This window comes from Paenibacillus sp. J22P90 (genome assembly GCF_059692195.1).
The window spans coordinates 519,043-576,713 of record NZ_JCAUAY010000003.1 but is presented as its reverse complement, the minus strand read 5'-3'; the positions used below and the strand labels follow the sequence as shown (position 1 = coordinate 576,713).

Genomic DNA, 57,671 nt, shown 5'->3' with positions numbered 1-57,671 from the left:
ACATTAGCCACCTTTGTGCGACATGCCGCTGGGAACCCTATGGCGTATGCGCGGATGGTGTACGCATCATCGGAGAAGGTGGCGTCTTGCCGGCTGTTCCTAAGAAGTGAGAAGGCTGAGCCTGATGGACACAGAGATGCAAGCAGCAGATCATCTTTACGAAAATGGACGGAGACTGTATAATCGTCGTAGCGGAAGCACCGCCAAACGTAGTTTTTCTACGGCTTGGCAGGTGCTTTTTTGCATGGAGATTTTTAAGGTGAGGGAGGAGGCAGCTAGTAATCATTGATCATGATCGTTTATTTAAAGAATTGATTCGGACGTATTTCCAGGAGTTTATGCTCCTGTTTTTTCCACAACTTCATGAAGCTATAGACTTCAGGTCGATCACTTTCTTGTCGGAGGAGGTGTTTACGGACGTTGTAGCTGGGGAAAAGCGTAAGGTGGACCTCCTTGTTGAAACGAAGCTAAAAGGTGAAACAGCGTTGATCATCGTACATGTCGAATCGCAAGCACAGTGGCAACGTTTTTTTCCTGAGCGGATGTTCATTTACCACATTAGAAAGATGTTTTCGGTTCCCGAAAACATCTTTCTAATAGATTGAAGGAAAGATCGAAGGCGAGCGCACCATTTTAGGTAAGTTTATCAAAGCGCAATTCGGGGAAGCGAGTGGTGCTATCATTGCGCAGCTCACTTATTTGACGGATCTTGATGTATTGGATCGTTTGACCGATCGGTTGTTTCCTGTCACCCAAATAGAAGAGGCTCGGAAATTAGTAGATGAAGCGTTCAGGGAGCAGCAAAGAATAAACTCCCACCAGTAGTTCCATTTGATGAAAAGAGCGTTCAGCCCAACATGGTTAGTGGGTTTGAACGCTCTTTAGCTTTGCAGCACGCTAGTGAGATGAAGCTGAACGCTTAATCACACAAAAACACTCACATCAGCACCCATCTCCAGCTTCTCGGCCGGGGACGTAAGAATATTAGCGACCATCCGCATCTCGTCGATCGGTTGCAGATAAGATCTTAACAAACGGCTGTCCTTCTGGTCAGGTTGCAGCCATTTTTCCATACCCTCTTCGTCAAGAATAGCGGGCATATTCGCCTGATAGGGCGACACGACGGAATTGGATTCCGTCATCAGCATCATGCACGTGCGCAGCTCTTCGCCGCCAGAAGGGGCTTGCCAAATGTCGTACAGCCCAGCAATGCCGAACGTGCCGCTCCGCATTTTGAATCGAATCCACTCCGTCTCCTTGCCCTCCGTTACCCCAACATAGAAGGAGCTGCAGGGGATGACACAGCGTTGCTTTTTGACAATGCGCTCGAACACAATGTTCGAGAAGATGGAGTTACGCTCGCCGCATACGGCATCTTTGGCCCAGAAGGGCATCAGTCCCCAACGGAATTCATCCAACAGGCGCTCACCCTTGCGATTCATCATCACGGCAGATATAGATTCTGTAGGGCGCACCTCGTAGCGATTGGAACTATAGGATAAGAGCCGATCGACGCGGAATTGCTTCATGACTTCGTGAACATCAGCCAGAATGGCTATGGAATGACACATCATTAACACCTCATTTGATTTTGGTTCTTCTCATTATTTTCCTAACGCAACCAATTCATGTATGAGGCTTAACACTTTTTTCCACGGACGCTTCCAAAATGAAAAAACCAAGAGCGATTATGCTCCTGGTTCTGAGGTTATTCTGCTATAGATACTTGAATGTCTGCGGCATGTACGTGCATGCGGTTTTTGCCGTTGCGCTTGGCCGTGTACAAGCATTCGTCCACCAGCTGAAACCAAGCCTTTTTCATCGTATTTCGATTGTAAGTCGCGAGTCCGATGCTCATGGTCAGCTTCTGATCGGGCATTTCTGGAATCACAATATCGCGTACGGTCTCCATAATTGTATCGCAAATGGCAATGACCTCTGGTTGTGATTTCCCTACGAACAATACGGCAAACTCCTCGCCGCCATAGCGGAATGACATATCATCCGGGCCAAGCACCTCTTTGAGAAGGGTACCGATCGTTTTGAGAACGACATCTCCGACCCAATGACCATAATTATCATTAATGAATTTGAAGTTATCGATGTCCATCAACGCAAGCTCCAATGGAGCTTCATGAGGCATATGCCTAATCAGGTGGTCCGTATGCTCTTGAAAGGAACGATGATTAAATAGCTCTGTCAGCGCATCGACTTTGGAAAGACGGTCAATCATGACATTGCGAATGAGCAGATCCTGCTCGCGAACAACTGAATTCTTGAGCTGGGCAAGCAGGTCGAGCCCTCGACCCATAATGGCAAAGCAGAGCATGGACGTTGCGGTTAAAATGGTGAAGGATGCAATCACTTCGTAAGGATTCGTTGTTTGTCCTCTTGCCATTTGGGCAAGGAGCAGGATGACTAATATAGTGATGCCTAGAATATAAGCGAAAAGTAGAAATCGTTTCTTGAAATAGATGGAAGATAACAAAATCGGTATACTGAGCAGCTCATAGCTGCGTGTCATTTCAGGAATACACAGGATGAATATACTAACCATGGTCATGGTCCATAGGATCATGATAAACTCACTATAGGATTTTAAATAATGCATCGCCAAATAGCCTACGCCCATAAGAAGAAGCTGCAAAATCGTAGGAATTAGTTGGAACCTCGTAAAACTACTAAACCAAGTCGTCGGATGCTCTTGGATATTAAAGCCTAGAGCAATCGTAGCTGCTACTTCATAAATGATGAGAATCCACCATAACATTAGCATGAGTTTTCGATTCCAAGTTGGATCAAGTGTTGGAAATTGTTCCATCAGAAGGTGGCACTTTCCTTTCAGGGCAGTAGGTGTCGATACGATTTGTGCCTTATCCTGATATTGTAAATAATAACCCCCTATTAACGCAAGCTATTAATGTAGTTATCGGTTCGTTTTAAAAAAATATAAAGAGTCATTGGGGAGGCCTATGACAGCTCAAGGGTATGTGCATGCATGGGAACATTATAAGGACGAGCTTCAATTACTAGATAAAAAATTAGAGCTTCTCTACAAGCGCCGTCAAAAGCTTACGCCGGATCCGCAAACCGATTCTTTCCGCGGTATGTTTGTATCTGAGGATGAATTCATTCGATTAATTGGTGGATTTGGTCATGAGGAACCACTAGATGAGGAAGAGCAAGAGATCTTGGGAATGATAGAGATGCTAGACAGCGCTATCACCATTCGAAGAGAAGCGAGCCGCAAGTCGGGCTTGTTTCTGCCTTTGACTTATTTATCTACGGTTTTTGGTTTCACTTCTATTGAAGAACGTTTCGTTATGCTGGGTCTTGCAGTAGAGCTGGATCGAAAATATGAGCGGATATTTGGCTTCTTGTTGGATGATCTCACTTGTAAAACGCCGAATATTAGCTTGGCGCTGCAAATTGCCTGCCAAAGCCCGGAAGATATGCGAGCTGCGAGAACGACCTTCATGGCACCGGATGGGAAATTAGCCCGCTATGTGCTGAATTCGGAAATCCAACTGGTCAATGGGCAGACGCTTTTATCCAGACCCTTGCAGTTGGACAAACGAATTGTGACCTTCTTATTGGATTCTGGCGAGCTGGATCCGAATTTAAAGCCAGCTGTCGAAATCTTCTACCCCGATGACGAGTTATCGCCATTGCTTGTCCAGGAAGACTTTCAACAAAGGCTGCGCAGCTTTATTGCAGACGTATACGGAGCGCCAGCAGCGGAGCGCAAACGGTTAGCGTTCCATATATGGGGGAATGCAGGCGCTGGGAAAAAGCTGCAGGTGAAGCATCTCAGCCGCTCCTTCAATAAGCCGTTGCTGTTGGTAGACCTCGCTGATGTGCAGCTCCATGCGGCAAGCTTTGAAGATCAGATTCGCATGATTGTACGCGAAGCGATCCTTCATCAAGCCGTGTTGTGCTTCACACGGCTGGACGTGCTTTACCCCGAAGAGCCGGACCTTGCTGCGCAGCAGCGGCTCGGGCGGTTTCATGAGCTGCTCGACGGCTACGGCGGCATGGTGTTTTTGTTAGCCGGGCGGTTCAACCGGCTGAGCTGGAAGCCCAAGGAGCGGCTGCTCCTTGAGCATGAACTTGCCGTGCCGGACGAAGGCGGGCGTGAGCGCCTTTGGCAGGCATTTGCGCAGGAGCTGGGCGTCGCTGCGGACATGGACTATCGGGTGATGAGCGGAAAATTCCGCTTCACCCCGGGGCAAATTCGCCGCGCGCTCACGCTCGCGCGCGGGTACTCTTCCTGGCAGACGGCCGCTGCCGGGGAGGGCGGTTCAGGCGCGTCGCTGCGCAGCGACGCGCTGTATAAGGCTTGCTACCAGCAGGTGCAGCACAAGCTGGAGCGCAAAGCGACGCGCATTGAGCCCCGCTATGGCTGGGGCGATGTGATCCTCCCGCCCGAGCAGAAGGATCAGCTCCGCAATGCGTGCAATCAAGTGAAATATCGCGGCGTAGTCTACAGCGAATGGGGCTTCGAGAAGAAGCTGGCCTACGGCAAAGGGCTCAGCATGCTCTTCGCCGGTCCTCCGGGCACGGGGAAGACGATGTCTGCGCAGGTTGTGGCAGGCGATCTTCAGCTTGAGCTGTACAAGGTTGACCTTTCCCAGGTCATCAGCAAGTACATCGGTGAAACCGAGAAGAACCTTCACGAAATTTTCGAAGAGGCGCAGCTCAGCAATGCCGTGCTGTTCTTCGACGAAACGGATGCGTTGTTCGGTAAGCGTTCCGAAGTGAAGGACTCGCACGATAAATACGCGAACATTGAGACGGCCTATCTGCTTCAAAAGATGGAAGAGTACCAAGGCATCACGGTGCTCGCTACCAATCTACTGAATAATATTGATGAAGCCTTCTTACGGCGGATCAATTATGTCATTAAATTCCCGTTTCCGGACAGTGAGTATCGGGAAAAAATTTGGCAATCTATGTTTCCAAAAGCAGCGCCGCTTAGCGATGATGTTGATTTTAAATATCTCGCACAGCGCTACGAGATTGCTGGCGGTAACATCAAGAATGTCGTTCTCTCATCCGCATTCCTAGCAGCTGAATCAGGTGAGCCTATTCGCATGCAGCATATCATCAAATCTATTCGTCATGAGCTGCAGAAATCAGGTAAAATCCTTGCACGGCAGGAGTGGGAAGATTACTAGAATAGCTAGATTAAGTAGGCAAAAGGCAGGCTCTCACATCAAGTGTGAGCTTGCCTTTTTGTCGGCTGTATTCACCACTTTTCAGCCAAATATCGTCAAAATTCGGGATATTCACATAAATAAATAATATAATTCCTATAGTCAATGGGACGGTTTACATTTATAATAGAAAAAGATACACAATGTGACATTTTAAGCACCTTTTTTACAAGATTTTTAGGTATTTTGAGGCAGGAAGTGACACCCATAGGTAATTATTCTGTCATTGCGGATGTAAGCGCATCTTTAATTAAGCTTCTACGAGAAAATATGACTCCAGACCCTATTCCACAACCAGAAATGATAGGGCTTGCATCTCCTGTGGATAAGGGAGATTTCTATCTATCCCTCTATCTGTACAACGTTCGCGAGAGCGGCAACAATCGTCAAACCCATATGATTGCTAGAGGGACGAATGAGATTCAGTTTCCTCCCATGGTTGTCGATCTTAGTTATTTACTCACGGTGCAATCGCCCGCTGAGCTTTCATCCCGCGCCTTGGATGAACATCGGATTCTAGGCAGAGCGATGCAAGTACTCTACGATCATTCTGTTCTTCGGGGTTCGTTGACCGTAGGCACGTTAGCAGAACAAGATGAAGAAGTTCGTATCGTCATGGACCCTTTTAAGGGTGAAAGTATCATGAACATGTGGAATTTCTCAGACACCCCTTACAGACTCTCAGTTGCTTATACAGTGGGACCTGTACATATTGATTCGACACGCATCAAGAAAACTAAAAGGGTTGCAGAAACCGATTTTAGTATTCAGGGTTAGGAGGATTCCATTGTGGATCAGATTCGTATAACACAATTGAAATCTCGCGTTTCCCTGGTCGTGTGCGTGATTGACGCACTCACCTCACAAGCTCCTCTCGGCAACAAGACCACAGTTCACCTAGAAGGCACCCGTTCGAAAGCGATTCGCAAATCGAATGGTTCCTATATATTCAATGATTTACCTCCCGGCGACTACCGGTTATCGGTTCAAAGCGAGTATTATTTTTCAGAACAAACAAACATCACCGTTGGCACTCACAATTTTATGGAAGTTGTTCAAATGAAACCGTTACCTTCCTACCCTTTTTCACAAGGAGCAGGACTTATTCGAGTTATGCTCCAGCATGCGACTGGCGCTCCGATTCGCGATGCTCGCTTAGAGTCAACCGTTCTTACGGAGGACTGTGCTCGCGCGCGATTAATGGTTGATCAAGCCGACAAGGGCCATCTTGAACTGACATTTGGTTCATTCACTGGAGGCATTGTGGCAGGAGATGCTTATTTGCTTCGAGGCAGAGGTGCTAAAGCAGCGGAAGAGGTTATCCGCATTGCCGAAGTACTGGAGCATCAGAAGCGCTTTCGACTCGCGCAGCCACTAACTAAATCGTATACGCGAGGCGCTATGCTGCTGCCTGTACAAGAAACCCGCAGTACGGAGCGGGGAGAAGTCGCCATTGCTTTTAGAGGCAATCGAATTCCCAGCTTTCAGACCGACTTGGTCATCAGGTACGGGGTAGAAGGCAAGCATGTGATCGAGGATATTACGGTTGCAGAAGGAACAACCACCAATCTGGGGACGATACGTCTCGCATGACCCTAATTAGTAGAATGGACACGTCCATCTTCTATACAAAAATGACAAGCAGAAAGGAGAGAACTGGTTTCATGTCGGTGGTTTTTATGATGTAAGATGTGCCATCTGACAGAACTGGGGAACAATGGCTGACTATTTATCACCTGGAGTCTATGTGGAAGAGTTTGACAGCGGAGCACAACCGCTTGAGGGTGCAAGCACAAGTACGGCCGGGTTTATAGGGCTTGCGCAAAGAGGGGAAATTGAAGGTGTCCCTCAACTGGTTACGAGCGTAGCTGATTTTCATCGTCTATTCGGTAGCTACTTGTCCGAGAATGAATTCGGCGAATATCGTTTCCTTTCCTATGCGGTAGAGCATTTCTACTTAAACGGAGGTAATCGCTGTTTCGTTATGCGTGTAGCGCCAACTGATGCGAAAGTAGCAACGAACAAAGCGGCTTCGAATAAAGAATCAGCAATTCTTGAGATTGCTTCTAAGAACCCTGGAACATGGGGGAATCAAGTTCGTATCGTTGTGGTACCTGCTAGCAAAGCAAAGACACAAATCTATGAAGTGCTAGGTGCAAATCAATATCGCGTGAAAAACAATGCTGGCTTTAATGTTGGCGACGTAGTTGCTTTCGAAGCAGCGGGCGTGAAGCAATACAGCAAAGTTGTAGCTTCCCAAGATAACATCATTGACCTGTCTGAAGCGCTTGATGGCGATGTTGTGGATAGCGGACTACTTCCTTCGAAAGTATTGACGACAAGTGAGTTCACACTTCACGTATTCTACGGTGACGAAGCTGAGACGTATGAGAGAGTATCCCTCAACATTACGGCAGCGAATCACATTGAGAAAATCGTTTCCCGTTCGAACATTATTACGGTGAAGGATTTGACAGAGGGTCAAGATCTTGGCGCAATCGCTCCTTTCGAGGTGCTTTCCGGCGAGAACGAATCCGTTGGCAAATTCCAAATCGCATTGTCTGGCGGCAGCAACGGTTCTATCGCAAATGTAACGCCTGATATTTACATGGGTGTTGACCGTGGTCCTGGCAAACGTACAGGGATTCAGTCCTTCATCGACAACGATGTTGTGTCCATCATTGCAATTCCGGGTGTAACTGAGCCAACCGTTCAATTATCCCTTGTAGCGCACTGTGAAAACTTGGGCAGCCGCTTTGCAGTTCTCGATATTCCACGCGAGAAAACTAAGGTAGCGGATGTTATGACACACCGCAACATCTTTGACAGCTCGTATGCAGCGATGTACAACCCATGGTTGCAAGTGTTTGATCCATTAGATAAACGCAATATATACATACCGCCATCTGGCTCAGTTATTGGTATTTACTCCCGTTCCGACCAATCTCGTGGCGTGCAAAAAGCGCCTGCGAATGAAGTCGTTCGCGGTGCTGTTGGCCTAGATTGCCAATACAACAAAGGCGAGCAAGATATTTTGAACCCACAAGGCGTTAACTTGATCCGTCATTTTGCTGGACAAGGTATTCGTGTATGGGGTGCTCGCACGACATCGTCGAACGGTTTATGGAAATATGTGAACGTTAGACGTTTGTTCATCTTTATCGAAGAGTCCATCAAGAACGGCACGAACTGGGTTGTCTTCGAACCGAATGACGAACAGCTTTGGGCACGTGTACAGCGGACGATTGATGCCTTCTTGACACGGGTGTGGAGAGATGGCGCTTTGATGGGCGGAAGTCCTTCCGAAGCGTTCTACATTAATATTGGCCGCAGCACAATGACACAGGATGACATCGATAATGGTCGACTCATCTGCGTAATCGGGGTTGCACCGGTGAAACCTGCCGAGTTCGTGATCTTCCGTATTACTCAGAAAACAAGAGAAGAATAGTCTAACGTTAGTTAATTACGCATATTAGGAAAGGGGTATACTATGGCTGGCGAACGTAGGGATCCATACCGCAATTTTAGATTTAGAATTGAAGTTGAAGGTATTCAACAAGCTGGATTCAGTGAAATTTCTGGATTTGATGCTTCCCTTTCGGTAATTGAATACCGCGAAGGAAACGAAACAATCACGCCTCGGAAGCTTCCGGGACTTGCAAAATACGGTAACATCTCATTGAAATGGGGAGTTACAGACTCCATGGATATGTACAACTGGATGTCAGAATCCATTCAAGGCAAAATCTCCCGCAAAACGGTCACGATCATCGCGATCAACGAAGAGGGCGGAGATGTCGCTACTTGGCAAGTAATCGAAGCATGGCCATCCAAGTACTCAGCACCAAGCTTCAAAGGGACTGGGAACGAAGTTGCCATCGAGAGCTTAGAGCTTGCTCATGAAGGTATGACACGTACGAAGTAATACAAGGTTAGAGTAGGTGCCGGAGCGTACGCCTCCGGTTCCTAACTCTTCTTTTTGTTAAGATGGAGAAAACTTTAAGGGGGTAAAGACAACATGGCTTTTAAAACAGAATATGAATTTGAACTTCCAAGAGGGTATGTAGATGATAATGGTACGCTTCACAAAAGAGGTGTCATGCGTTTAGCGACTGCTGCGGATGAGATTTTACCGATGCGAGACCAACGTGTTCAGCAAAACCCGGGCTACTTAACGATCATCCTACTTACTCGCGTTATTACAAATTTAGGGGATTTGCGTGCGATTGATACTCGCGTCGTTGAGAAATTTTTCACAGCAGATCTCGCATTTCTACAAAATTTCTATCGTCAAATTAACGAAATGGACGCACCTACGGTGCATACGAGCTGCCCAAAATGTGAGCACGAGTTTAATGTGGATGTCTCTTTTTTGGACGAGATGGCGTAACGGGCTATCCCATAGACAAAATATATGAGGAAGTGGGCTTCATAGCTTACTATTTTCATTGGTCACATGATGAAATTATGTCCATGGAACACCGTGAACGCCGTACGTGGTGTGAGGAAATTTCCCGCATCAACCGTAATTTGAATGAAGAAGGTAAAAAACAGCCAGACAATCCGTTTGATGTGTTTCGGTAAGAGGTGAGTAACAAACAATGTCAAAGAATCCACCAAGATTGCATAATGTAGGTGGCAATTTTCGATTTCTAGTGGAGCTTGATGGGTTAATCGTCGGGGGCTTTTCCGAGGTAACGGGCATGAAGTCAGAGATCGAAGTCAAGCCGTACTGGGAAGGTGGCTTGAACACGCATCCGCACTACATGGTTCAGCATACGAAGTACCCGAATATTGTGCTTAAAAGAGGTATCAGTAATTCCAGCGAGTTGTGGGATTGGTACAATAACGCTGCTCAAGGCAAAATAAGCCGTAAGAACGGCTCTATACTTTTGTACAATGTTGAAGGTAAAGAAATGTGCCGTTGGGAATTTACGAGTGCATTTCCCGTGAAATGGAATGGACCTGATCTTAATGCAAGCAGTGCCAATGTGGCGATCGAGTCAATCGAGCTGGTGCATGCAGGTTTGAAGACGATTTTTAAGAAATAAGCGAATGCTGAACTTTTAGGGGGATTGTTCATGAAATCTCGACAATCGCATAAACCCCGTAGAAAGAAGATAAAGGGTTCGTTACGCTTTGCTGAAGGTAAGGGGAGTAGCGCTGTTGGTCAGACTTCCCGTCAATCTAAGCAATTTGCTTCTGGCATCATGGGTAAGTATGGATTTGATCGAAATAACTATTTAGGTATGTTTGCTCTTATTTTTAAGAGTAAAGGGCTGTTAACGGATAAAGAATTAGCGGCCATGAAGAAGAGCCCAAGTGATCGAGCGTGGGTCCTACAATTGCAGCTGCAGTTGGAAAGCTTGAAACACCCAGAATCAGCTCCTTTCATTACGAAGCAGCAAACGATTCATCACATTCAGAAGTTAGTGACACAAAGCGGATATCGTCTGCCGAAGCAAGTTCTTTTAGAAGAAAAGCAACAAGATGCCAAACGTTTGTCCTCCGAACCGGGGCCAGTAGCAACTGATGCGCCAGTCAAGAAGAAGCGGGGACGCAAAAGCAAGAAAGACAAGGAATTAGAAAACCAACTCCTGACTGCACAAGAGAATGTTCATGTCGTTAAAGATACGGATATGTCGTCTGAACAATCGGGAATTAACGTCGTTAATAAAAGAAGCTCACCGATGATCACGCGTTCGATGAGGCAGCTTGTTGCTTCGATAGGTATGTTAGCTCATTCGACAAGCAGCAAGACGCAACCGAACCCAAAGGTGAATGGAGTTCAACATACAAGTCATACAACGAATATTTCACACAAAACATTACATTTACTATATAAACAAGCTTTGCGTGAGGGGAATAACCTTGGTCCGTCTCGTGTAAATAACGTTGATGGTCATACGGCAGGTAAAGCCAATCATCAAAGTGTTGCTCAGCATGTTGATGCCATTCGCAATACGTCAGTTTGGCTGGAGCAGTTCCAATCTGGAAAGTTGAGTTTGGGGCGGAACGAGGATGCGCGAATTGGTGACCGTTTAGCACAGTCAACCAACCTGCAAACGAATCCTTCTTTTTTACACGTGGCTCAGCTGATGCTGCAAGAAGTAACACAAACGCACTTGAGTCACAGTAGTGCATCACAATCGAGTCCGCTCAACATGAATATGGACGGGGTTCCAAGCCCGAACTTAACAGAACCTCAGTCGGTCGTGATTGGGAAGGCTTTGAGATTGGGAGAAGGCCCTTTTTCAGAGGGAGTGACTCCGCAAACCGTACGGTTTATTCGAAGTTTATTGCGCAAACATGCTGAAGGGCAAGATGTACAGGCGAGCAAGCCTTTAAACGCTGATAAAGGTCAGATGGATGAGAAAGTACCCGCAAGCAGGAGTACTGCTTCTGCTGCTAAAGGCTTTCTCGTATCCAAGCAGCTCCCTATGGCAATTAATGCTTCAAGTTTAACTTCACGGTTGCCTAGGTCGATGCACGCTACTGCGGAATCAACGCGTTCTAATCGCAATGGAATGAACGAATCTACTTCGCCTATCACTACTGTGTGGCGTAAGACGAGTGCGCCAGATGAAGCTGCTGTGATGCAGCGACTTCCGCGTGGGTTACAGGAACAAAGCCTGGAAATGTCCGAAGTTGTTCAACGTTTGCAACAAGAACGTGATGAATTACGGCTGCAGACTTCTGAATCAACGAAGTCCCAAGTAATAGAGCAACAGCGCATACAACAAGGGCAACAAGAAGAACAACAACGGGCGCAACAAGAAGAACTGCAAGAGCGACAGCTGCAGCAACAAGTTTACGAACAGTTGGTGCAAGCTCAATCGCAGGTTTTGCAGGAGTATGGAAAACAAGAGCAAGAAGAGCAGCATGTGCGCCAAGAGCGGCAAATGCAACAACAAGAACAGCAAACCGTGCAACAAGGAAAGCAAGTACAAGAACAAGAGCAGCAAATGCACCATGTGGAACCAGTGGAACAAATGCAGCAAGTCAATCAAGTACAGCAAGTGCAGGAGGCTGGCTTAGCAGAATCTGCGATTCCGCAACCCGTGGAGCAGCCTGTGAAGCGAAAAAGAGGACGACCGCGCAAAAATAGCGGAGTCGTACAGACGAGTAATGAAACTGAGAATGAAACCGATGTTGGATTAGCTGAGAGTGTAGAGAGTGTACCAACTTCGCTTAAAGCAGAAATATTTGAGAAGTTGATACCAGAGCCTGAGGCTGTTCGAACGCCTGAGAAGGAAACGGTAGCTTCTAAACATGTTGAGACGGTGTCAGCTTACCCGAGTCAGGTGTATAGAAAGCCTGCGCTAAGTGAGAGTAGACGATCAACAGCTCAAAAAATCCAAAGCAACGAGAGCTGGCTGCAGCAGCTCGTTACCATACAAAGACAACCCTCTTCTAATAACGATTTTTTCATTAGGAGTACTAATAGTGTTAACAAAGATGGTTTGCAGGTCGTGAACGAAATGGCTTCTGCCCATCTATTAAATAATGTTGTAAAGCCTGATTTAGGTACAGAAGTATTTGCTAGATCTGAAAGTAAACTTAAAGATCAGAGCATAAGAGAATCGTCCGCAATCGCTCTTAGGAGTACCGGTAGAGCTTCTACCGGGAAGGAACAGCTTGGAAGTCACCAGCTGCATCGTCAGCAAGAGAAACAAGCTGACGATCGTCAAAGCTTTCATCTCCAACGAGAGATAGCCGAATCAGAAAGCAGAGCTCCAAGAGCAGTACATAAGGATCCAATGCTGAAGGTAGGGGATGAACTCCTTCAACCTGCTGCTACACTGGGGATGCGAGAAGAAAGCAGAAGGCAATCACAGGCAAAGCAAGTAGGTCAGCTTCAACGCAAAACGCAAGAGATCACCAACAAACAACCTGTTGGAAAATTAGCTTTGGAGATTGCAGCTAAAATTGCCGAAGCAAGCATTCGATCTACAGGCACTTTACTTCCAACGCCACCAAAGCAAAGAAGTAAAGAGAACCGAGAAGTCGTGCAATTACTACGAACAACGTCTCGCCTTTCCGAAGCAAGCAATAACGGAAATGTAAGTCAACTTCAGCCAGGAGTGCAGCACGAGGATACTCAGAGTTCGGTTGCACGGTGGATGCCGATTAGACCAACGTTAGCTGCCGAAATTGCAGCCAAGGCAGCGCAAGGCAGCATGACTTTCGCAAATGCAAATAAAGATGCGATGGATGGGTCTCAGTCAATTCAACGCAGATTGCTTAAACCAGCTAGCTCCTTTCAAGATGGACACAGTGGTGTTTCAACAGACCCGTCTAGAGTGAACTGGATCAATCGTGCTGCGGAAACAAGTGAAGCTAGACCAAGTGCGAAGGAAGCCTCGCTTCGCAGCTTTAGTAATGAAACCACCAACGTTGGATTGGGGAAATCAACTAGTAGTCTTGCTCCTGTAGCAATTGTTAGGAAAGCTGGAAACCCATCTCGCGTTAATCGGGTAAAAGAGCAGCAAGCAAGTATCCAGCGCAAAATAGACTTAGGACAGTTTATCTCACAACAACCATCGCTAGGTTCTCACTCCCCATCCTCTTCGGTAAACAGTGAGGGAAGTGCTACGATCGCACGATCTACGAGCTCATGGATGAGAGGTCAGCTTACACTGCGAGCAGGCCGAGTCGAGGATGGTACCATTACAAGACGAGCAAGCGGAGCAGGCCTAGCAAATGATAGGCAACAACTTGGCGTACCCGGTGCGGCAGAGAATGGCAGTGTGCAGCGGTCAGTTGACAGAGAGAACGAAAGGCAGAGCAGCAGCACCGCTAACGTTGAACAGACAAGTGAAGTTGTATCAGGGGAAGTAGGAATACAGACTTCTTCCGCAGGATTGCATGGAAATCAAGGAAGTAGAATGGATGCACATGTCGACCAACAGACCTCAGTATCTACAAGTCAGAGTCTAGCGAGTCGAAGTGATGGCGAAGTAGACGCACAGCTTAGTCAGCCAGCAAGAGAGGTTGCACGTGGGAAGCTTGTGCAACAATCAAGACCGGACAGCAGAAATGCGAATGTGTTGCAAAATAGAAGTATAAGCAGCTTAGGCTCAGGAAAGCTTGTGCAACGCTCACTAGGTATTGCTAATGGTATGCAAGTTAGAAGGGCCAATCAAGCAGATCCTACCCAACCGCGTGGTGGTTCAGGTGAATTCGTACGTGACTCTCTCGTTCAACGCACGTCCAGAAATGTGAATAGCGGGAATATGAGACTAAGTCGAGTGGAAGAGACTGCTTTTAGACAGATGGGAACGGCAAACGAGTCAGAACTTAGAAGTATTGTTCAACGTGAAAATAGTGCAGCGCGTTCGGCATCAACAAGCTCAATCCGAGATGTTGAAACAGATCAGCGTCAGATGGTTGGACGCGATTCTATGGTAAGCTCACATCGCATACAACGTGCAAGTGATGCTTTGGGTGTAAACCTGATTCAACGCGCAAGTGAGTCCAGAATGAGACAATTGATGGGGAAATCAACTGTTGAGGATATCAGGCAAGCAGCAGCGCAGCGAATCGATAGTCAAACTTCATCACAGTCACAGCGTAGAGATACGAATTGGAATGGGGCGCAAGCCGAACACCTCCAGAGACGAGTCATCGTCGATGGCAGTGAGCGCGCGCCTATGCGGGAAGCACATGGTTCGGAGAACCAATTGGGAGCGGAACGCTTCCAATTGGATTCGGCGGAGCAAACCATTAGAGCGATGTTGAGCGCTCAGATCGATGAGCGCTCAGAGCCTGCGGCCGCTTCGCGGGCCGCAGAGACGGTCCCCGGCGCGCGCTCCGCACGCGCACCAAGGGCTCGCCAGCGCCCGAGCATGACACCGCGTGTCATGCCGCCGCTGCTGGCGAGCAGCGCAGGAGCGCTTCGCGCTGCTCCTGCGGGAATGGCTGCGGCTTCGCCTGCCGCAGCGGAACACCGACTGCCCGCCCGCGGGCCGGGCAGTCTGACACAGGCGGCTGCCGCAGGCAGAGCCGCCGCACCAACAGCTGGCGCGCAGCGCAGCGCCAGTATAACGGGCAGCAGCGGCCAAGGCTGGGCCGCTGCATTAACAAAGCCGCTGCCTACGCAGCTGCAGCGGCAAGCACGAGACATCGGTGCGCAAAGCATCGCCGACGCCCGCCAAGGCACGCCAGCGATGAGCGTGCCCCTGCAGTCCCGGACGCAGCAGCCGTCCATCGGCGCGTCTCACCAATCGCCGATCGGCATGCCGATGCAGCCTGGCAAGCAAGAGCATCTGGCCGCACCAATCAGCATGGGCATGCTGGAACACAAACAAGCACCTGCGAGCCAGCTTGCGAATGCACCGCTGGAAATGGACTGGCTGCGCACCAAAACGAGCGCAGACCAAGAACCAACACCAGCTGCGCCAGTCGATCAGACGCTGCCAGAGCTAAGCGAAGTGCAGCTGCAAGAGCTGATTAAGCAGCTTCCGCAGCTGGACATCTCCAAAATCGCGGACAAAGTGTACCGCGAAATCGAGAAGAAAATGAAATTCGAACGGCAACGCCGAGGTATATAATTGTTTTACATGACATTTCATTAATCACATTAATTATTTGCGCCACTAAGGCAGAAAGGACGGATTCCTTTGGCACTCAAGAAAGCAATGATTATCGTTCATAAAGGCAGTAAAACAGAAAATGTACAAGTGATGTTCAACCCTGGCGAGTATACGATCGATACAGGTAATAGCTATTCTTGGAAAACAGTGCCGGGTCTGTCCATGCCGATTGCTCAGTTCGTGAGCGGGGGGACGTCGACACTTACCATGGATTTTTATTTTGACACCTACGAAAAAGGGACAGACGTCCGCCAGTTAACGACGAAAATTTCAGGTCTCCTCGATGTTGAGAAGGAGATCCATGCACCGCCTCTTTGCCGTTTTGTCTGGGGTTCCTTGGATTTCAAGGGCGTCGTTGTGAATGTGAATCAGCATTTTACGATGTTTTTGGATACTGGCGTTCCGGTACGGGCGAAGCTGAAGGTCACTTTTAAATCTACACTGAGCAAGAAAGACCAGCTGAAGCAAATCCCACGCCATTCGGCAGATCGCACGAAATTAAAGATGTTAAATCAAGGGGATCAGCTGTGGACGATTGCTGCTAATGAATACGAAGATCCAACGCTGTGGCGGGAAATTGCCAAAGCCAATGGGATCGACAATCCAATGAAAGTTGCCACGGGACGCCGCATTTCGGTTCCGAGGCTGGATTAAGCCGATGGCCTTAGATCTGGAAACAAGCTCTTTTACCTTTGACGAGTTGGCTAAAAAGTATGGGGATTTTTATGCCCCTTATTATGATATTAAAGTGGACGGCACGAAGCTGTCGGATGATATCGCACTGGATAATCTGCGCGTGGAGACAACGATTGATGGTACGGCAGATTCCTTTTCCTTCCGAGTAGCAAATGCGTATGATATTACGAAAAATGAATTCCAATGGCTATCTACCTTCGCATTAGGTAAAGCCATTGATATTGGTTTAGGTTATGTAGATAAATTTACCGCCGTGTTCACGGGCCAAATAACATCCGTTGTTGTGGATTTTCCAGAAGACGGTGCTCCAGGTCTCGTTGTGCGTGGGATGGATATTTCTTATCTCATGATGAAAGGGACGAAGTCTCGCTCGTGGAATAAGAAAAAATACAGTGAAATCGTGGAAGAAATCGCCAAAACATATGGCTTCAAAACAAATGTGGATGCCACGACAACGGTGTTCCCGGCACTTTCACAGAGTCAAATTAATGATTATCACTTCATTCAAAATTTAGCGAATTTAGTTAACTACGATTTTTTCGTTGTGGGCAAAAATTTATATTTTCGTAAGCCATTGACGGCGATGACAGCCGTGATGACCTTGGAAATGGGCAAGACGCTCCGCAGCTTAATGATAGATCACAATTTAGCCGAGCAAATTACGGGCGTAACCGTTCGGGCTTGGGATAATAAAGAGTTAAAAGTCATCGAAGGCAAGTCTGCTAGTGTCACAAAGCTCGGTTCGAATAGCAAGACGGGCAAGGATATTTTAGCCTCGAAAGGCGATTTCATCGAGCATATGTATACGAATGTAACCTCCGTGGAAGAAGCGAAAAGCTACGCAGACGCGATATTAAATCGCCGAGCCATGAAGCTGGTTAGCGGCAGCGGGGAATGTATTGGCATTCCAGAGATTCGCGCGGGGCGCTATATTAAGCTCAGTGGTGTAGGCAAGACATTTGACCAACCGTATTATATTACGGGAGCAACCCACATTTTTGATGATGAAGGTTATACAACTCGGTTTCAACTGGGAGGGAATGCGGTCTAATGTTCAAAGCTCCCGATATTACCATTGGCGGTATCGCCGATTTTGCCAGTCAAAAAATAGGCGGCGTCATGGTCGCCGTTGTCACCAATAACACAGATCCAGATAAAATGGGACGTGTGAAGCTCAAGCTGCCGATGCAAGAAACCGAAACGGAGACGGATTGGGTGCGCATCGCAACGTTAATGGGCGGGAAGGAAATGGGCAGTCTCTTTATCCCAGAGGTTGGGGATGAAGTGTTGGTTGCCTTCCATTTAGGCGAATTGCGGATGCCTTTCGTGATCGGCATGCTGTGGAATCCGAAAAATATGCCGCCAACTCCCGCTGAGAAAAATGATTTAAGGATGATTAAGACAAAGTCAGGTCATGAGTTATCCTTCAATGATAAAAGCGGCGACGAGAGTATTACGGTGAAGACGAAAAAAGGCCAAATTATTGAACTCAAGGACAAGGATCAAAGTATTTCGATTGCGGATTCCAGCGGGAATAATAAGATCTTGATCAAAGGCGGCTCGGCGAATGAAATTTCGGTCGTCAGCCAAACGTCCAAGATCACCTTGAACGCCAAAGGCGAGGTCGGTATTGAAAGTACGAAGGAAATCAAAATCAAATCCACACAAATTAACATAGAAGCATCCGCTACCATGGCGCTGAAAGCTGGAGCAACGCTGGATCTGAAGTCAGATGGGATCATTAACATCAAAGGTAGTATGGTGAAAATTAACTAGTGTCAAAATCAAGCAGCGAGAGGGCGTGGCGAGATGTCGGAAGCATTTTTGGGACGAGGCTGGAAGTTCCCGATTCAGGTTGATCCTGCAACAGGGAGAATTCGAATGTCCGAGTATGAGGAAGACATCGCTGAAGCGATTCGCGTTATTTTGGGCACGACCCAAGGGGAGCGCGTGATGCGTCCTGCTTTTGGATGCGGTGTTCAGGAATTTATTTTCGGCACAACAGACGATACGACGCTTCATTTGCTGCAAAGCAATATTGAAGAAGCGATTCGAAACTGGGAACCACGGGTTCACGAGGTTGAAGTGAAAGCCATTCCAGAGTCAGATGACCCTGCTAAAGTGATGATTCATATAGCCTATCAGGTGCGTACAACGAACAACTTGTTTAACCAAGTTTATCCGTTCTATTTATTTGAAGGCTCGAAATAGAAAGAGGCTGCGGAAGCGATGACCATACGTGCAGAGAGGAGGTGGAGCTGTGCAACCTCCCAAAATTGATACCAGAGATATCCCTGATCTCATCGCGCAAATGAAGGAAATGGCGCCGTACTATACGCCAGAGTGGCGGTTTACACCTGAGAACCCTGATCCGGGTTCTGCGTTATTCCTGATGTTTGCGGATATGTTTCACGACAATATTAAGCGATTGAATCGCGTACCTACGAAAAACCTGATCTCGTTTCTGAACATGTTCGATGTCACGCTGCTGCCTGCTAGACCAGCTAGCAGTTACCTGACATTTGCGCTGAATGAAGGAACGAAGGAGTCGGTGTTTATATCGGCAGGTACACAAATTGCCGCTGCTGTGGAAGCCGATACGATTCTATATGAAACAGCACGCAGTGCGCTGCTAACCCCAGCTGTACTCACTAGTCTATATGTAACGAGCCGTAAGCAGGATATCATTCTTCGGATCGCGGACGAGTTCTTAGCTGCAAGCCGACAAGGCTATGCAGCGCCGAAGAAGTTGTTCCGTCTACAAGATGGCGATAATTTGCAGGAGCATGCCCTTTATTTGGAACACAGCTCCCTCTTCACTGTGACGAACCCGGCACAAATTGAAATCGAATTTCGTAACTCGACGAAACGTTTTGAGGAGATGGGGATGACCAGCCAATTGGCTGATCCCGAGCTTACCGAATGGCTGTATGCTACAGCGGATGGTTGGCGTGAATTCGACGGCGTTGAAGCCAAAGGGAATCGCGTTATTTTACATAAAAGTACCCGAGAAGAGCTCTTTCTTAAAGAAGTGAATGGGATAAACGGCCGTTGGATTCAGTGTCGATTAAAACCGCACACGATGGGGCGCAAAACGCTCGCTGACAGCAGGCTGTCGATGGATCATATTTCGTTTAAAACAGACTATGTGGATACGCTGCAAACTGGCGGCATCCAGCCTGATCAAATGTTCTACAATGATATCGATGCAGATCCGACTGGGTTTTATCCATTTGGTGATCAATTTGCGCTGTATGGCTCCTTTTATATTGGCAGTCAGGAAGTGTTTACGAAAACCGATGGCGATATTAAGCTGAGCTTCGGGCTGCAGGCGATTGAGAACCGTTTTGGGGCGGAACATACAGATCCTGTCGACTGGAAAATGGTCATGAAGAAGAACAAGTTCGATAAAGCACCTGTGGTGCACGTTACGGTTCTTCAAGTGGCTTGGGAATATTGGAATGGGACAACGTGGGTGAGGCTGGATGTTGGCAAGGATGCTGAGAAGCTTTTTTATTACCCAATGCAGCAAAAGGTTTACAAAGAAGTGCAATTCCGCTGCCCTTCTGATCTTCAAGCTACTTATGTGAATGGCAATGAAAATCGCTGGATTCGGGCGAGGATTTTACATATTGAGAATGCGTATATCGCGCAGGCGTTATATTTGTCACCATGGATAGACGAAGTAAAACTGACGTACCAGTATGAGGATCGCCTTTATCAGGCGGAACGCTGCTTGGCTTTTAATAATACGGTCTACGAGGAACGAACTAAGCATAGCCGACAATTGGCTGGCGGGTTTGAGCCCTTTCAGCCTTTGGAAGGCAGCCATCCAGCGCTAATCTTCTCCTTTGATACGCCGCCAGTGAGAGGTCCAATTTCGATATTCATCTCTATTAAACAGCAACGATTCTCGGAACATGACGTTCCTATGCTGGAGTGGGAGTATTTGCGAGCAGGCTTGTTGCCTGGCAGTCCTTCGGAATGGGTCGCGCTTAAAGTCATCGATGAAACGAACGGCTTAACGCAGAGCGGAACGGTTCAGTTCGTGGGTCCAGCGGATTTTGCAGCGGAGTCCTTATTTGGTCAAGAGGGATATTGGATTCGGGCCATCAATCGGGATGACATCTATGATGATGTGACGGGGCGTGTACAGATTCCGACCATCCATGGTATTTATATGAACACGGTTCATATCCTCCAGCAGGAGACGATTGTTGGTGAAGTTCCCGACGTCAAAGGACTGGAAGAGACCGAATACCAGCTCAGCAGACAAGGGATCGTATCCGAGGAAGTCTGGGTGGATGAGACGGAGTACGTGACTGAAGAGGAAATCGCCGAGGCCGAGCAATCCGGTACACCGCTGATGGATATTCGTCGTGATTCGGAAGGCAACATTTTGCAGGTTTGGGTTCGTTGGACGGCTGTTCGTGACTTAGCATTATCCGGGAACCGAGATCGACATTATCTCATTGATCATACCTTCGGACGCATACGTGTCGGGGATGGTGTTCATGGGATGCACCCGCCCAAAGGTGGGCTTGATCAATTAAAGGTGACGTATCGGGTTACGATGGGTCAAATTGGCAATGTACCCGCTCGGCAAGTTAACCAAATGCAGGATTCGATTGCGTTTGTTGGTGAGGTGTATAACCCGGAGCCCGCATCGGGCGGCTGTCAGGCGGAGAAGCTGGAATCTGCGCTGGCGCGGGGGCCAGAGCTGTTAAAGCATCGTAATCGAGCCGTTTCGTCGAAAGACTATGAGTGGCTGGCCAGAGAAGCATATCCGAACATCGCGAAGGTGACGTGTATTCCGAATCGTAACGCGTATATGCAAAAAGAAGTCGGAGCGATGACACTTGTCATTTTGCCTAAGGAAGGCCAACAAGGCAGTTCAACGTTTCCTGAGCTGAAAAAACAAGTCGAGCGTTTCATTCTGGCACGTGCTTCCAGTTTGGTTGCATTCCCTGAACGTTTGCAGGTCATTGAGCCAGTCTACATGGAGATTTCGGTGTCTGCTGTCGTGGCTGTTGAGGGAATGGACGCTGTTGTCCAAACAGAAATTCAAGCGATTGAAAAATTAAATCGATTCCTTGACCCGTTGACAGGCAATTTTGATAATAAGGGCTGGGCGATTGGCGGGCAGATTCATCCTTCCGTTTTTTATGCCTTGTTAAAATCGATAAGGACCATTAGCCACGTCGAAAAGCTTTACATGACTGTCTACAAAATCGAAGACGGCGAGCGGGTAGAACTGGATGTCAATCGTCTGCCTTCGCTGCCGCATAGCATTATTGTGAGCGGAAAGCACAAGGTTGTAGTGAACGTATTATAAAAGGAGGTGAGCACAAGGTGCTGCCAATTCCCAATTTAGATGACCGTATGTTCGAACAGATGGTGATGGAGGCGCGGAAGACGATTCCGAAGTTATTTCCAGAATGGACCGATGAAAATGAGCATGATCCAGGGATCACGTTGCTAGAGTTGATGTCATGGATGACAGAGATGCAGCAGTATTATCTGAATCGGGTGACAGAGCGCAGTGAACGCAAGTTTCTGAAGCTGCTGGGCATTCGACCGCGCGATGCGGTTTCTGCGGTTTGTGAAGTGACGTTTACGGGCGCTTCGCAGCAGCTTGTGCTCCCTAAAGGGACACCGCTGTCCGCGATGGATCTGCGTTTTGAGACGCAGGGAACGGTGCAGCTGGCTCCTGCTGTTTTAGAGAAGGTGCTCGTACGTACCGAGACGGCTGCTGCCGATTATACTTCGAACAATCAGGCTAAAATTGCCTATTACGCCTTTGGCGCAGAGGCGCGCAAGGGAGCGCATCTATATCTCGGTTTTGACCGAGCGCTGCCAACGGATACGGAGATTTCGCTCTTTTTCCATCTATTTGACCGATACCCTGTTACGGTAAGCCATCATGCTGATAAAACGGCACCGATGATTTCATCCGCCAAAGTGGTATGGTCATACGCTGGTGCCGATGCTGAAGGACAGTCCGAAAGCTGGCTGCCTATTGAGCCGGAGAGTGATGCGACGGTTCATTTATCGCAGGGCGGTGAGCTTAAGTTCCGTATTGCCTCGGAAATGAAGCCGCTGTCCCTATATCCTGCGGATGACCGCGGTCGATACTGGCTCAGCTGTACACTGGTGGAGGACGGTTACGAGCTGTCCCCCAAAATAGAAAAGATCACGTTCAATGCCGTGAGGGCCGTGGAGCAGGAGACCTTCAGCGAGGTGACGGCTTTTAGCTCTTCGGGAGAGCCGGGGCAGAGCTTCGAGGTTAGCTCTTATCTTGCCTATAACGGCCTGCACACTGTGCAGGTGTTGGACAAGCAAGGACGTTGGCGCGACTGGCAAACTGTCGCTGACTTAAGTGCGTGCGGGCCTGATGATCTTTGCTGCGAGCTGCAGCAGGACTCGGCCCGTCGAATCACCCGTCTGCGCTTCGGCGACGGGGTGCACGGCAGCATCCCGCCACAGGGCGCGAAGCGGGTGCGGCTTGTTGCTTACTCGGCTGAGTTTGATTACAGCCGGTTTGTGGGAAGCAGCAAAGGTCTGCCCGGGCAGACCTTTGAGATTAGTCGCGGACGCGTGTACAAGCCTAGCAGCATGCTGCTGCAGGTCGGCAGTCGTCCGCGTGGAGAAGACAGCGTCGTCTGGGACGACTGGACGGCCGTGGATGACTTCGATAACTCGAAGTCAACCGACCGGCACTACGTCTACGACGCTGCTGCAGGGACGATCCGCTTCGGGAACAACGAAGCGGGGCTTGTGCCGCGCAAGTCCGGGGAACCGAACATTCGGTTCCTGGCCTTGCAGGCGGGCGGCGGTGTACGAGGCAACGTAAAAGATGGCCTCGTGACGGGCTTGGGACTCACGGCGGCTGAACCTGGCGTGAGCGTGACGAATCCGTTCCCGGCGCGAGGCGGCCAGGAGGCGGAATCGCTCGCGCAAGCGAAGCTGCGCGTGCAGCGAGAGCTGGCTGCGCCGACGCGCGCGGTGACCGCCGAGGACTACGAGGCGATCGCGAAGGCGGCGCCGGGGCTCCGCGTCGCGCGGGTGAAGGCGATCCCGCTGTATAAGCCGGGGATGCGAGATTTCCCTCGGGTATCGGCGCCGGCGCAGATGACCGTGGTGGTTGTGCCTTACAGCGAGAGCGATAAGCCGAAGGCTGGCAAGGGCTTTTTGCAGACGATCCGGCAGCATCTGGATCGGCATCGGTTGTTGACGACGGAGCTGCATGTTATTCCAGCGGAGTATATCAAAGTCACCGTCCACGCCGTCGTGGTGATGGAGCCGAAGTACAAGAACGAGCAGCGGCGCATCTCGCTCGAGCTCAAAAACCTGCTCCAACCCATGGATCATGGGCAGGGAGCAGAGGGCTGGCGCTTTGGACGAACGGTGTACAAGGGAGATATATACGGGGTCATTTCCCGGATTAAAGGTGTCGTGTACGTGCAGGACATTTGGCTGGATGCCGAAGGCACGGGCTTTCATAAGGATGGCGCAGGAGATATTCATATCCCGCCGTATGCGTTAGTCTACTCCGGCAATCACGAGATCGAAACGATTAGTTTGACGGATTTGTAGGATATTTACCCTAGAAAAGAGGTGACGAACGATGCAGGATGGTCAAACGTTTTTTTCACTTAACAAAAAGATGGATTGGGAAGAGGGCTTTGAAGCTAACATTCACATGCTGGAGCAGGGGTTTTCGATTCAGCAGTCGGAGAAGTACAGCATTCATCGCATCGTTCGCACAGACGAGCTGGAAGGGATTCCGCCGATTCGCGAGATGACGGTAGGACCTGGACGGAAGCTGATCTTGTTGGATGACTCAGCGAATGTGTGGATTTATGATGACGAAAGCCGCCATAGAGAGTTGCTGTTTCGCCATGGTCACGAATTGTTCAGTGCGCAAGCGATGTTGGCCTCGATGGCCGATCTGCTTGTCATCGCGGACGCGAGTGAGGAAATGGAGAGACGGTTAGCTGTTTACTCGATCTCCAATGGTCAGACGATGTGGGCGACCCAAGCCTGGGAAGGCTTGAGCCTGTATCCTCTTTCCGTGAATACGAAGCTACAGACGGCGAATACGCTGTACATAGCAGTTCCTTTGGACATTACGGTTGGTATGAATGGAAGTCCCGAAGTCCCGAAGGACGGCAGGATTGGCATTATACAGTGGAACTCGGCCGGCGAGGTTGTTCGTGTGTACGAGCATGACGCACATCGGATGACGGAGGCGACCCCGATTTCGAAGCTGCAGGGGCGCTACTTTACTGCGGCGACAGACGGTACAATAGCCCTGCTGGATAACCAGCTGCGGACGGTGACGGTGTTCCATGAAGATGGGCGAGAACCGTTTCATTTTCAGCTGGAGCAGGAGGGGCGTTTTGCCGGAATTTCCATTGATACGAATCATAATCTCTATATAGGGGATAGCGGTTACGCGCAGCAAGAGGGTGTGACGGAACGGTTTATTTTAAAATATCGCGGCAATGGTGACCCCTTGGATAAAGTAACAGGCTTCCGAGGACGAACGGATAAATTAGTGCAGGATGGGCGTAATCGCCTGTATGTATTTGATCGGAAGAGCGGTCTAATCTCCTTGCTGGATCTCAGGTCCCGAACGATGATGCTGGAGGATACACAATTGCCGGAGGCGGTGTATTTCTCGGCTGATCTAGATACGCTGGAGACGGAGACGACTTGGCACAAAATTCGGCTCGAAGCCGACATTCCCGAAGAAACGCAGATTCGTTTTTCTTATTATGCCTCAGATGAAAGTGAAGGAATGGTGGATGGGGATTACGTTAATCTCACCGAATACTTTACGGATCCGGCGATCTCGGTCAAGGAAAAGCTGAGAGCGACTCGCGACTTATGGTCGGAGCCAATTCTGAATCCGAAGGACGCGCTTCTGATGAATGCGAAGGGTCGTTATCTGTGGTTTAAAATCGAGTTAGTCGGCAGTGAGCAGAAATCACCGTTTATTCGGAAGCTGAGAGTATATTACCCACGAACCTCGTTAATTGCCTATTTGCCGGCGATGTATCAGCAGGATGTGGAGCATAGTCCATTCTTGGAGAGATTCCTAGCGATGTTTGGTACGTTTTTTGACGATATGGAGAATACGATTGATGGCATTTCGGGACATTTTGATCCGGATGCGGTGTCGGGGCCGTATTTGGAATGGTTAGGCGGTTGGCTGGCCATTACCGAGCATGAGGCTTGGGGCGAGAAGAAGCTAAGAGAGCTGATTAAGCGAGCACCAGAGCTTTATAAGCTGCGGGGCACACGCGAAGGCTTGATGAATATGCTCCACATTTACACGGGTGCTGAGCCGTTTATTCTAGAATATTTTCAGTTTAAGCAAATGCAAGAGACGTCGGAGCTGCGGCAGCTGTTCACCCAGTTATATGGCGATAATCCGTATACCTTCTGCGTGCTGTTGAGGCCAGAAAGTGTGCGTACCGATGAACAGCGCTTAGTGATTGAGCACATCATTGAAGATCAGAAGCCCGCTTATACCGAAGGGAAGTTGATCGTGCTGCAGCCTTGGATGTATGCGGATATGCATACCTACCTAGGTATCAATACATACTTGTCTGAGCCTACTTTATTAACGCTAGATCAACGCTCATCCATGCCTTACAATACGGTGTTGATTGATGTGGATCGTGATAAACGAATGGATATACATACGCGCTTGGGACTAGATTCCGAAATCGAATAATGATATGAATTGAGCCAGAGAAGGTGAGGGGATCGTTATGAAAAAATCACGTTATTACCCGTTTGAACGCAATCGGTATTTCTATGGCAAGCTGCTGACGGTCAGAGATTTCGAGTCCGAGCAAAAGTATTTCAACGATAAACGCAGAATGATGAACCGACTCTTACATGGTTCAGGTGTTTTAACTGGCTTGCAAGTTGTAGCTGTGGATGAGAAGTCAGTATCGGTCGAAATGGGAGCGGCTATTGATGCGCTAGGACGAGAAATCGTCGTCCCATCACCGATGACCATGAAGCTGTCTATGATGGACGGGTTCAGCAACAACCAATATGCGAAGAACGTCTACCTCTGTATTGCCTATGATGAAAAGGAAAAAGAACCCGTTCACGCCGTAGCGAACTCTTCCGTCCGTTCGGACGAAATAAATGATTATAATCGTGTGTTGGAGAGCTACCGTCTGTTTATCCGCGAGGATGCGCCAGACCCGTCTTCGCTGCCGCTGGCTACGTTGTCCGATCAGACGATCGTGCTGTACCAAGATAAGCAAGTTCGCGTGCTGCAAACGACTCCTCGTTATGTAAATCCGGGGCAGTTGTTCGAGATGACGCTGCGTTTTGAGAAGACGTTGAAGGCGGGCAGATTGTCCTTTCAATATGAACTTGATGCGCATCGCGTTGAGGCGATTAATGGCACGAAGATAACGTTCTTGGAGCCGCAGGATGTGCAAGAGAGCGAATATGAAATGAAGGTGCTGCTGCGCGCAGATAGTACAGCGTCTGTGAAAGCGAGAGTGGGTGTGCAAGCGAGCACAGCGGCTTTGAAGCTGGATGATCGACAGCTGGAGGTGCAAGCGCAATCGGTCGGCGAGATTAGCATCGTGACAGAAGCGGTAAATGAGCAATTAATGTCGGATTTCGTGAAGCAATCCTTGGAAGCCTCCTTGGAAGCACCTTCGGAGCCTTGCATTTATTTAGCTAAAATATGCTTGATCCAAGTTGGACCAACATATGTCATTGAGAGTGTCGAGCAAGTTCCGTTCGGCGAATATGTCTACAATACCTCAGTCATGTACCGACTTGGTCAAGCCAATCAATATCGGGAAGAAACCTCGGGCCAATTTGTAACGAAGTCTAAGGTGAAAACCTTAGCACCGGGTCAAAAGCCAGAGCTGAACGTGAATTACAATCCGTTGATCAGCGAGCTGTCTTTTGATTTGGGAATTCCCGCTGGCAGTGGCAGCGGAATTGCTGGCATCGTAAGCGGCTATGTAGACATTCCAATCGAGCCGTTCACGAAGATTGCGGTGTCCCCTTTTGGGCGAGCGATGAAGAGCTTCTACTCGGGTGAAATTGTACACGGACTCGGCGAGGGCAACGTGCTGATCATCACGAGCTTGGAAGAGCGCAGCGGCGATGCCTTCTCGGATATCCTGTCCAGCGGTGATCGCGTGTATGGCGGCGCCTCGGAAGTGTTCAAAGGCAGTGAATTTGAACCGGATGCACCTGAAGTGAAAATCGGTACAATTGCGTACCCGCAGAAAGGTACATTCCGTATCGGCGTGAAAGTGCAGCAATCGGGCGAGCAAAGCAATGTGCGCGTGCGTTGGTGGGCGTATAGCGCTGAGATGGCGAGTGCTGTGCAAGGCAACGGCGATTCGTTGGATGAAGCGCTGTCCGCACTGCGGGAAGCGGCTTCGGCGGGTAGTGACGCGGAGTAGGTTTGTGAGAGGAATTTGTAAGTGGGATATATTTCCTTATATAATAAGTCGTGAAGTTAATAATAGTAAAGTGAGGTGATTTCTACTATGGAAACGAACAATCAAGTAAGAATCACAGTAGAAGCAACCGTGCAAGCACCCGTTGAGAGCGTATGGACATATTGGACAGAGCCCACACATATCACAAAGTGGAACAACGCTTCAGATGATTGGCATACGCCTTTTGCCGAGAATGATTTAACGGTTGGCGGGAAATTCGTTTCAAGAATGGAAGCGAAGGATGGCAGCTTTGGCTTTGATTTCGGCGGAGTGTATGATGAAGTGAAATTGCATGAGGCGATTTCCTATACGATCGGCGATGGCCGCAAAGTGAACATTACGTTTATTTCTCAAGGGAATGAAACAAAGGTCATCGAAACATTCGATGCCGAAAACATGAATTCCGTAGAGATGCAAGAAGCGGGATGGCAGGCGATTTTGAACAATTTTAAAAAGTATGCGGAAAATGCAAATAAATAGGTCTTGAATTGGACATGTAAGTCAGAAAAACCTTCCTGAGATAGGGAGGTTTTTTTGGTGGGAGTTAGTTTGGCGAAAATACGCAGTTGTTGAGTCATAGAACGATAAATTCAGTGCAATTCAATATAAATTTAAGGAGCAACAACTAAGATGAACATTGAAATATCAAAGGAACAATATCGTAGATTAATTGAGCTGTTATTTTTAGGAGATTGGGTGGTAAACTCATATCGTACTGGAGCTAAAGGAGATGAAATGAATACGAATTATAAAGAACTTGAACAACATATTTTATCCTATGCAAAGGGGTTTCATTTAGGGCAATTCGTGATGGAAGAAGCGGGAGAGTATTTTACAACAATGAAGTTCGAAGAAAAATTAATGCCCCTAATTGATGAGTACGACGAATATACGTTTTGGGAACAACTTTCGGAGAAATTGGCTGAAAGAGATGTTCGTAAGGAAATAGGGCCAGTAAAGAAACTGAAAGAAGAACATATGAATAGACAATATGAAATTGAAGAGGTTTATCAAGAAGAGTTTGAGAAGAATGGACTGAAGAATGTGGTTTTAAAATAAGTTGGAGCAAAAGAGAGGCCGAGTTGGCCCTCTATTTTTTATATTCTATTGTACCTTGCTCAATAATCGATAAATTGCTGTCGTTCGGTTCTAAAATTTCGATAAAGCAGTACCTCTCTGGGCTGTATTCATCTCGCGCTTCTTCAGTCCCCCAAAAGTTACATAATAGATTCCCAGAATCAAGAGCTGCGAACCTACAAGAACGACATAGATATTGCTAAAAATAAGACCAGATTCGTGGCTATATAAGGGATTCCAACTAGACATCGAAGCCGACCCCAGATCGACAGCTTTGCTGTATAGGCTGATGGCGATGCCTTGCCCAATGAAATTGGCCATCGACAGCATGCCCATGCCCACGCCGACTTGATCTGCCGGCAGTGTTCGGGAAACCGAATTGTTCACTGCAATAACGAGAAAAGACTGGCCCACATTGCCAAGGAGCAGGAAGGCCGCAATGAACAGCGGTGAGCTTTCGGTAAACGTGGCGAGCAGAAAGAAGCAGGCGAGCAACATGCTGGACGCGATGTAGGCAACGAACGAGTTGCCTTTGGCATCGGCGAGCTTCCCGCCTTTGCGGCCAAATACCGCAGAGGCAGCCGCAGCAGGCACCAAGGCGAAGCCGATCCACATGGACGGAAGCTGTTGAACGTCCGTTAACAGCAGAGGGCTGAGCACGTAGAGTGAGCAACAGCTGCCGCTAATCAGGAATGTGAGGGTAAGCCCGAGTGTATATTTTCGATTTTTAAATAGATGAGGTGCAATAAATGGCTCTCCCGCAGTGCGAATACGCACGATAAATAAGCTTAGAACGAGCAATGCGACGAGCAGAAGCCACATACCATTCGTTACACTAAGCAGCAGTAAAGCAATGGTCGCACCTAACAATCCGCCGCCAACCCAGTCGAACTTGCTGGATTTACCAGGCTGTTCATGCCCTAAATAGGTGCGGTAAAAAGGAAGGGCAACCAGCACAAGGAGTGGTACAGCGAATAACCAACGCCAATGAAGGGTACTTATAATGAGGGCTGCTATGACAGGCCCGAGTGCATTCCCAAAAGCGAGACCAACTGCAGTCATGCCAAGTGCTGCCCCTCTTCGCTCGGGAGCGAAGTAGCGTAAAGGGATGATCATGGAGATCGCAGGGATAACCGCGGCGCCGGTTGCTTGCAGGCATCGGCCAATGAGCGCCATGGTGAAGGTCTGCGAAGTCAGCCCGATCAATGAGCCTAGCGCGAATAGGAGTAGTCCGAAGGTGACTAAATCTTTTAGCTTGTAGCGATCAGCAAGCTTTCCATAGGTGACGGCGCCAATGGCGTAAATCATTATATAAGCGGAAGATAACCAACTCACTTGGGCTATCGTCAGCGCGAATTCTTGACTGATTTTGGGCAGGGCAATGTTGAACATAACGCCGCTCATCATGGAGAAGGTCATGGTGAACATGAGCACACGCATTAATTTGTCCGCTACTTGCAGAGGTGTTTTGGTTGCCATAAAAGGTTACTTCCTTTCGAAAAGAATGACTGTCAGTACTTACTGACATGCTAGTGAGAAAAAAACTAGGGCCGTAAAGCCCTAGCAAATAATTTGACACTCTCTTGTACGAATGGTGCTAGTGTGATGCCAGGATAGCTTTTATTTTGATCGAGATCGTTCATGAACGCCCCAAAGTGCATCATGATAAATGTAAAGGCATGAAGCTCGGGATTCGGTGAGACGATCTTCCCCTTCTCGGCCATTTCGATGAAATAGTTGGTTAAAATCTCAAGCAGCTGCTGCGGATGCTTCTGGGTACGCTCACGAAAGCCGGGCAGCTGGCCTTCATCCTCTTTGAGGGAAATTTGTATCATTTTCCGATTACGGTTCATAATCTCATGATAGGTCGTGCTAACGAGAAGAAGATCCGTCTCCAAATCCCAGACGAGCTTTTCGGCGAACAGCTTCTTCATCTCTTCCGCATAATGATAGCGATCGAAGGCTGCTTCTAGAAGTTTCTGTTTCGTGCCAAAATGGCGAAATAAGGTCTTCTCGCTCAGACCTGCCGCGGTAGCAATTTCGAGTGTCGTAACCCCGTTGTAACCTTTTTCCGCGATTAAATGGAGTGCTGCTAACAGCAGTTTATCGCTGCTTCCCATCTTGCTGCCGTCCATAGGGTATCCCACTCCTAATTGAAATGTCAGTACTCACTGACAATTATGATAAAGGCGTTTGGAAGGAAAGTCAATCATGGTTTCTGATTAAGCTTTCTAATGAGGTGACACGAAAAGCACAATGCTCAAAAATGGACATGAAGTATCTGAATAGGTTAAAAAATGTGCATGAGTCGCTGGCATAACCGATATTTACCGAGATACTTGATTTTACATGGCTAACCGATTAGAATGCTCATTATTCAGTTAGCGAGGTGATTGCCCTGCGCAAAATATTCATGAATTTTTGGAAGCGTTTTTTCCGAGGCAAAACGATCTTTCGTAATATGGTCACTCTATCATTGTTCGCAGCCATTATTCCCGTACTTATTGTTGGGGTAGGCAGTTATTTATATTCAGCATCCGCTGTTCAAAGTGAAGTAAACCAATCGAATGTTCGAATCTTGAACAACGTATCTTCTACCATCGATTCCACATTAGATCGGGTGCAAAATAATGCGATTCAAATGTTGCTAGGTACCTTTTTCAGCTCCAATCTAGTGGAATTGAAGAGCACGAATTACACCGGATTTTACTCGGGGATTTCACGTGAATTATCTGCGCTCATGAATGGAAACAAAGAAGCCAGCGATGTTGCCGTGTACGTACCGGATGAAGGCTATTTGATCTCTCCGATTTATGGGGGGAGACGAATTGAGGGCATGGTGGAACGCGAAGCGCTCCTTAAAGAGCTTGCCTCCGAGGATCAGCTCAAATGGGTCAGCGGGCCATACGCTTCCATACCAGGCTATAACGACAATGGCATTACGTTAGTTGCCAAAATGCCACTGCTTGCTAAACAGCCAATAGGACTCATGTTTATTCGTATTAATGAAGAACTGTTCCAGAACATCATGAAGCGTTTTATTAGCTATAAAGGTGAACAAATGTTCATATTGGACGAAAAAGGAGCACTTGTTACCTCCGTGGGTGGCAGTGATGTTCCACAAGGCTTATTTGATCGGGTTGCTCGTATAGGTTCCGAACAGCGTTTTCAGTTTGCCTTTAAGGGAACCGACTATATGGTGACTCCCATTACTTCTTCTTTAAATAAATGGCAATATATCAACATGGTTCCCATCGATCAATTAAATGCCAAGTCGAACGGAATCAAATTAATTACATTGGTCATTGTTCTCATATGCTTGGTGTTCGGAGCACTTATAACGTTATGGGGCACACGTCGTGTATATCGACCGATCCAGAATCTTGTTGCTTATGTGAAGGATGGTCAAGCGGAAGATGCGGAAACCGATGAAGTGGGATTTGTACATAAACGATGGGCAGAGCTAAGTAATACGGCCAATGACATGCAGCAGCAGCTCAGTGACCAGTTGCCGCTCATTCGCGAAATCTTTGCGCTGCAGCTCTTGCAAGGACGTTTTCTCTACTATTCCGAGGAGCAGTTAGCGGCCATGCTGCGAAGGTACAACGTACCTGCAGACAAGGAAAGCATCGTCATCGTGATCGCCTTCGATTTGCAGTCGGAAGGCAAGGTGCGTTTTCAAGAAAATGACCGTGAATTAATTGTCTTTGCGGTGAAAAACATCGCGAGTGAACTGTTACAATCCCATGCGATGGAAGGAATAGGGATCAATCTGCTGAATGATCAGGTTGCTGTCTGGTTGTATAGGGATCCGCTGCAATCCGATGACGAAGAATCCGACATTAAGCAATTTGCTGAGAGGCTGCGGCTGCTTGTATCTGACTATTTACGTCTTCAAGTGACGATTGGACTTAGTGGCAAAAGCGATCAACTTGGGGAGTTGCCTGAACTATACGAAGAGGCGCTGCTTGCTGTTCGCTCTCGTATCATCGTTGGCGGCAATCAAGTCATTTCTCACACGAACAGTAAAAGTCATTTGGACATGCATTATCGTTATCCGCTCGAAATCGAGACGCATTTTGAGAATTCGTTACAGCTTGGCGATCGTGATGAGGCGGTCAGGATGATGGATGAGTTTGCGAAAGCGATGGGGGCTGCGATCCAAAAGCCTGAGCTTATTCAGATGTCGTATTATCGACTGCTTACCGCTGCGATTCGCACAGCCTACATGCTCGGACTGGATACCGCTCAATTATTTGGTGAGTCGAATGAGGATCCGTATCTCCATATCCGCAATATCAGTACGACATATGAATTGAATGATTGGTTTAAAGAACAATTGGTCGAGCCCATTGTAGCCTATGTGCATGGCAAGCAGCATCAGGAGCATGAGCAGTTAATTGAGAAAGTTGTTCGGTATATGGAGGAGAACTATCATTTTGACTTGTCGCTGGATCAGTGCGCGCAAATCATCGGGTTGAGTCCACAATATTTAAGCAAGCTGTTCAAAAAGAAAAAGGATCTCTCCTTTATTGAATATTTGACCAAGGTAAGAATTGAGAAGTCCATCGAGTTGCTTCGGACCACGGATTTATCGGTTTCAGATGTTGCTGAGCGAGTGGGGTATCAGATGAAGAATTTTATCCGCGTATTTAAAAAGCAAATGGGTGTGACGCCAGGGCAATTCCGAGGATCAGATGAGGAAAATTAGAATGCCCAAAAATTGTTCTACCGATTCAAATTGAGGCGAAAAATGTGGCAAATAAGCAGAGAAACCCCGTAGTTACGGGGTTTCTCTTTTTTTATCTTTTGCGCAAAGTGTGAATAAGAATTGGTCATTGTTCCTGTGACTGTCGATCAGGTACGATCGTTTCAAGCAAAACAACGAGATGCAATCGTAATAATGAGAGGTGATGACATTGTCACATAGTCAAGTGGAACAGTTTCAGAAAGTGATGCCGAGTGGACTAGAAGAAAGAAAGACATCTAAGAAATCATGGGCACACGAGTGGCAGGTTGCGCTGAAGCGTGACAAATATTTATATCTGTTGGCTGCGCCTGGATTACTATTTTTCCTCATTTTCAAGTATGTGCCGTTATGGGGTTTGTTACTAGCATTTAAAAACTATTCTCCTTATTTAGGTTTCTGGGATAGCGAATGGGTGGGTTTAAAATACTTTCACGAGTTTTTCACGAACCCCGATTTTATGCTGTTGTTTCGCAATACGATGGCGATCTCGCTTCTGAATATCATATTTTTCTTCCCCATTCCAATTGTGGTGTCTCTCTTGCTGAATGAGGTGAAGAGTTTACCTTTTAAGAAAATCGTACAAACGGTGATCTATTTACCTCACTTCTTATCTTGGGTTATCATCGTCGGTATTTGCTTCCTGATTCTAGGTCAAAGCAGCGGGATCATTAATCAATTAATCGTCGAATTCGGCGGTCACAAGATTGAATTCCTAACGGAGCCTAATTATTTCTGGGGACTGCTCACGGCTCAAAGTATTTGGAAAGAAGCGGGCTGGGGAACGATTATCTTCTTAGCTGCTCTTGCTGGGATTAACTCGGAGCTGTATGAAGCAGCACAGATTGATGGCGCGACAAGATGGCAGCAGATGCGGAACGTTACGCTTCCCGGCATCAAAAGCACGATTATTGTTTTGTTAATCCTACGTTTAGGCCAAGTGATGGATGTAGGCTTTGAGCAAATTTTCCTGATGGCAAGCGGACCTGTATCTCAGGTGGCTGACGTATTTGATACGTATGCCTACCGCGTTGGTATTCAACAAGGTCGGTTCAGCTATGCAACGGTTGCTGGATTATTCAAATCAGTTGTAGGACTCATACTGGTTGTTACGGCAAATCGTGTAGCCAAGAAGTTCGGGGAGGAGGGACTTTACTAATATGGATAATCAGATAGGCTCTAAAATATTTAATGTCCTAAACTACACGGTATTAACAATCATTGGACTTGTTACATTACTGCCATTCATATACGTTGTGATCATTTCATTTACGGATCCAACTGAGTATCTTACGAAGTCCTTAGTCCTGATTCCTGAAAAATGGAGCTTGTCTGCTTATGAATACATTTTCTCTACGAATGCTTTCGTTCATGCGATGGGCATAAGCGGAATACTAGCCGTTTTCGGTACGTTACTAAGCTTAATCGTTACAAGTGCGTTAGCCTATGTGCTCTCCCGCAAACGGTTGAAAGGGAAGAAGTTCTTCCTTGTTGCCATCCTAATGACCATGCTGTTCAATCCCGGCATGATTCCGAACTACTTGCTCGTGGATAGCCTTGGTTTAATGGATTCGATCTGGGCGCTCATTTTGCCAGCGCTGACCAGTGCATGGTATGTCTTCTTGATGAAAAACTTTTATCAGGAAATTCCAGATGAGCTTGAGGAAGCGGCAAAAATGGATGGTTGCTCAGATATCGGTGTGTTTTTCCGGATTATGCTGCCGATTTCCGTCTCAGCGCTTGCCGCATTCGGGTTGTTCTACGCTGTAGCGTATTGGAACACGTACTTTAGTGGCGTACTTTACATCAATAGTGATAGCTTACGTCCGCTTCAGGTACTCCTTCAAATGCTGCTCATTTCCGCGTCGCAAATGGCTGATCCTTCGGTGGCCGCTATGCTGGAAAGCGAACGGACCGTGCCACCACAGGTGATTAAGATGGCTGCCGTTGTGATCTCCTCCTTACCGATCGTCATGGTGTATCCGTTCTTACAGAAGTATTTTGTAAAGGGTATGATGGTTGGTTCTGTGAAAGGGTGAGAGAGCTGTACGGAGAGGGGTGATGCGGGGAAGGGAAGTATTGGACATGCAGGTTGAAATTACGGATTGTATAATAAGCATATAAACGGGAGGTCTTTACATGAAACCAATGGTCAAAAAATTGGCAGTACTCTTAACAGCAACGGGGCTAGTCGCTACTTTAGCGGCTTGCAGTAAAGCGAATGAAGCTGCGCCAGCAAGTTCGGCAGCGAGTACAACGGCGGCATCAGCTAAACCCGCTGCGAAACCAACCGATATTTCCATTACAACGCTTGCCTTCGCTGCAGCACCTACAGGTGAGTTGGAAGCTGTGAAGCAGCTAAATGAGAAGCTAAATGTCAATCTAAAATTAAATTGGATTCCAGCAGCCCAAATTACTGAGAAGCTTAATGCTCTACTCGCTTCACGTGATTTACCAGACGTGCTTTTCTTAGAAGATTTTAACTATACACCTGCTTTCCTCAATGCGGTTGATCAAGGTGCTTTCTGGGATCTAAGTCCTTACATTAAAAATTACCCTAACCTAGCGAAGTATCCAGAAAACGTATATAAGAACGCATCTCTGAAAGGTAAATTGTACTCCCTTCCACGTGTAAGACCGTTGGACGGCCATGAGTCCATGCTGATCCGTAAAGATTGGTTAGATAAGCTTGGCTTACAGCAACCGAAAACAATGGATGAGCTAGCGAAAGTTCTCGAAGCCTTTGCATCGAAAGATCCAGACGGCAACGGGAAAGCAGACACCTATGGTGCTGTCCTCCCAGGAGCAAATGGACCTTCCAGTACGGTACTATCCATGTTTGGTACAGGCACGAAGTGGAAAGATGAGAGCGGCAGCTTGATTCCATATTGGTATACACCACAAGCAAAAGATGCGCTGGCTTTCTGGAATAAATCATATAAAGCAGGCGGTATTCTTCCGGATTTCCCAGTACTTAAGGCAGCACAAATTAAAGATATGCTCGTTCAGAATAAAGCAGGCGTAGCGTTTGCGAATGTGGTTGATGCCTATAAATACAATGTGGAATTGCAAAAGGTAAATCCACAAGCAAACCTCATTGCTGTTGAGATACCAAAAGCGCCAGATGGAAAATTCTATTATGAGCAAGCAAGTGGTTATTATGGACAATTCCTAATCAACAAGAAATCCGTTGATGAGGCGAAATTGAAGAAAATTCTAGAAGTTTACGATTACACCGCTACTGTTGAGGGCTATAATTTGGCAACTTACGGCATCAAAGATGTTGACTTCACAGTCAAAGCTGATGGAAGCGTAGAACAAACCGAAGAAGGTAAGAAAAAAGGATATTCCGGCGACACGACAGGTCAATGGGTAACTGGGTACTTTGATAAGTACACAAGAGCTAAAACAGCAGGTATGCCAAACGAAATTTACCAGGCAAATGTAAAAGTGATTGATACCATTTCCTCCATTCCAGATCCAACTTACGGGTTGATGAAGTCTGCACCATTTAAGGAAAAAGGAGCAGACTGGGATAAAAAGGTGAACGATATGATGGTCAATGTCATTGTTGGTAAAAATTCACTTGAAGATTGGGATAAACTGGTGAAACAGTTTAAAGATGATACAAGCTTCCAACAGCATATTAAAGAAACGAACGACTTCTACAAAGAGAAATCCAAATAAGTTTGAAAACTGAAAGGACCCGATCGTGCCTGCTGATGGCGTGGTCGGGTTTCTTTTAAAAAGAAGGGTGATCCTGGTGAATGAGTTGACATTATGGTATCGGGAGCCTGCAGAGAAGTGGGTAGATGCACTACCTGTAGGAAACGGCAAGCTTGGGGCCATGGTATTTGGCAGAATCAAGCAAGAACGGATTCAGATCAATGAAGATTCCCTATGGTATGGCGGGCCTAAGAAGAGGGAACAACCTGATGCCCATAAACATCTAGAGGAAATTCGCAGGCTGATGTTCGAAGGCAAGCCACAGGAGGCTGAGTACTTGGCACGGATGGCGATGACGCCAGGGCCTAAATTTTTAGCCCCTTATCAAACACTGGGCGATGTAAATCTTTATTTTCGACATTCAAATGGGGAAACCACCAACTACAGGCGTGAATTGGATTTACCGACGGGCATAGCTAAGACTTCTTATACCTTGGACGGGACATCGTTTCAGAGAGAGAGCTTTGTGAGCGCCATTGATCAGGTGCTTGTTATTCGATTGAGTTCGGATCGACCAGGAGGAATCAGCTTCTCTGCTAATATGAGCCGTCGCCCGTTTGAGGGTATGTCAGGTAAAGACGGCACGGAAAGTATCGCTATGCAAGGGCAATGCGGTCCGGATGGGGTTCACTATGCGACGGTTCTGAAAGCGGTAGCGGACGGCGGGACGGTACAGGTTATCGGTGATTTTGTCGCAGTTGAAGCGGCGGACATTGTTACTTTGTATGTGGCGGCTGCAACCACGTTTCGGCATTCTGATCCACTCGCTGTGTGCCGTTCTCGGATTGAAGCGAGTATTACTAAGGGTTTTGAGGCGGTTCGAGAGGATCATGTGAAGGATCACTGCTCGTTGTTTGGACGTGTTCAATTGGAGATTGAGCCTGAGGATCGCGAGTCAGCGTCACTAGAAACATTGCCGACCGATGAACGGTTACGTCGAATCCAAGAAGGCTATACAGATCACGGGCTGATCTCGCTCTTTTTTCAATATGGCCGCTACTTGCTAATGGGGAGTTCGCGACCAGGCTCGCTGCCCGCCAATTTACAAGGGATATGGAACGAGAGTCACACGCCGCCTTGGGAAAGTGATTTTCATTTGAACATTAATTTGCAAATGAATTACTGGCCGGCTGAAGTGTGCAATCTCGCTGAATGTCATGAACCTGTATTTGATCTGATGGATCGACTTCTGGCGAACGGACGAAAGACAGCCAAGGAGATTTACGGAGCTAGAGGCTTTGTAGCTCATCACGCCACGAATCTTTGGGCAGAGACGGATATATGCGGTATTTATGTACCGGCTATTTTCTGGCCGATGGGCGGAGCCTGGATGTCCTTGCATCTGTGGGAACACTATCGATATGGCGGAGATAGGGTGTTCTTGGGTTCAAGAGCTTACCCCATTATGAAAGAGGCAGCGCTGTTTTTCCTTGATTTTCTTATTGAGGATGAGCAAGGTCGTCTTGTCACGGTTCCTTCTCTATCCCCAGAAAATACATATCGATTGCCAAATGGCAATGAAGGGGTTCTCAGTATTGGGCCATCGATGGATTCGCAAATCATCCATGCTCTTTTTGTAGCCTGTATAGAGGCGGGGGCAATGCTAGGCACGGATAAGGAATTTCTTGAGGAACTGGAGCGGGTAAGAAAACGATTACCAGAACCCGCTATCGGTCAACATGGCCAATTAATGGAATGGGCCATGGATTATGAGGAAGTGGAACCTGGCCACCGCCATATTTCACATTTGTTTGCCTTGCACCCCGGTGAGCAGATTACTATTCATCATACGCCAGAGTTAGCAGAGGCTGCTCGTCGAACATTGGAGAGACGACTTGCACATGGAGGTGGCCACACAGGATGGAGCCGAGCGTGGATCATTAACTTCTGGGCAAGGTTGAAGGATGGTGAGCAAGCTTACACCAATTTAATGGAGCTACTTGGTCATTCATTGTATGCGAGTCTGCTAGGTGACCATCCACCGTTCCAAATTGATGCTAATTTTGGCGGTACGGCGGCTATTGCCGAAATGCTCCTGCAAACCCACAGGGATGAAATCTTGCTCTTGCCGGCATTGCCGAGAGCATGGCGTAATGGCCGAGTTAGCGGCCTGCGCGCCCGTGGCGGATTCGAGGTTGAGATTAGGTGGCAGGATGGCGGGCTAAAAGAAGCGTTGCTGTATGCCACACAGGATGGCTTGTGTACAATTCGTAGCGAATCATCCCTTGTGATAAAGAGGGAGGATGGAGCTGATGTGGTGTGGAACACCACAGATGATTCCGTTTATTCTTTTCAAGCAGAGTCAGGGAAACGGTATTTGGTAGAATCAATTTCTATATAAAATGATAACGTGTGAGGAGCAATTAGGAGATGGCGGTGTCCATTGAAGAAGCAGTTAAAGTAGTTCCCACTCCACGCCAGTTAGCTTGGCAAGAGATGGAGTTTTATGCGTTTATACATTTCGGAATGAATACATTTACGGGAAGACAGTGGGGGGATGGAAACGAAGATCCACAATGGTTTCACCCTACAGCATATAATCCCGCACAATGGGTTGAGTCGTGTCGATCAGCAGGAATGACAGGCATCATCCTAACCTGCAAGCATCATGATGGATTTTGCCTCTGGCCAAGCGCTTATACAGAGCATTCAGTCAAATCCAGCACATGGCAAGACGGGAAAGGCGATATCGTCCGTGATTTGGCTGAAGCTTGTCGAGAGCAGGGACTGAAATTTGGTGTTTATTTGTCTCCTTGGGATCGTCATGAACCTAGTTATGGGGATTCCCCCATGTATAATGCGTATTTCCAAAATCAATTGCGAGAGCTTCTTACGAACTATGGTGAGATTTTTTGCGTTTGGTTTGATGGTGCTTGCGGTGAAGGACCGAATGGTAAATTGCAAGTATATGACTGGGAAGCGAATTATCGCATTATTCGAGAGCTGCAGCCGAACGCAGTGATTAACATTTGTGGACCTGATGTTCGGTGGTGCGGGAATGAAGCGGGACACACACGGAAATCGGAATGGAGTGTAGTGCCAGCCGCAAGGAGAAATATCGAGGAAATTCAATCCGAATCACAACAAGAGGATGATGGCACATTCTCACAAAAAATCAACGCAGATACAGAAGATTTGGGTAGTCGATCTGTTTTGGCGGAAGCCAATCGAATGATTTGGTACCCAGCAGAGGTGGATGTATCGATTAGGCCCGAATGGTTCTATGATCCTGTCGATGATAATAAAGTCAAAACCGTCGATGAACTGATTCATCTTTACGAGAGTACAGTAGGCGGAAACAGCGCACTTCTGCTGAATATTCCACCGGATCAACGCGGGCTTATTCATGAGACAGATGCAAGGCATTTGCGCGAATTGGGAGAGTGGCTGCGTGCTACTTATGGGAAGGATCTGGCCAGAGGCGCAGCCGTACAGGCTTCACATACAAGGGACTCAACGGTTGATGCTGGAAACGTAACAGACGGTCGGTCCGATACGCATTGGTGTCCAGCGGAGGGAATGGAGCAAGCTGAGCTTGTGATTGACCTTGGAAAAGAAATAACTTTTGACCGTATCGTATTAAAAGAATATATCCAATCCGGGCAACGCATTGAACTCTTTCAGTTAGCTTATAAACAAGGTGATGAGTGGGTTTCTTTATATGAAGGAACGGTTGTTGGGTATAAGAAGATCTGTAGCTTCAATAAAACGAACGCGAGATACATTCAATTGAAAGTGACGGAATCGCGAATAAATCCTACATTGAGCAGCTTCGGTGTTTTTTGCAGTAAGTAGCGAGTAATGTGCCATGAAGAAATAACCCCGACTTTGTCTTTGATGACGAAGTCAGGGTTTATTTGTCTTGCAAACTTACTTGTGCCCAAACAATCCCTCAGGCAACTTCCCCTCCCAAACAGCGGGAGCATCCAAGCCAAGTGCATGCGCGACTACTGAGGCTGTATCGGCAATGTGGACGTTCTCAAGCTTGGTTCCTGGCTCAACACCAGGACCGGTGCAGCCCCAGAAAATCGTTTTGTCCAGCGGGTGATCACTGCCGTGTCCGAAGGCATCCTCGCCACCGCCGCCGTGGTCTGTGACTGCTATGATGAGGCTGTCTGCCATCAGTCCTTCGGATACGAGTGCATCCAGGATGACGCCTGTATAGCGATCAGACTGCTCAATTGCGCGATGTTGCCCTGGTGTGTTGTAGCCATGCTGATGACCAGCGGCATCCGGCAGATCCAATTGCACATAAATCAGTGTGAAATCTGGGTTCTCTTTAATGTAAGCAGCAATAGCTTGAACAAGCTCGCTATCGGGCATCGATACTTTATGAACGCCGATCGACGGCTCGATAATGCCAGAATTGATTGGCCTCCAAGCGCTAAAAGCGGCTAGTTTGGCATCAGGGAAAGCTTCTCGTGCCACGCGGAAAATCGATGGGTAGGGGGAGTCAACAGGAAACTCTTCCGTATCCGCCTTGGTATTCGTAAGGCCATGCTTCACAGGATCAACCCCATGCAGCAGCGTTCCCCAGCATTCCGCACTGATCGTAGGCGATGCTGTTTGAGCCTCAAGCGTGCTAGCACCGGTCAAGAACAAACGGTCCAGATTCGGTGTATGTGCGTTACGTACAAAATCGCCAGCACCATCCCAGCCAATGATAATAACTCGTTTACAAGTGTCCATGTCCATTGATAATCCTCCTTTTTTTAACCCCAAAAACTAATCATCAAAATGCCAATCAAAATAAGAATAGAGCACAGAATCCGCAGGGTGCCTTGCTTTTCCTTAAGCACAACAATCCCTAAGATCGTTGCAAAAACAGTCCCGATTTCACGCAACGGAGAGATTTGAGCAACGGGTGCGTATTTCATCGCGAATAAGAACAGCAGGTACGACGCAGGATTGAGAATCGCGCCAAGCATAATGATCTTGAAGTTCAATTTCCACTCCATGCGCAGCTGCTTGGAAGCGATAACGCTCGGCGTTAGACCCGCCACGAATCCGATATTGGTTACTTCCAATAAGGAGATCGCGGAGATGTTAGCGAGGTTGAGCTTATCGACAAGTACGTAGCAAGTCGTGCACATGCCTACACTAAGCGCCATAAGAAAGGGTTTAACGGAGCCCGTAGCCAGCTTTCCAGATCGTAAGTTTGTGAAGATACCGCTGAGCGAAATGAAACCGATGATCATACAAAGCAAACCTAACCAGCCGTAGAGGGATAACGATTCGCGCAAAAATAGGACGGCAATAATCGGAATGAATAAGGTGCTGGTGCCTCTCATAATGGGATAGACCTGCGAGAGATCCCCCATCGTATAGGTACGCGAGAGCAAAAGGGCATAGGCAGCCTGTAAACATGCGGATAACAGAAGAAGACCGTAAGCAGATAAGGATAAAGGAGTATGCCATAACTCTCGGATTAAGGTAGGAAGCAGGATGACGGTCGTTACCATGATAATGGACCATAGGAAAACGCTTTTGTTACGGCTGCTTTTGGTGAACAAGCTCCAAATCGCATGAGCTAGCCCTGAGGCTAAGACAAGTAAGGTTGATGCGATTAACAATTGATCATCTCCATCTTAGTTGCAATCATGTGGTTTTATATATAAATGTTGTTGTTTTGTGACAATTGTATCTCTTGATTTAACTTACTGTCAATGAGAACTTTCAAGTTAGACATAAGCTGCCATGAAGTTGACAGGCTCGACACCGCCCAATACAATGGTAAAAACAACACAAAACAACATTAATATATGGAGATCGGTCAAAGCAGGAGGTCAGGTATGTCATTAACCTATGAAGATCGCAGGATGACGATTTTGAATCAGTTGGATTTGGAAGGCAAAGTACAAGTCCATCATCTGTCAGAGCTCTTGAACGTATCGACGGAGACGGTGCGGCGGGATTTGGATCGCTTGGAGAAGGAAGGCAAGCTTCGGAAGGTATATGGCGGCGCAGTCAAAATGCGCATGGAGCTGGTGGAGCCCCCTTTTCACAATCGCGTGCAAATGATGAAGCCTGAGAAAACCGCGATCGGTAAGCTGGCGGCTTCACTCATTCAAGATGGAGAAACGATCATGCTGGACAATGGCACAACGACGATCGAAATAATTCCATTTTTAAAAGATAAACCAAATGTGACACTCATTACGAATTCGATCACGATTCTGAATCTGGCAATGGAGTCGTTTCGCGGCCGGATTATTTTCACAGGCGGGGAAGTCAACCAAGAATGCCGAGCGGTGACTGGCTCCCTCGTAGATCAGATACTCGATCAGTTTAAAGTCAACAAAGCGTTCATATCCGCAGGCGGTATTTCCTTCACGGATGGACTAACGGACTTCCATTTGGCCGAAGCGGTTATTGCACGGAAAATGATGCAGCGGGCAGAAGAAGTTATTTTGGTAGCGGATCATAGCAAATTTGGTTTATCTACCTTTGCACGTGTGGCTAATCTGGCGGACATTTCGATGCTGGTCACGGACGCAGGTTGTCCGAAGGATTGGATCGACAAGGTAGAGGCGCTAGGCATTGAGGTGCGCATCAGCGAATAAATGAATCGCCATAGGGCCGGCTAAAACAGCGGTACAATGGCGATTTTTCTTTTGCCAATCAGGGAAATATCAAATAATGAGGATACCGAATAGGAAGCCGATTCTGCCATTCTTAAGAAAACAATACGATCGAATAATCGACGATATACGACAGGAATACCCATGATATATGCTTCATTCACAGGGCTAATCGGCAAACAGAAACTTAGCTCCGAACCAACTATTATAAAGGGAGTGTTACGATGCAAAGAAAATCTCCGTTCAAAATGTTACCCATTGCAGCATCCATTCTTGCCTTATCCTTAATAACGGCATGTGGGAACTCAGGTACTAAAGAAGCAGGAAGCAGTACAGCACCAACGGCAACTTCATCAGTTTCAAAAGACCCAGTAAAAGTAACCTTGTGGACACCGATGAACGCAAATGCGAAAGCGGTTGTTAAAAGCTTGAATGAGCTGCCAATGGTACAAGAATGGGCGAAGAAAACAAATGTAACGTTTGACTTCCAACACTCCTCTGGGAACACACCGCAAGACGATGTTCAGCAATATGGGGTTATGGTTGCTTCCAATAACTTGCCGGACACGATGCTCTGGAACTGGAACAGCGTACAAGGCGGCACTTCGAAAATGTTTAAAGATGGCACGATCATTAAATTAAATGATTTGATCGAGAAGAACGCACCGAATCTTAAGAAGATTCTGGATTCCAACCCGCAAATCGCGAAGCAAGTAAAAGCGGATAACGGTGACATTTATGTCATGCCTCATCTTAAAGTAGGCCAATACGGTACGTACAAAACGTTCAGCGGTATGGTCATCCGTCAAGATTGGCTCGAGGAGCTTGGTCTGAAATCGCCAGAAACGATCGATGAGTGGGAAACCGTATTGAGAGCGTTCAAAGAGAAGAAAGGCGCAATTCCTTTTACGCTGAATAAATCGTATCCATTGTCCTTTGCTGATTTCGCAGGAGCTTATGGTGTAGCGGGTATGTCCACGATTGCCAATGCGAGCAGCTTCTATATCGATAACGGTAAAGTGAAGTTCGGACCAACGCAGCCGGAATTCAAGCAATATTTGACGACGATGCAAAAATGGTACAAAGAAGGTCTGATTGATCCAGACTTCGCGTCCAATGATGCTAAGACAATGGATGCGAAAGTAACATCCGGCAAAGCAGGCGCATTCTACGGCTTCATTGGCGGCGGTATCGGTACCTACACACCAGCCCTACAGAAGACAGATCCGAAAGCGAAGCTTGCTGCGGTTCAATATCCGGTTTTGAAGAAAGGCGACGAGCCTAAGTTCGTTCAAGCCTCATGGGAATATGATCAATTCGGAACGGTTATTACAAGCGCGAACAAACATGCAGCTGAAACCATTAAAGCTCTAGATTACCTATACAGTGAAGAAGGCGCGATGCTGAAAAACTTCGGTATTGAAGGTCAAACGTACAAGAAAGTAGACGGTCAACCGAAATATACAGATTTAATTTTGAAAAACCCAGATAACCTGCCGATTTCCCAAGCAATGGCGAAATACTTTATCGCGAACTATGGCTTCTCAGGTTTGGATGATGACCGTTACAACGATCAATATTACCAATTGCCAGCACAAAAAGACGCAGTAAAATTGTACGCGAAATATGCTAACAATGCTTATAAAGTCATGCTGCCGCAAGTCGTTCTGTCCACGGATGAAGCGAAAGAGTCAGGTAAAATCCTAAACGATGTCAGTACGCTGCTAACTGAGCAAATTACGAAAATTGTTATGGGTGCAAGTAAAATTGAAGATTACGATAAAACGATTGAACAAGTGAAAAAGATGAACATCGACCGTGCCGTAGAGATTTATCAATCAGCAACAGACCGTTACAACGGGCGTAAATAGCAGGAAATGGAGAGGGGAGCGATCCTCCCCTCTCAAATATAAGGCCAAGGAAGTGAGAACATGGCGACGTCCATTCGGGTTCTACTGGATGACTTGAGAAATAATCGCGCGATCTACCTGATGGTACTGCCGGTCGTGCTGTATTTCTTCATTTTCAAATATTTTCCGATGTATGGTGCAGTCATTGCCTTTAAGGATTTCAGTCCTGCCAAAGGAATTTGGGGAAGTGATTGGGTAGGATTTGATCATTTTAAAGCGTTTTTCAACAGCTATTATTTCTTTCGCGTACTTCGTAATACGTTCTTGATTAGCTTCTATAATCTGGTATTTGGCTTTCCAGCACCGATCATTCTGGCCATCTTGCTCAATGAAATTCGCCAGAAGTTTTTCAAATCGCTCGTCCAAACCGTTTCGTATTTGCCGCATTTCATTTCGATCGTCGTAATCTCAGGCTTAATCATTGATTTTACGAACCGTGGTGGTATTGTGAACTCGATTATTATGTTCTTTGGCGGTCAAGACTCCGCGCTGATGAATAATGCTGACAATTTCCGAACGATTTTCGTCAGTACGTCAATTTGGCAAGAGCTCGGCTGGTCATCCATCATATATCTAGCTGCGTTAGGCGGCATTAACCCTGATCTATACGAAGCGGCTCATGTCGATGGGGCGGGAAGATTCCGTCAGATCTGGAGTGTCACGCTGCCAGGACTTATCCCAACGATCATGATTCTCCTCATTCTCCGCATCGGCGGCTTGATGGAGGTCGGCTTCGAGAAAATTGTCTTGCTTTATAACCCGAACACTTACGAAACAGCGGATGTCATTTCTTCTTTCGTATATCGAGAAGGATTGGCACAAGGAAACGATTATAGCTATACAACAGCTGTCGGTTTGTTTCAATCCATGATCAACTTTGTTTTACTCATTAGCGCTAACAGCCTATCCCGCCGTTTCTCAGGGAACAAGTTGTGGTAGTCTACGCTTACTTTGCCTTCAGGAGGACCTAACGATGAAAATAAGCGCAGCGGAGCGGACGTTCGATATTAGCAATGCGATCGTCATGATGTTGATGATCGTATGTACCTTGTACCCGTTTTATTATGTGCTCATGGCCTCGATCAGCGACTCGAATTTGCTCATTCAGCACACGGGCTTGCTATTGAAGCCGCTTGGTTTTAATCTAAGCGCGTTTGAGAAAGTCATTGCGAACCCGAACATTTTGACGGGGTATGCGAATACCTTGTTTGTTCTCGTGGCGGGCACAGCAGTTAACTTGTTTTTTACAACACTGGGTGCGTATGCGCTCTCCCGCAAGTTCGTCATGAGGAAGTTCTTCATGATTGGCATCGTGTTCACGATGTACTTCAGCGGCGGCTTAATCCCGACGTACTTGTTGATTAACAATTATTTGCACATGGGGAATAGCTATTTGGCGCTGATTGTCCCTGTGGCGATTAATACGTGGAATCTTATCATTATGCGTACCTCGTTCGAAGCGATTCCAGAGGGCTTGCTCGAATCTGCCAAAATTGACGGCGCAGGCGAGTTCCGGACGTTGTTCCAAATCGTTGTGCCGCTCTCCATGCCGGTTATTGCGGTGATGGTGCTCTATTATGGCGTTGCCCATTGGAATTCTTGGTTTAATGCGATGCTGTTTCTCCATGACCGCGAGAAGTTTCCATTGCAGCTCATTCTTCGTGAAATTCTGGTGCAGAACAGTACGGATTCCATGACGACGGGGACAGGCAATGCGAACGATACCCAAGCCATTGGGGAAAGCATTAAATACGCAACAATTATGGTCGCGACCATTCCGATCCTTGTGGCCTACCCTTTTTTACAGAAGTACTTTGTGAAAGGTGTTATGGTCGGCGCACTTAAAGAATAAACACCCAAGGCCTGTTCTCTTAAAGCAATTGCAGAGGGCAGGATTTTTGGGTTTTCCCAGTACTTGGAACGAATCAATAAAAAAGCTGATCGGGCAAAAAACGTAGATGTACATGTAGGAATGATAATGGGATAATACGACGTACAGCAAGCGTTAGGAGGACAACATCGTGAAGCGAAGCGTATTTGTATTGTGGATGTATTCGAACTTAATCATTCTATGTATCCCTATTGTCATTACCATGCTCGTGCTATTTCAGTCCCAGCATTTATTAAGTTCTGAAGTGAATCGTTCCAACAAAGCGCTGCTTAGCCAGGTGAAACAATCGCTTGATAATCAGTTTATGGATATTAAAAGGATGGGTCTTCAGCTCTCGCTGGATCCGAAAATTATGAAGTATGTGAATAAATTGGATTATCAAACATCGGAAGCGAAAGTCGATACACTCGAACTCATTACGACACTGCGTTCGTATGCCGCTTCGAATGGAGATATTAGCGATTTATACGTCTATATGAAAAAGCAGCATTTCGGGGTAACGACCTCGACGATGAATCAGGAAGAATTGCTATTCCAACTCATGCACCAAAAAAATAAAGGCATCACAATGAAGCAGTGGCAGGATCATGTAGAAAAGATTTACTACGGTAATTTCCTGCAATTTGCGAATAACGATTTGGCGTATTTGCAGTCGCTGCCGATTCAGGATTCAGAGGATGCCCCAGCTACACTGGTTGTTCTATTGAATGCGGAGCGGTTGAAGTCTGCCATTTCAAATATTCAGATTGCTCAAACAGGCACTGTGCTGATTCTGGATGCTTCAAATAAACTGCTCATGACAGCAGGCGATGAGAGTCATGTATCCGAACTGGAAACGGCCCGAATTACGGAAACAGAAGGCTCATTTAGTCAAAAATGGAACGGTGAGAACGTCACGATCTCGTACGTGTCATCCGTGGAAAATAATTGGAAATACGTATCCATTTTGCCGACGAAAGTATATTCCGCGAAAGTCAGCCAATTGCGCAACTGGATTTACATAGGCTTATTCCTCTGTGTTTTTGTCGGGGCGCCGATGTCCATTTGGCAGACGCAGCGTCACTACAGCCCTATCCGCCGTATGGTAGATTTGGTTTCACCGAAGGTAAAATCGAATCTGGAGGGGATTGGGAATGAGTTCTCGTTGATCCAGTCCTTCATGACGGAGAATGCAGCCCTGCAGGATACTGCGGATCGAACGATCAAACAGCAGCAGAACGTGCTGAGGAGCCATTTCCTCGCTCGTTTGCTGAAAGGTCGCGTCGAAAGCGGCTCGGCGCTTTCACAATCGATGGAGTCGTTCGATCTTCGATTTGAGACGAATCGCTTTGCCGTGCTTTTGTTCCACATCGGCGATTATGAATCTCTGTTCACCGCCAAAGGGACGCGTGATGCGGAGTCCAAATTGCAATATGTGTACTATATCGTGACGAACATCACCGAAGAGCTGATTGGCCGCAAGCATACCGTGTTCACGACGGAAGTGGACGGGATGGTCGCCTTCTTAGTCAATATTCAAGGGGATGATGAGGCACGTGCGAAGCAGGACTTGATTGATGCTGCGCAGGAGGCACAGCGGATCATTCAGGGGAACTTTTACATTCAGCTGACTATTGGAATTAGTGATATTCATCCGCATGTCACCAGCATTCCTCACAGTTTCGAAGAGGCGCTAGAAGCGCTTGAATATAAATTTGTTATCGGCCCAAGTCAAATTATTACCTTTGATCGGATCAAACGACCGAAGAATGAACTGTATTACCCGCTGGATATGGAGCGTCAGCTCATTAATCATATTCGTACCGGGCAATACGAAGAGGCGATGGAAGCGGTCAACGAATTGATCGTAACGAATGTGTCCGATGGCACCTTGTCCGTGCAGCTAGGCAAGCTGCTCATGTTCGAGCTGATCGGCACGATTCTGAAAGCTATCGAGCATCTAGACCATGGACCGGATGAGTTAGCCGTCGAGAAGCATTCGTTGATTAAACAGCTGACTCAGTGTGAATCCTTTGCGGAAATTGAGGACGAGATTTATACATTTTTGAAAACGGTATGTGACTATGTCGATTCTAAGAAGAAAAGCCACAATACGAATCTGAAAGATCAAGTGCTAAGCTATATTGATGCGAATTTGGCAGATATGGATTTGAGCTTAACTTCACTGTCTTTAAAATTTGAAGTGAATGCGCCATATTTATCTCGCTTTATTAAGGAGCAATCTGGCGAAACGTTTATCGATTACGTGAATAAACAGCGTGTTGAGCTGGCGAAGAAGCTCATGCTGAACACCGATGATACGATTACGGAGATTACGCTGAAGGTCGGCTTTACGAATAGTAATACGTTCATTCGTGTGTTCAAGCGCTATGAAGGGATTACGCCAGGGCAATTCCGAAAGGGAGAGTAAGCATGACAGTATTTTCATTTGAGCGCGGCGTGCCGCATCAATTCTCATGTGACAAGCAATCGCGATTGTTGATGAGCATGCGCCATTACAAAGATGGCGTACACAGTTTGCAATGGGACTTTACGGCACAGGAGGAGGCCGAGGCCTCCTATCTCAAGATTGATGAAAATGTCGGGTATCGCCCCTTTCAACAAGGAGCTGTTAGTCAAGCGCGAGATTCCTTCGCGGTTTGGGTCTATAATCCAGAGCCGATGCAGGAAGTGCTAACCTTCCAATTCCGATGTGGTGAGCAGGTGGCTTGCTGGTTCGACTTTCAGCTGAACTATCGAGGGTGGCGCACCGCTTGGGTTGCCTTCGAGCGGGATATGCAAGGGGAGCCCCATCCGGCGATGGACAACCTGATCATCCACGCACCGAAAGGGCGCAGTGGAACGCTGTTTCTCGATCAGCTCATGCTGAATACACCGATTGATCCGCGTTTCCACACGCGCGATGAGCAAGTGCCATTCGTGAATGTGGAGGCAGATACACAGGCCAATGCCCATTGGCTCGGTTTATATGGGTTTGAACAACTGGAGCGTCAGGGATATACGCCAGAAGTGGTTTCTACGCAGCAGCTTTGGGCGCATGATGTGTTGAATGAACGGTATGAATCCGTGATTTTCAAAGAAGAATGGCTCGGCTACGAGGACATGATGAGCTTCCACGAGCAATTCGCTTCATATGAGATTGTACGTGTAGGGGAGTCTCTAGTGGGAAGGCCCGTAGAGCTCTCTTTTTTTGACCACTTTCCGCCTGCAGAGAAGGAACGATTGGAGGCACTTTCAAACAGTATCCCACTGCAGGATTATACGGATTTCATGCTGCAGCTTGCGGGGGCGTATCGGTCTACGACCTCGCAGGCATGGAGGGAAGAACTGCAAGCGATGTTCCTGGATCTGTTGGATCATATGGACGAACAGGGATGGACGTATGGCAGTGCGCAAGGGACGGTGCATCATTTCGGCTATCAATTCCGCAGCTACTATCCAGCCGTTTTCCTCATGCGTGATGTGCTTAGGCAGTCAGGACGGCTGGAGCGGACGCAGAGGACCATGGCATGGTACAGTGGGGCAGGGCGTATCCATACACGCTTGCAGGATGTGGAAGGCAATATTGATATTTTCAACACGACACTGCATGGCATGCTGGCGAGTTTGCTTATCATGGACAATTCAGCGTGTAAGGTACGCGAGTTGTCGGTATTTAGGGATTGGCTGAGCCAATGCCTTTTGCCTGCTCGAGGGCTGCGCTCCGCTTACAAGCTGGATGGGTCAGCTTATCATCACGTCAATCACTATCCGGCTTATGCCGTGGGAGGCTTTCTTGGCGTAACGCCCGTCATTTACTTGCTGAGCGGTACGGAATATCGGATTAGCCAGGAGGCTCATGAGACAGTACGCAAGGCGCTGCTCGCGATGCGGCTGTATTCGAATAAGCATGAATGGCTGCTAAGTCTATCGGCACGCCATCCAACGGGCAAATGGGCGCTGGATGTGGAGCCATTTGCTCACATGGCCATGGCTGGCACGCCAAAAGGGACTCAGCCCGTGGACGAGGAAGTCGCTGCGGCTTACTTGCGGTTGATGAAGCCCGATGAGCGGACGAAGGCCGCCATGTATTTCACCTCGCTGGGTATGGAGCCGGAGGCGGATCCCAGCGGTCATTGGACGATGAACTATGCGGCGCTCGCGCTTCATCGCAGGGGGGCTTGGCTGGCTGGAGTGCGTGGGCACAGCCGATACCTATGGGCGAACGAGACGTACGTGAGCGCCAATCTGTACGGGCGTTACATCTCGCACGGCCATTTGCAGATCATGAGCCAGGGAGAGCCCGTGAACAATGCCGACAGCGGCTATCAGCATGACGGCTGGGATTGGAATCGCTGGCCAGGGACAACGACCATCCACAAGCCGATGGCTGAGCTGCGCGCGAATGTGCGCAACGTCGATGCATTCAGCGGCTTCGAGGAGATGCTGCTTTCGGATGAGACGTACGCAGGCGGCTTGAGCCTGGAAGGCAAGAACGGGATGTTCGCGCTGAAGCTGCATGAGCATCCGAAGTATGAGGGCAGCCATCGTGCGCGCAAATCCGTCTTCTTTTTCGAGAATCGCATCGTGTGCTTGGGATCGGATATTGAGAATACGAATACGGCGAATCCAACGGAAACGACGCTGTTCCAGAACCACCTCGCTGATCGGAGCAACCCGATATGGCTGAATCATGCCGAGCCAATTGAAGAGTTTCCATATGTAAATACAATGAAATTATCTGAGCCCGTGTGGCTGCTGGATCATAAGGAGAACGGCTACTATATCCAGGCAGGACAGACGCTGTCTGTATCGCGAGCTCTGCAGCATTCCAAGCATCAAGCGACGGATGCGGATACAGAGGGCGATTTTGCAACGGCATGGCTGGAGCACGGATGTGCGCCGAAGCAGGCGAGCTATGAATATACGATTGTGGTGAAGACGAATCCAACAGCCATGGACACTCTTATCAAGCACATGCAGAAGGAAGAGACGTCACTGTACAGCGTGCTGCGCCAAGACCGCACAGCGCACATCGTGAAGGATCAAGCGACACAGACAGTAGCTTATGCGGTGTTCGAGGCCGAGTCCCATGTCGATACAGGCTGGTTGATCGGTGTTGATACTCCTTCGATGCTGATGATCCGTGAGGGGGACGATACATTAATCATCAGTGCAGTTGATCCCGATCTGCGGCTATATAAAGGCCTGGAAGCGGATCAATATGATGAAATGGGGCAGCAGGTAGAAGTCAGTGTGTATTCGCGGACATGGATTAACGCGGAAAGCGGGCAGCATACGATGCACATCGTGTTGAAAGGCAACTGGCGAGCGCGCGACGAGCACGACAGCTATCGTGTAGTAGAGAGCGGAGTAGAGCGCACCGTCATCGCGTTGATTTGCCAGAATGCGATGCCGATGGAGTGGGTTATGCAGCGGAATAAATAGAAGAAGCCTTTACGTGTGCAAGATGACGTAAAGGCTTCTTCCTCGTCTGGATAATATTAGCTGCCCAGCGAATACTAACCATAATCCAATGTGGAAGGAGGGCGAAGTATGGGAGAAGTGCAGGATACAAATGGGATCTCGACAGATTTGGAAGTGAATATCCGCTTACTGAACCAACGCTTCAATGCCTCCGACGATGTGGGTGTCAGAGCGTTTAACTTCCATGGTGTGAAAGGAAGCCTCCTCTATCTGACAACCGTTACGGATAAAGATAAATTGCAAACCAACATCCTAAAGCCGCTGCTGCAGGCCAAGGAAGGCCATCTGGAAGACATCCTGCCCATCTTGGATTTGGAGCGAGTAACCGATTTGCAAGCGGCAGCAGCCGCGATGCTGCAAGGGCAATGTGCCATTCTGCTCGATGGACGAGCCGACCTGTTAATGGCAGATGTAAGCTCGAGCGTTGTGCACAGTATTTCCGAGCCGCAGAATGAACAAACGATCCGCGGATCGAATGAAGGCTTCATCGATGATGCAGGTGTCAATGCGCAGCTGATTCATCGGCGATTGAAGAACGCGAATCTAACCGAGAGGCATTTCACGTTAGGTTCATCGAGCCCAACGAATGTAACCTTGCTCTATATGTGTGATCTCGCGGATATGACCGTCGTTAACGAAATTATCGCCAATTTACTCACGAATCAAGCTGCATTCATTAAATCAGCCGGTCAAATCTTGGAACGGTTGGAGAGCAGCCATCTCTCCCCATTTCCCCAAATGCTATTCAGCGAGCGGCCTGACACCACAGCCGCTCACTTAATGGAAGGGCGAGTCGTGCTTCTCATTGATGGTAGTTCTTTTGCGACCATCCTGCCCGTCACGTTCTTTATGTTTTTCCAGGCGGCGGACGATTTTAACGTCAGATGGTGGAACGGCACCTTTTTTCGATTCTTACGGTTCATCAGTGTGATGATCGGCATCGCATTGCCATCCGTATATATCGCCATCGTTTCGAATCATTTTGATATTCTGCCAATCGATTTGGTATTTTCCTTGAAAGCTTCGTTGGAAAATATTCCGTTCAATCCACTAATGGAAGCCATGTTTATGATTACCGTGCTGGAACTGCTCAGAGAAGCTGCGATTCGCTTGCCCAAATCGATTGCAGCAACCCTCTCTATTGTTGGCGGTTTGGTCATCGGCAGTGAAGTGGTGAATGCCAATCTGGTGTCCACCACGATGATTGTCGTCATTTCGTTGACGGCTGTCGCCTCGTTCAGTGTGCCTTCCCATGAGATGCGCCTAGCGATTCGGCTCATTTCCTTTCCGATCATGATCGCCTCCGCGCTGCTAGGCTTTGTAGGTATCGCGCTTAGCTTGAGCTTGCTATTCATGCATCTAAGTAAGCTCGAATCGTTCGGTGTGCCTTATTTTTATCCGTTCATGCCCTTTAAACCTAGTCGGATATTAACAGCACTTATTCAGCTTCCGAAGCGGATCTTCGGCGGAAAAGCTTCGAAACGGAGGGTATCATGACACGAGCACAAGTCTTTGCATTCATTTTGCAAACTCAGATTGGCATTGCCGTACTCTCCTTCCCTTATGATTTGCATAAAGCTGCGGGACAAGATGGATGGATTTCCGTAATCATAGCGGGTGTCTTCGTTCAATTGGTGCTGCTGGCTTATGTGATGCTATGTAAAAGGTTCCCCAAACAAAATCTCTTTGAATTCTCAGCTCACATCGTAGGGAAATGGATTGGAAAGCTGATCTCCGTCATCTTCGTCGCTCACTTCGCTTTTACAACCTGTCTCATTCTCCTGATGGAAATGATCTTCGTGGAGTTATGGATATTGCAGTACACCAATCCGTGGCTGATCATTGTGGCCAATTGTGCGGTATGCCTCTATTTAGCCAAAGAGAATATTCGGATTATAGCTCGCTACCATGCGTTAATTACCTTGCTAGTCATTGTGATGATTGCCCTAATGTTAACGAGCTATCGCACGGTGGATTTACGTTATTTGCTGCCTGTCGGACAGGGGGGGATGAACGCGATTCTGATGGGGGTGAAGAGCTCGGTGCTATCCTTCTTGGGGTTCGAAGTGCTGCTTGTACTGAACTCCGATATTCAGACGAAGGGCAAAAGTTTAATTACACCTATACTTTGGGCCAATAGCTTGGCTACGTTTTTTTTCTTAATCGTCGTTCTCGTCTGTTTTGTCAATTTCAGTCAGGAAGCGCTGGATTTCATTCCACAGCCTGTGCCTTATTATTTAAACGGCATTTCGCTCCCTTTTCTGGAGCGGCTTGACTTGTTGTTTCTCTCCGTCTGGTTGGTGAAAGTGACGGCAACCCTGATTAGTTACTTTTATTGTACGGGAAAAGGAATCAGCCAACTGCTTCACCTCAGCGATCATCGAAAAGTCATGTACTATCTGGTCCCTATCCTCTGTATAGCAGGATTCTTCTGGAGATCGGAGTCACGCGTCCGCATGTTGGAGCAAGTGACGAAGTACGAAAGCTTCATCATCTTAAGCATTCCGATTGTTCTTTTATTGCTAGCTTGGGTAAGGGGTAAAAGGGGGCAGATACCGGCATGAGAAAGGTTATCTCGATTAGTCTAGTCGCACTGCTCCTCACGGGCTGCAACTATCATAACGAACTGAAAAATTTGCAACTCATCTACGCCACAGCGATTGATGTGAACGAGAACAATGATATTGTTACCACGGTTACGATTCAAACGCCAGGCGGGAAGGAAAGAACGGCCCCCGTGCATGAGGTACTGTCAGATTCGGGTCCGACGCTCCAGGAATCGTTATACAAGAAGATCGGCTTGCAGATCGCAGGCCCTATCGGTACATCGAAAAATCAAGTGATGCTCATCGGTGAAAAGTTGGCCAAAAAAGACCTTGCGGATATTCTTGACTCTACCTTTCGCAATGCGAACGATCCGATGCTCGCCAAAGTGGCCATCGTTCGAGGGAAAGCTGGCGAATTGATTCGCCTCGACCGGATAGGTTCCGCAACGGCAGGAGAATATTTGCGCAAGATTATTATGAGCGCCCGGTATGAAACGGTCATTCCTTCCATGACGTTACATGCCTTGTATCCTTTTCTGCATGACAATGGGATAGACCCTGTTCTTCCGCTTCTTCGTAAAGAGGAGGATAAAGCTGTGGTAGATGGTGTAGGGCTCATCCATAAGCGCAAATATACGGGCTACTCGTTGACGCCTGAGCAATCCACGCTACTGATTCTTATGTTTGGGCGAAGAGCGCAAGTGTGTGTGATCACGAGGAAAGTGGAAGGGGATACCACGGAAGCCGATGATCCGTCCCAGTATTTATCCTTGAATATTACGAATTTAAAACGGGATAAGCGCGTTTGGATTGACGAAACGGGACGCGTTCAAATACAACTAGATTTGAAAATGAAAGGGTCTGTCGTTGAGTTCGCGCATAACAATCTCTCCGATGACCAACATGTCGCCGAGTTGAGCAAGCGGTTCTCAGACGTCCTGACGAAAGAAGGGAAAGAGATTTGCAGGCTGCTGCAAAAAGCGAATTCAGATGCACTGTCCATCGGCCGTGACCTTATTGCCTATTATCCCGATGAGTGGGCGAAAATGGACTGGGAAACGGAATATCCTAAAGCAAACTTTCAAGTTTCCATGAAGGTGGATATCGTTTCCCATGGGATTATTAACTAACTGGCGGCGCTATTCCGTGGCATGATGCTTCGGTCTGAATTCACTCGGCGATTGCCCAGTCCAACGCCGGAATTGCCGAGAGAAATGGCTGGGCGACTGGAAGCCAAGCTTCTCAGCAATGGCTGTCATCGGCAGATGCGTCGTAACGAGAAGCTCCTTCGCCAGCTTGAGCGTCAGCTGGCTGACGTATTGCCGAGGCGATAAGCCATACACCTTGGTGAACAGCTTGGAGCATTGGCTCCGACTGAGGTTCATCTCTTTGGCGATGCCTGCGATGGAGGCTTCTTCGCCGATGCCGAGCGCAAGCTTCTCTTCGATGGCGTGCGCGACATCCGTGGCGAACAAGGAAGCGTCACGCTGCGGCGTGACGTGCTTCTGCTCGCGCAGCAAATGAAGCACATCATGCACGATGAGCAGGATATAGGATTGCAGGAGCAATCTATCCTCGAATTGCAGCTGGAGCGGGTCATGAGGGCTGTTGCGGCGCATGACCGCCTCCAGCTCGCTGACATAGGAGCTAAGCTTGCTCCGCTCCGCCTGCTCGCGGTGGATATGCCGATATGGCGCGGCGGCAAGCAGACTGCGA

43 protein-coding genes and 1 pseudogene (2 of these 44 only partly in view) are annotated in these 57,671 nt (G+C 47.8%); 36 read left to right on the top strand and 8 right to left on the bottom strand.

Annotation, left to right across the window (positions count from 1 at the left end; translation table 11 throughout):
- On the top strand, positions 1-110 hold the end of the coding sequence (locus AC58UX_RS12820) for a DUF1284 domain-containing protein (protein WP_497253103.1). It extends 313 nt beyond the left edge of the window; 110 of the gene's 423 nt are visible here — the last part of the coding sequence; its start codon lies off the left edge, out of view; it ends in the stop codon at positions 108-110.
- A gap of 228 nt (positions 111-338) precedes the next feature.
- Positions 339-563, top strand: a pseudogene (locus AC58UX_RS12815) (DUF4351 domain-containing protein); the annotation flags it as partial.
- 360 nt (positions 564-923) lie between these two features.
- Here AC58UX_RS12815 and AC58UX_RS12810 read toward each other — a convergent pair.
- Both AC58UX_RS12810 and AC58UX_RS12805 read right to left on the bottom strand, forming a co-directional pair.
- The gene (locus tag AC58UX_RS12810; RefSeq protein WP_497253101.1) at positions 924-1,571 is read right to left on the bottom strand and encodes an SOS response-associated peptidase; all 648 of its coding nucleotides are present in this window, start codon (positions 1,569-1,571) and stop codon (positions 924-926) included.
- 137 nt (positions 1,572-1,708) lie between these two features.
- Positions 1,709-2,821, bottom strand: coding sequence for a GGDEF domain-containing protein (locus AC58UX_RS12805; RefSeq protein WP_497253099.1), 1,113 nt, complete (start codon positions 2,819-2,821; stop codon positions 1,709-1,711).
- A 151-nt stretch (positions 2,822-2,972) separates the two neighbouring features.
- Between AC58UX_RS12805 and AC58UX_RS12800 the strand changes: the two genes are divergently transcribed.
- The 19 genes from AC58UX_RS12800 (at position 2,973) to AC58UX_RS12710 (ending at position 29,070) form a co-directional block, all read left to right on the top strand.
- Complete coding sequence (locus tag AC58UX_RS12800; protein WP_497253097.1) at positions 2,973-5,177, top strand: ATP-binding protein; 2,205 nt, start codon at positions 2,973-2,975, stop codon at positions 5,175-5,177.
- 237 nt (positions 5,178-5,414) lie between these two features.
- A complete protein-coding gene (locus AC58UX_RS12795) occupies positions 5,415-5,993 on the top strand; it encodes a Pvc16 family protein (protein WP_497253095.1) in 579 nt (192 codons plus the stop codon).
- Between the two features lie 12 nt (positions 5,994-6,005).
- Positions 6,006-6,809: a beta-sandwich domain-containing protein gene (locus AC58UX_RS12790; RefSeq protein ID WP_497253093.1), complete on the top strand. Its 804-nt coding sequence runs from the start codon at positions 6,006-6,008 to the stop codon at positions 6,807-6,809.
- Positions 6,810-6,933: 124 nt separating this feature from the next.
- Positions 6,934-8,667 (top strand): phage tail sheath family protein, encoded by a 1,734-nt coding sequence (locus AC58UX_RS12785; protein ID WP_497253091.1) that lies wholly within the window; start codon positions 6,934-6,936, stop codon positions 8,665-8,667.
- A 42-nt stretch (positions 8,668-8,709) separates the two neighbouring features.
- A complete protein-coding gene (locus tag AC58UX_RS12780; RefSeq protein WP_056612231.1) occupies positions 8,710-9,144 on the top strand; it encodes a phage tail protein in 435 nt (144 codons plus the stop codon).
- A gap of 93 nt (positions 9,145-9,237) precedes the next feature.
- Positions 9,238-9,609 (top strand): phage tail assembly protein, encoded by a 372-nt coding sequence (locus AC58UX_RS12775; protein ID WP_497253088.1) that lies wholly within the window; start codon positions 9,238-9,240, stop codon positions 9,607-9,609.
- Between the two features lie 11 nt (positions 9,610-9,620).
- On the top strand, positions 9,621-9,803 hold the full coding sequence (locus tag AC58UX_RS12770) for a DUF6760 family protein (RefSeq protein ID WP_081787256.1): 183 nt from the start codon (positions 9,621-9,623) through the stop codon (positions 9,801-9,803).
- 17 nt (positions 9,804-9,820) lie between these two features.
- Entirely contained in the window at positions 9,821-10,270 is a 450-nt protein-coding gene (locus AC58UX_RS12765) for a phage tail protein (protein ID WP_497253086.1), read from the top strand.
- A gap of 30 nt (positions 10,271-10,300) precedes the next feature.
- On the top strand, positions 10,301-15,772 hold the full coding sequence (locus AC58UX_RS12760) for a hypothetical protein (RefSeq protein ID WP_497253084.1): 5,472 nt from the start codon (positions 10,301-10,303) through the stop codon (positions 15,770-15,772).
- Positions 15,773-15,841: 69 nt separating this feature from the next.
- Entirely contained in the window at positions 15,842-16,468 is a 627-nt protein-coding gene (locus AC58UX_RS12755; protein ID WP_497253082.1) for a CIS tube protein, read from the top strand.
- The gene (locus tag AC58UX_RS12750; protein WP_497253080.1) at positions 16,428-17,561 is read left to right on the top strand and encodes a phage late control D family protein; all 1,134 of its coding nucleotides are present in this window, start codon (positions 16,428-16,430) and stop codon (positions 17,559-17,561) included. The genes AC58UX_RS12755 and AC58UX_RS12750 overlap by 41 nt, the downstream gene beginning before the upstream one ends.
- Positions 17,561-18,286, top strand: a complete 726-nt coding sequence (locus AC58UX_RS12745; RefSeq protein WP_497253078.1) for a phage baseplate assembly protein V — start codon at positions 17,561-17,563, stop codon at positions 18,284-18,286. The genes AC58UX_RS12750 and AC58UX_RS12745 overlap by 1 nt, the downstream gene beginning before the upstream one ends.
- A 33-nt stretch (positions 18,287-18,319) precedes the next feature.
- A complete protein-coding gene (locus tag AC58UX_RS12740; RefSeq protein WP_497253076.1) occupies positions 18,320-18,721 on the top strand; it encodes a GPW/gp25 family protein in 402 nt (133 codons plus the stop codon).
- 49 nt (positions 18,722-18,770) lie between these two features.
- Positions 18,771-21,845, top strand: a complete 3,075-nt coding sequence (locus tag AC58UX_RS12735; RefSeq protein ID WP_497253074.1) for a baseplate J/gp47 family protein — start codon at positions 18,771-18,773, stop codon at positions 21,843-21,845.
- 17 nt (positions 21,846-21,862) lie between these two features.
- On the top strand, positions 21,863-24,106 hold the full coding sequence (locus AC58UX_RS12730) for a putative baseplate assembly protein (protein ID WP_497253072.1): 2,244 nt from the start codon (positions 21,863-21,865) through the stop codon (positions 24,104-24,106).
- Between the two features lie 1,336 nt (positions 24,107-25,442).
- Positions 25,443-26,255: a phage tail protein gene (locus AC58UX_RS12725; RefSeq protein WP_497253656.1), complete on the top strand. Its 813-nt coding sequence runs from the start codon at positions 25,443-25,445 to the stop codon at positions 26,253-26,255.
- Positions 26,256-26,292: 37 nt separating this feature from the next.
- Entirely contained in the window at positions 26,293-27,972 is a 1,680-nt protein-coding gene (locus tag AC58UX_RS12720) for a hypothetical protein (RefSeq protein ID WP_497253070.1), read from the top strand.
- Positions 27,973-28,059: 87 nt separating this feature from the next.
- Complete coding sequence (locus AC58UX_RS12715; RefSeq protein ID WP_497253068.1) at positions 28,060-28,491, top strand: SRPBCC family protein; 432 nt, start codon at positions 28,060-28,062, stop codon at positions 28,489-28,491.
- Positions 28,492-28,641: 150 nt separating this feature from the next.
- Positions 28,642-29,070 carry a hypothetical protein gene (locus tag AC58UX_RS12710; protein ID WP_497253066.1) on the top strand — a complete coding sequence of 143 codons (429 nt, stop codon included), beginning with the start codon at positions 28,642-28,644 and terminating at the stop codon, positions 29,068-29,070.
- Positions 29,071-29,160: 90 nt separating this feature from the next.
- Here the strand turns inward: AC58UX_RS12710 and AC58UX_RS12705 are convergent, their stop codons facing one another.
- A complete protein-coding gene (locus tag AC58UX_RS12705; RefSeq protein ID WP_497253064.1) occupies positions 29,161-30,567 on the bottom strand; it encodes an MFS transporter in 1,407 nt (468 codons plus the stop codon).
- A 65-nt stretch (positions 30,568-30,632) separates the two neighbouring features.
- The gene (locus AC58UX_RS12700; RefSeq protein WP_497253062.1) at positions 30,633-31,223 is read right to left on the bottom strand and encodes a TetR/AcrR family transcriptional regulator; all 591 of its coding nucleotides are present in this window, start codon (positions 31,221-31,223) and stop codon (positions 30,633-30,635) included.
- A 278-nt stretch (positions 31,224-31,501) separates the two neighbouring features.
- Between AC58UX_RS12700 and AC58UX_RS12695 the strand changes: the two genes are divergently transcribed.
- The 6 genes from AC58UX_RS12695 to AC58UX_RS12670 all read left to right on the top strand — a co-directional run bounded on the left by AC58UX_RS12695 (position 31,502) and on the right by AC58UX_RS12670 (position 41,356).
- Positions 31,502-33,799, top strand: coding sequence for a helix-turn-helix domain-containing protein (locus AC58UX_RS12695; protein WP_497253060.1), 2,298 nt, complete (start codon positions 31,502-31,504; stop codon positions 33,797-33,799).
- A gap of 244 nt (positions 33,800-34,043) precedes the next feature.
- Positions 34,044-34,994: an ABC transporter permease gene (locus AC58UX_RS12690; protein WP_497253654.1), complete on the top strand. Its 951-nt coding sequence runs from the start codon at positions 34,044-34,046 to the stop codon at positions 34,992-34,994.
- A 1-nt stretch (position 34,995) separates the two neighbouring features.
- On the top strand, positions 34,996-35,874 hold the full coding sequence (locus AC58UX_RS12685) for a carbohydrate ABC transporter permease (protein ID WP_497253058.1): 879 nt from the start codon (positions 34,996-34,998) through the stop codon (positions 35,872-35,874).
- A gap of 100 nt (positions 35,875-35,974) precedes the next feature.
- The gene (locus AC58UX_RS12680) at positions 35,975-37,522 is read left to right on the top strand and encodes a type 2 periplasmic-binding domain-containing protein (RefSeq protein WP_497253056.1); all 1,548 of its coding nucleotides are present in this window, start codon (positions 35,975-35,977) and stop codon (positions 37,520-37,522) included.
- A 76-nt stretch (positions 37,523-37,598) separates the two neighbouring features.
- Positions 37,599-39,902, top strand: coding sequence for a glycoside hydrolase family 95 protein (locus AC58UX_RS12675; protein WP_497253054.1), 2,304 nt, complete (start codon positions 37,599-37,601; stop codon positions 39,900-39,902).
- A 29-nt stretch (positions 39,903-39,931) separates the two neighbouring features.
- A complete protein-coding gene (locus AC58UX_RS12670; protein ID WP_497253052.1) occupies positions 39,932-41,356 on the top strand; it encodes an alpha-L-fucosidase in 1,425 nt (474 codons plus the stop codon).
- 75 nt (positions 41,357-41,431) lie between these two features.
- On the opposite strand, the gene AC58UX_RS12665 is transcribed toward AC58UX_RS12670, so the two are convergent.
- Together AC58UX_RS12665 and AC58UX_RS12660 are read right to left on the bottom strand one after the other, a co-directional pair.
- Positions 41,432-42,256: an alkaline phosphatase family protein gene (locus tag AC58UX_RS12665; protein WP_497253050.1), complete on the bottom strand. Its 825-nt coding sequence runs from the start codon at positions 42,254-42,256 to the stop codon at positions 41,432-41,434.
- Positions 42,257-42,273: 17 nt separating this feature from the next.
- Positions 42,274-43,134 carry an EamA family transporter gene (locus tag AC58UX_RS12660; protein ID WP_497253048.1) on the bottom strand — a complete coding sequence of 287 codons (861 nt, stop codon included), beginning with the start codon at positions 43,132-43,134 and terminating at the stop codon, positions 42,274-42,276.
- Between the two features lie 219 nt (positions 43,135-43,353).
- Here AC58UX_RS12660 and AC58UX_RS12655 point away from each other — a divergent pair, with 219 nt between their 5' ends.
- Entirely contained in the window at positions 43,354-44,124 is a 771-nt protein-coding gene (locus tag AC58UX_RS12655) for a DeoR/GlpR family DNA-binding transcription regulator (protein WP_497253046.1), read from the top strand.
- A gap of 20 nt (positions 44,125-44,144) precedes the next feature.
- Here AC58UX_RS12655 and AC58UX_RS12650 read toward each other — a convergent pair whose 3' ends face one another.
- Positions 44,145-44,306, bottom strand: a complete 162-nt coding sequence (locus AC58UX_RS12650; protein WP_497253044.1) for a hypothetical protein — start codon at positions 44,304-44,306, stop codon at positions 44,145-44,147.
- 60 nt (positions 44,307-44,366) lie between these two features.
- On the opposite strand from AC58UX_RS12650, the gene AC58UX_RS12645 reads away from it, so the two are divergent.
- From AC58UX_RS12645 to AC58UX_RS12610, 8 genes are all read left to right on the top strand, one after another.
- Entirely contained in the window at positions 44,367-46,013 is a 1,647-nt protein-coding gene (locus AC58UX_RS12645) for a type 2 periplasmic-binding domain-containing protein (RefSeq protein WP_497253042.1), read from the top strand.
- Positions 46,014-46,073: 60 nt separating this feature from the next.
- Positions 46,074-46,991, top strand: a complete 918-nt coding sequence (locus tag AC58UX_RS12640; RefSeq protein WP_497253040.1) for an ABC transporter permease — start codon at positions 46,074-46,076, stop codon at positions 46,989-46,991.
- A 34-nt stretch (positions 46,992-47,025) separates the two neighbouring features.
- A complete protein-coding gene (locus AC58UX_RS12635; protein ID WP_497253038.1) occupies positions 47,026-47,904 on the top strand; it encodes a carbohydrate ABC transporter permease in 879 nt (292 codons plus the stop codon).
- 169 nt (positions 47,905-48,073) lie between these two features.
- The gene (locus AC58UX_RS12630; protein ID WP_497253036.1) at positions 48,074-50,353 is read left to right on the top strand and encodes a helix-turn-helix domain-containing protein; all 2,280 of its coding nucleotides are present in this window, start codon (positions 48,074-48,076) and stop codon (positions 50,351-50,353) included.
- Positions 50,354-50,355: 2 nt separating this feature from the next.
- Complete coding sequence (locus AC58UX_RS12625) at positions 50,356-53,370, top strand: chondroitinase family polysaccharide lyase (RefSeq protein WP_497253034.1); 3,015 nt, start codon at positions 50,356-50,358, stop codon at positions 53,368-53,370.
- Positions 53,371-53,478: 108 nt separating this feature from the next.
- A complete protein-coding gene (locus AC58UX_RS12620; protein WP_497253032.1) occupies positions 53,479-54,906 on the top strand; it encodes a spore germination protein in 1,428 nt (475 codons plus the stop codon).
- Positions 54,903-55,973, top strand: coding sequence for a GerAB/ArcD/ProY family transporter (locus AC58UX_RS12615; RefSeq protein ID WP_497253030.1), 1,071 nt, complete (start codon positions 54,903-54,905; stop codon positions 55,971-55,973). The genes AC58UX_RS12620 and AC58UX_RS12615 overlap by 4 nt, the downstream gene beginning before the upstream one ends.
- The gene (locus tag AC58UX_RS12610; protein WP_497253028.1) at positions 55,970-57,085 is read left to right on the top strand and encodes a Ger(x)C family spore germination protein; all 1,116 of its coding nucleotides are present in this window, start codon (positions 55,970-55,972) and stop codon (positions 57,083-57,085) included. The genes AC58UX_RS12615 and AC58UX_RS12610 overlap by 4 nt, the downstream gene beginning before the upstream one ends.
- Positions 57,086-57,094: 9 nt before the next feature.
- Here AC58UX_RS12610 and AC58UX_RS12605 read toward each other — a convergent pair whose 3' ends face one another.
- Positions 57,095-57,671: the 3' portion of a helix-turn-helix transcriptional regulator gene (locus tag AC58UX_RS12605; RefSeq protein ID WP_497253026.1), read on the bottom strand. It continues 290 nt past the right edge of the window; only the last 577 of its 867 coding nucleotides appear in the window; the start codon falls outside the window, past its right edge — the gene reads right to left on this strand; its stop codon occupies positions 57,095-57,097.

Bases quoted from the DNA above. Each gene is read 5' to 3' on its own strand.
- AC58UX_RS12810 (WP_497253101.1), bottom strand. From the start codon at position 1,571: ATGTGTCATTCCATAGCCATTCTGGCTGATGTTCACGAAGTCATGAAG.
- AC58UX_RS12805 (WP_497253099.1), bottom strand. From the start codon at position 2,821: ATGGAACAATTTCCAACACTTGATCCAACTTGGAATCGAAAACTCATG.
- AC58UX_RS12800 (WP_497253097.1), top strand. From the start codon at position 2,973: ATGACAGCTCAAGGGTATGTGCATGCATGGGAACATTATAAGGACGAG.
- AC58UX_RS12785 (WP_497253091.1), top strand. From the start codon at position 6,934: ATGGCTGACTATTTATCACCTGGAGTCTATGTGGAAGAGTTTGACAGC.
- AC58UX_RS12780 (WP_056612231.1), top strand. From the start codon at position 8,710: ATGGCTGGCGAACGTAGGGATCCATACCGCAATTTTAGATTTAGAATT.
- AC58UX_RS12775 (WP_497253088.1), top strand. From the start codon at position 9,238: ATGGCTTTTAAAACAGAATATGAATTTGAACTTCCAAGAGGGTATGTA.
- AC58UX_RS12765 (WP_497253086.1), top strand. From the start codon at position 9,821: ATGTCAAAGAATCCACCAAGATTGCATAATGTAGGTGGCAATTTTCGA.
- AC58UX_RS12760 (WP_497253084.1), top strand. From the start codon at position 10,301: ATGAAATCTCGACAATCGCATAAACCCCGTAGAAAGAAGATAAAGGGT.
- AC58UX_RS12745 (WP_497253078.1), top strand. From the start codon at position 17,561: ATGTTCAAAGCTCCCGATATTACCATTGGCGGTATCGCCGATTTTGCC.
- AC58UX_RS12740 (WP_497253076.1), top strand. From the start codon at position 18,320: ATGTCGGAAGCATTTTTGGGACGAGGCTGGAAGTTCCCGATTCAGGTT.
- AC58UX_RS12725 (WP_497253656.1), top strand. From the start codon at position 25,443: ATGAATGCGAAGGGTCGTTATCTGTGGTTTAAAATCGAGTTAGTCGGC.
- AC58UX_RS12720 (WP_497253070.1), top strand. From the start codon at position 26,293: ATGAAAAAATCACGTTATTACCCGTTTGAACGCAATCGGTATTTCTAT.
- AC58UX_RS12715 (WP_497253068.1), top strand. From the start codon at position 28,060: ATGGAAACGAACAATCAAGTAAGAATCACAGTAGAAGCAACCGTGCAA.
- AC58UX_RS12710 (WP_497253066.1), top strand. From the start codon at position 28,642: ATGAACATTGAAATATCAAAGGAACAATATCGTAGATTAATTGAGCTG.
- AC58UX_RS12705 (WP_497253064.1), bottom strand. From the start codon at position 30,567: ATGGCAACCAAAACACCTCTGCAAGTAGCGGACAAATTAATGCGTGTG.
- AC58UX_RS12700 (WP_497253062.1), bottom strand. From the start codon at position 31,223: ATGGACGGCAGCAAGATGGGAAGCAGCGATAAACTGCTGTTAGCAGCA.
- AC58UX_RS12695 (WP_497253060.1), top strand. From the start codon at position 31,502: ATGAATTTTTGGAAGCGTTTTTTCCGAGGCAAAACGATCTTTCGTAAT.
- AC58UX_RS12690 (WP_497253654.1), top strand. From the start codon at position 34,044: ATGCCGAGTGGACTAGAAGAAAGAAAGACATCTAAGAAATCATGGGCA.
- AC58UX_RS12685 (WP_497253058.1), top strand. From the start codon at position 34,996: ATGGATAATCAGATAGGCTCTAAAATATTTAATGTCCTAAACTACACG.
- AC58UX_RS12680 (WP_497253056.1), top strand. From the start codon at position 35,975: ATGAAACCAATGGTCAAAAAATTGGCAGTACTCTTAACAGCAACGGGG.
- AC58UX_RS12670 (WP_497253052.1), top strand. From the start codon at position 39,932: ATGGCGGTGTCCATTGAAGAAGCAGTTAAAGTAGTTCCCACTCCACGC.
- AC58UX_RS12665 (WP_497253050.1), bottom strand. From the start codon at position 42,256: ATGGACATGGACACTTGTAAACGAGTTATTATCATTGGCTGGGATGGT.
- AC58UX_RS12655 (WP_497253046.1), top strand. From the start codon at position 43,354: ATGTCATTAACCTATGAAGATCGCAGGATGACGATTTTGAATCAGTTG.
- AC58UX_RS12645 (WP_497253042.1), top strand. From the start codon at position 44,367: ATGCAAAGAAAATCTCCGTTCAAAATGTTACCCATTGCAGCATCCATT.
- AC58UX_RS12640 (WP_497253040.1), top strand. From the start codon at position 46,074: ATGGCGACGTCCATTCGGGTTCTACTGGATGACTTGAGAAATAATCGC.
- AC58UX_RS12635 (WP_497253038.1), top strand. From the start codon at position 47,026: ATGAAAATAAGCGCAGCGGAGCGGACGTTCGATATTAGCAATGCGATC.
- AC58UX_RS12625 (WP_497253034.1), top strand. From the start codon at position 50,356: ATGACAGTATTTTCATTTGAGCGCGGCGTGCCGCATCAATTCTCATGT.
- AC58UX_RS12620 (WP_497253032.1), top strand. From the start codon at position 53,479: ATGGGAGAAGTGCAGGATACAAATGGGATCTCGACAGATTTGGAAGTG.
- AC58UX_RS12615 (WP_497253030.1), top strand. From the start codon at position 54,903: ATGACACGAGCACAAGTCTTTGCATTCATTTTGCAAACTCAGATTGGC.
- AC58UX_RS12610 (WP_497253028.1), top strand. From the start codon at position 55,970: ATGAGAAAGGTTATCTCGATTAGTCTAGTCGCACTGCTCCTCACGGGC.